Annotated in this window: 59 protein-coding genes (2 of these 59 only partly in view); 16 read left to right on the forward strand and 43 right to left on the reverse strand. The window is 67.9% G+C overall.

Annotated elements, in window-relative coordinates:
• The 3 genes from AB0I19_RS01345 to AB0I19_RS01355 form a co-directional block, all read right to left on the reverse strand.
• Positions 1-312: the 5' end (the start) of an alpha/beta hydrolase-fold protein gene (locus AB0I19_RS01345; protein ID WP_357143237.1), read on the reverse strand. It extends 609 nt beyond the left edge of the window; only the first 312 of its 921 coding nucleotides appear in the window; its start codon is at positions 310-312; its stop codon lies off the left edge, out of view.
• Between the two features lie 200 nt (positions 313-512).
• Complete coding sequence (locus AB0I19_RS01350) at positions 513-1,775, reverse strand: helix-turn-helix domain-containing protein (RefSeq protein ID WP_067488994.1); 1,263 nt, start codon at positions 1,773-1,775, stop codon at positions 513-515.
• Between the two features lie 194 nt (positions 1,776-1,969).
• Positions 1,970-2,131 (reverse strand): hypothetical protein, encoded by a 162-nt coding sequence (locus tag AB0I19_RS01355; RefSeq protein WP_357143239.1) that lies wholly within the window; start codon positions 2,129-2,131, stop codon positions 1,970-1,972.
• Between the two features lie 352 nt (positions 2,132-2,483).
• On the opposite strand from AB0I19_RS01355, the gene AB0I19_RS01360 reads away from it, so the two are divergent.
• Entirely contained in the window at positions 2,484-4,037 is a 1,554-nt protein-coding gene (locus AB0I19_RS01360; RefSeq protein WP_181697288.1) for an acyl-CoA carboxylase subunit beta, read from the forward strand.
• Positions 4,038-4,091: 54 nt separating this feature from the next.
• On the opposite strand, the gene AB0I19_RS01365 is transcribed toward AB0I19_RS01360, so the two are convergent.
• On the reverse strand, positions 4,092-4,463 hold the full coding sequence (locus AB0I19_RS01365) for an STAS domain-containing protein (protein ID WP_067488991.1): 372 nt from the start codon (positions 4,461-4,463) through the stop codon (positions 4,092-4,094).
• A 162-nt stretch (positions 4,464-4,625) separates the two neighbouring features.
• On the opposite strand from AB0I19_RS01365, the gene AB0I19_RS01370 reads away from it, so the two are divergent.
• Complete coding sequence (locus AB0I19_RS01370; protein ID WP_357143241.1) at positions 4,626-5,072, forward strand: ATP-binding protein; 447 nt, start codon at positions 4,626-4,628, stop codon at positions 5,070-5,072.
• 6 nt (positions 5,073-5,078) lie between these two features.
• Here AB0I19_RS01370 and AB0I19_RS01375 read toward each other — a convergent pair whose 3' ends face one another.
• The 5 genes from AB0I19_RS01375 to AB0I19_RS01395 form a co-directional block, all read right to left on the reverse strand.
• Positions 5,079-5,522: a response regulator gene (locus tag AB0I19_RS01375; protein ID WP_357143243.1), complete on the reverse strand. Its 444-nt coding sequence runs from the start codon at positions 5,520-5,522 to the stop codon at positions 5,079-5,081.
• Positions 5,519-7,114, reverse strand: a complete 1,596-nt coding sequence (locus AB0I19_RS01380) for an ATP-binding protein (protein WP_357143245.1) — start codon at positions 7,112-7,114, stop codon at positions 5,519-5,521. Before AB0I19_RS01380 ends, AB0I19_RS01375 begins: the two co-directional genes overlap by 4 nt.
• Positions 7,111-8,271 (reverse strand): SpoIIE family protein phosphatase, encoded by a 1,161-nt coding sequence (locus AB0I19_RS01385; protein WP_067640126.1) that lies wholly within the window; start codon positions 8,269-8,271, stop codon positions 7,111-7,113. Before AB0I19_RS01385 ends, AB0I19_RS01380 begins: the two co-directional genes overlap by 4 nt.
• Positions 8,272-8,578: 307 nt before the next feature.
• Positions 8,579-9,499: a LysR family transcriptional regulator gene (locus tag AB0I19_RS01390; protein ID WP_357143247.1), complete on the reverse strand. Its 921-nt coding sequence runs from the start codon at positions 9,497-9,499 to the stop codon at positions 8,579-8,581.
• A 34-nt stretch (positions 9,500-9,533) separates the two neighbouring features.
• Positions 9,534-10,772, reverse strand: a complete 1,239-nt coding sequence (locus tag AB0I19_RS01395) for a PE-PPE domain-containing protein (RefSeq protein WP_357143249.1) — start codon at positions 10,770-10,772, stop codon at positions 9,534-9,536.
• Positions 10,773-11,172: 400 nt separating this feature from the next.
• On the opposite strand from AB0I19_RS01395, the gene AB0I19_RS01400 reads away from it, so the two are divergent.
• Positions 11,173-11,943: an ankyrin repeat domain-containing protein gene (locus AB0I19_RS01400; RefSeq protein WP_357143251.1), complete on the forward strand. Its 771-nt coding sequence runs from the start codon at positions 11,173-11,175 to the stop codon at positions 11,941-11,943.
• Positions 11,944-11,961: 18 nt separating this feature from the next.
• On the opposite strand, the gene AB0I19_RS01405 is transcribed toward AB0I19_RS01400, so the two are convergent.
• Both AB0I19_RS01405 and AB0I19_RS01410 read right to left on the reverse strand, forming a co-directional pair.
• Positions 11,962-12,627, reverse strand: coding sequence for a response regulator transcription factor (locus AB0I19_RS01405; protein WP_357143253.1), 666 nt, complete (start codon positions 12,625-12,627; stop codon positions 11,962-11,964).
• Positions 12,624-13,805 (reverse strand): sensor histidine kinase, encoded by a 1,182-nt coding sequence (locus AB0I19_RS01410; protein WP_357143255.1) that lies wholly within the window; start codon positions 13,803-13,805, stop codon positions 12,624-12,626. Before AB0I19_RS01410 ends, AB0I19_RS01405 begins: the two co-directional genes overlap by 4 nt.
• A 164-nt stretch (positions 13,806-13,969) precedes the next feature.
• On the opposite strand from AB0I19_RS01410, the gene AB0I19_RS01415 reads away from it, so the two are divergent.
• Both AB0I19_RS01415 and AB0I19_RS01420 read left to right on the forward strand, forming a co-directional pair.
• Positions 13,970-15,121, forward strand: coding sequence for a lipase family protein (locus tag AB0I19_RS01415; protein ID WP_357143257.1), 1,152 nt, complete (start codon positions 13,970-13,972; stop codon positions 15,119-15,121).
• A 69-nt stretch (positions 15,122-15,190) separates the two neighbouring features.
• The gene (locus AB0I19_RS01420; protein WP_357143259.1) at positions 15,191-15,418 is read left to right on the forward strand and encodes a hypothetical protein; all 228 of its coding nucleotides are present in this window, start codon (positions 15,191-15,193) and stop codon (positions 15,416-15,418) included.
• Between the two features lie 2 nt (positions 15,419-15,420).
• On the opposite strand, the gene AB0I19_RS01425 is transcribed toward AB0I19_RS01420, so the two are convergent.
• Entirely contained in the window at positions 15,421-15,777 is a 357-nt protein-coding gene (locus AB0I19_RS01425; protein WP_357143261.1) for a hypothetical protein, read from the reverse strand.
• Between the two features lie 108 nt (positions 15,778-15,885).
• Between AB0I19_RS01425 and AB0I19_RS01430 the strand changes: the two genes are divergently transcribed.
• A complete protein-coding gene (locus AB0I19_RS01430; RefSeq protein ID WP_357143263.1) occupies positions 15,886-16,572 on the forward strand; it encodes a ZIP family metal transporter in 687 nt (228 codons plus the stop codon).
• Positions 16,573-16,576: 4 nt separating this feature from the next.
• Here the strand turns inward: AB0I19_RS01430 and AB0I19_RS01435 are convergent, their stop codons facing one another.
• Both AB0I19_RS01435 and AB0I19_RS01440 read right to left on the reverse strand, forming a co-directional pair.
• Positions 16,577-18,565 carry a heavy metal translocating P-type ATPase gene (locus AB0I19_RS01435; RefSeq protein WP_357145052.1) on the reverse strand — a complete coding sequence of 663 codons (1,989 nt, stop codon included), beginning with the start codon at positions 18,563-18,565 and terminating at the stop codon, positions 16,577-16,579.
• Between the two features lie 149 nt (positions 18,566-18,714).
• Positions 18,715-19,038, reverse strand: a complete 324-nt coding sequence (locus tag AB0I19_RS01440; protein WP_225279460.1) for a hypothetical protein — start codon at positions 19,036-19,038, stop codon at positions 18,715-18,717.
• A 48-nt stretch (positions 19,039-19,086) separates the two neighbouring features.
• On the opposite strand from AB0I19_RS01440, the gene AB0I19_RS01445 reads away from it, so the two are divergent.
• Positions 19,087-19,869: a DUF2993 domain-containing protein gene (locus tag AB0I19_RS01445; RefSeq protein WP_357143265.1), complete on the forward strand. Its 783-nt coding sequence runs from the start codon at positions 19,087-19,089 to the stop codon at positions 19,867-19,869.
• Here the strand turns inward: AB0I19_RS01445 and rph are convergent.
• The 5 genes from rph to AB0I19_RS01470 all read right to left on the reverse strand — a co-directional run bounded on the left by rph (position 19,866) and on the right by AB0I19_RS01470 (position 25,482).
• Entirely contained in the window at positions 19,866-22,451 is a 2,586-nt protein-coding gene (gene rph / locus AB0I19_RS01450) for a rifamycin-inactivating phosphotransferase (protein WP_357143267.1), read from the reverse strand. The two genes, AB0I19_RS01445 and rph, sit on opposite strands and share 4 nt — an antisense overlap.
• 155 nt (positions 22,452-22,606) lie before the next feature.
• Positions 22,607-23,170, reverse strand: a complete 564-nt coding sequence (locus AB0I19_RS01455) for an ABC transporter permease (RefSeq protein ID WP_357143269.1) — start codon at positions 23,168-23,170, stop codon at positions 22,607-22,609.
• 29 nt (positions 23,171-23,199) lie between these two features.
• Positions 23,200-24,234 (reverse strand): medium chain dehydrogenase/reductase family protein, encoded by a 1,035-nt coding sequence (locus tag AB0I19_RS01460; RefSeq protein WP_357143271.1) that lies wholly within the window; start codon positions 24,232-24,234, stop codon positions 23,200-23,202.
• Between the two features lie 72 nt (positions 24,235-24,306).
• On the reverse strand, positions 24,307-24,876 hold the full coding sequence (locus tag AB0I19_RS01465; RefSeq protein WP_357143273.1) for a TetR/AcrR family transcriptional regulator: 570 nt from the start codon (positions 24,874-24,876) through the stop codon (positions 24,307-24,309).
• A gap of 93 nt (positions 24,877-24,969) precedes the next feature.
• Complete coding sequence (locus AB0I19_RS01470) at positions 24,970-25,482, reverse strand: ArsI/CadI family heavy metal resistance metalloenzyme (protein WP_357143275.1); 513 nt, start codon at positions 25,480-25,482, stop codon at positions 24,970-24,972.
• 99 nt (positions 25,483-25,581) lie between these two features.
• Here AB0I19_RS01470 and AB0I19_RS01475 point away from each other — a divergent pair, with 99 nt between their 5' ends.
• From AB0I19_RS01475 to AB0I19_RS01485, 3 genes are all read left to right on the forward strand, one after another.
• Positions 25,582-25,941, forward strand: a complete 360-nt coding sequence (locus AB0I19_RS01475) for an Rv2640c family ArsR-like transcriptional regulator (RefSeq protein WP_357143277.1) — start codon at positions 25,582-25,584, stop codon at positions 25,939-25,941.
• Between the two features lie 149 nt (positions 25,942-26,090).
• The gene (locus AB0I19_RS01480; RefSeq protein WP_357143279.1) at positions 26,091-26,762 is read left to right on the forward strand and encodes a cutinase family protein; all 672 of its coding nucleotides are present in this window, start codon (positions 26,091-26,093) and stop codon (positions 26,760-26,762) included.
• 38 nt (positions 26,763-26,800) lie between these two features.
• Positions 26,801-27,460 (forward strand): TetR/AcrR family transcriptional regulator, encoded by a 660-nt coding sequence (locus AB0I19_RS01485; RefSeq protein WP_084457009.1) that lies wholly within the window; start codon positions 26,801-26,803, stop codon positions 27,458-27,460.
• 12 nt (positions 27,461-27,472) lie between these two features.
• On the opposite strand, the gene AB0I19_RS01490 is transcribed toward AB0I19_RS01485, so the two are convergent.
• The 17 genes from AB0I19_RS01490 to AB0I19_RS01570 all read right to left on the reverse strand — a co-directional run bounded on the left by AB0I19_RS01490 (position 27,473) and on the right by AB0I19_RS01570 (position 44,376).
• Positions 27,473-27,688 (reverse strand): hypothetical protein, encoded by a 216-nt coding sequence (locus AB0I19_RS01490; RefSeq protein WP_243749965.1) that lies wholly within the window; start codon positions 27,686-27,688, stop codon positions 27,473-27,475.
• A gap of 16 nt (positions 27,689-27,704) precedes the next feature.
• On the reverse strand, positions 27,705-28,778 hold the full coding sequence (locus AB0I19_RS01495) for an oxygenase MpaB family protein (RefSeq protein WP_357143282.1): 1,074 nt from the start codon (positions 28,776-28,778) through the stop codon (positions 27,705-27,707).
• An 11-nt stretch (positions 28,779-28,789) separates the two neighbouring features.
• On the reverse strand, positions 28,790-29,362 hold the full coding sequence (locus AB0I19_RS01500) for a hypothetical protein (protein ID WP_357143284.1): 573 nt from the start codon (positions 29,360-29,362) through the stop codon (positions 28,790-28,792).
• Positions 29,363-29,389: 27 nt separating this feature from the next.
• Positions 29,390-30,586, reverse strand: coding sequence for an MlaD family protein (locus AB0I19_RS01505; RefSeq protein ID WP_357143286.1), 1,197 nt, complete (start codon positions 30,584-30,586; stop codon positions 29,390-29,392).
• Positions 30,583-31,662, reverse strand: coding sequence for an MCE family protein (locus tag AB0I19_RS01510; RefSeq protein WP_357143288.1), 1,080 nt, complete (start codon positions 31,660-31,662; stop codon positions 30,583-30,585). The genes AB0I19_RS01505 and AB0I19_RS01510 overlap by 4 nt, the downstream gene beginning before the upstream one ends.
• Positions 31,659-32,732 (reverse strand): MCE family protein, encoded by a 1,074-nt coding sequence (locus AB0I19_RS01515; protein ID WP_357143290.1) that lies wholly within the window; start codon positions 32,730-32,732, stop codon positions 31,659-31,661. Before AB0I19_RS01515 ends, AB0I19_RS01510 begins: the two co-directional genes overlap by 4 nt.
• Entirely contained in the window at positions 32,733-33,764 is a 1,032-nt protein-coding gene (locus tag AB0I19_RS01520; RefSeq protein WP_357143292.1) for an MCE family protein, read from the reverse strand.
• On the reverse strand, positions 33,761-34,783 hold the full coding sequence (locus tag AB0I19_RS01525; protein ID WP_357143294.1) for an MlaD family protein: 1,023 nt from the start codon (positions 34,781-34,783) through the stop codon (positions 33,761-33,763). The genes AB0I19_RS01520 and AB0I19_RS01525 overlap by 4 nt, the downstream gene beginning before the upstream one ends.
• 1 nt (position 34,784) lies before the next feature.
• Positions 34,785-36,170, reverse strand: a complete 1,386-nt coding sequence (locus AB0I19_RS01530) for an MCE family protein (RefSeq protein ID WP_357143296.1) — start codon at positions 36,168-36,170, stop codon at positions 34,785-34,787.
• Between the two features lie 10 nt (positions 36,171-36,180).
• Positions 36,181-36,957 (reverse strand): ABC transporter permease, encoded by a 777-nt coding sequence (locus AB0I19_RS01535; protein WP_357145055.1) that lies wholly within the window; start codon positions 36,955-36,957, stop codon positions 36,181-36,183.
• Between the two features lie 85 nt (positions 36,958-37,042).
• Positions 37,043-37,900 (reverse strand): ABC transporter permease, encoded by an 858-nt coding sequence (locus AB0I19_RS01540; protein WP_357143298.1) that lies wholly within the window; start codon positions 37,898-37,900, stop codon positions 37,043-37,045.
• 237 nt (positions 37,901-38,137) lie between these two features.
• Complete coding sequence (locus AB0I19_RS01545) at positions 38,138-39,046, reverse strand: TAXI family TRAP transporter solute-binding subunit (protein ID WP_357143299.1); 909 nt, start codon at positions 39,044-39,046, stop codon at positions 38,138-38,140.
• 64 nt (positions 39,047-39,110) lie between these two features.
• Positions 39,111-40,784: a sensor histidine kinase gene (locus AB0I19_RS01550; protein WP_357143300.1), complete on the reverse strand. Its 1,674-nt coding sequence runs from the start codon at positions 40,782-40,784 to the stop codon at positions 39,111-39,113.
• 16 nt (positions 40,785-40,800) lie between these two features.
• The gene (locus AB0I19_RS01555) at positions 40,801-41,460 is read right to left on the reverse strand and encodes a response regulator transcription factor (RefSeq protein ID WP_357145058.1); all 660 of its coding nucleotides are present in this window, start codon (positions 41,458-41,460) and stop codon (positions 40,801-40,803) included.
• Between the two features lie 46 nt (positions 41,461-41,506).
• Complete coding sequence (locus AB0I19_RS01560; RefSeq protein WP_357143301.1) at positions 41,507-42,868, reverse strand: MFS transporter; 1,362 nt, start codon at positions 42,866-42,868, stop codon at positions 41,507-41,509.
• A gap of 186 nt (positions 42,869-43,054) precedes the next feature.
• Complete coding sequence (locus tag AB0I19_RS01565) at positions 43,055-43,228, reverse strand: CsbD family protein (protein WP_067639236.1); 174 nt, start codon at positions 43,226-43,228, stop codon at positions 43,055-43,057.
• Positions 43,229-43,356: 128 nt separating this feature from the next.
• Positions 43,357-44,376 carry a glutathione S-transferase C-terminal domain-containing protein gene (locus AB0I19_RS01570; RefSeq protein ID WP_357143303.1) on the reverse strand — a complete coding sequence of 340 codons (1,020 nt, stop codon included), beginning with the start codon at positions 44,374-44,376 and terminating at the stop codon, positions 43,357-43,359.
• Between the two features lie 178 nt (positions 44,377-44,554).
• Between AB0I19_RS01570 and AB0I19_RS01575 the strand changes: the two genes are divergently transcribed.
• The 3 genes from AB0I19_RS01575 to AB0I19_RS01585 are packed head-to-tail and all read left to right on the forward strand — an operon-like array spanning position 44,555 to position 48,516.
• Positions 44,555-45,994, forward strand: coding sequence for a Y4yA family PLP-dependent enzyme (locus AB0I19_RS01575; RefSeq protein WP_357143305.1), 1,440 nt, complete (start codon positions 44,555-44,557; stop codon positions 45,992-45,994).
• Positions 45,991-47,310 carry a pyridoxal-phosphate dependent enzyme gene (locus AB0I19_RS01580; RefSeq protein WP_357143307.1) on the forward strand — a complete coding sequence of 440 codons (1,320 nt, stop codon included), beginning with the start codon at positions 45,991-45,993 and terminating at the stop codon, positions 47,308-47,310. Before AB0I19_RS01575 ends, AB0I19_RS01580 begins: the two co-directional genes overlap by 4 nt.
• Before the next feature lie 3 nt (positions 47,311-47,313).
• Positions 47,314-48,516, forward strand: a complete 1,203-nt coding sequence (locus tag AB0I19_RS01585) for an aminotransferase class V-fold PLP-dependent enzyme (RefSeq protein ID WP_357143309.1) — start codon at positions 47,314-47,316, stop codon at positions 48,514-48,516.
• A 58-nt stretch (positions 48,517-48,574) separates the two neighbouring features.
• On the opposite strand, the gene AB0I19_RS01590 is transcribed toward AB0I19_RS01585, so the two are convergent.
• Positions 48,575-49,441, reverse strand: a complete 867-nt coding sequence (locus tag AB0I19_RS01590) for a methyltransferase domain-containing protein (RefSeq protein ID WP_357143311.1) — start codon at positions 49,439-49,441, stop codon at positions 48,575-48,577.
• 154 nt (positions 49,442-49,595) lie between these two features.
• Between AB0I19_RS01590 and AB0I19_RS01595 the strand changes: the two genes are divergently transcribed.
• Positions 49,596-50,642: a hypothetical protein gene (locus AB0I19_RS01595; RefSeq protein ID WP_357143313.1), complete on the forward strand. Its 1,047-nt coding sequence runs from the start codon at positions 49,596-49,598 to the stop codon at positions 50,640-50,642.
• Between the two features lie 25 nt (positions 50,643-50,667).
• Here AB0I19_RS01595 and AB0I19_RS01600 read toward each other — a convergent pair whose 3' ends face one another.
• Positions 50,668-51,219: a TetR family transcriptional regulator gene (locus AB0I19_RS01600; protein ID WP_357143315.1), complete on the reverse strand. Its 552-nt coding sequence runs from the start codon at positions 51,217-51,219 to the stop codon at positions 50,668-50,670.
• 35 nt (positions 51,220-51,254) lie between these two features.
• Complete coding sequence (locus AB0I19_RS01605) at positions 51,255-51,779, reverse strand: hypothetical protein (RefSeq protein ID WP_357143317.1); 525 nt, start codon at positions 51,777-51,779, stop codon at positions 51,255-51,257.
• 73 nt (positions 51,780-51,852) lie between these two features.
• Here AB0I19_RS01605 and AB0I19_RS01610 point away from each other — a divergent pair, with 73 nt between their 5' ends.
• Both AB0I19_RS01610 and AB0I19_RS01615 read left to right on the forward strand, forming a co-directional pair.
• Positions 51,853-52,245, forward strand: a complete 393-nt coding sequence (locus tag AB0I19_RS01610) for a PPOX class F420-dependent oxidoreductase (RefSeq protein WP_357143319.1) — start codon at positions 51,853-51,855, stop codon at positions 52,243-52,245.
• A gap of 54 nt (positions 52,246-52,299) precedes the next feature.
• Positions 52,300-52,803, forward strand: coding sequence for a flavin reductase family protein (locus AB0I19_RS01615; RefSeq protein WP_357143321.1), 504 nt, complete (start codon positions 52,300-52,302; stop codon positions 52,801-52,803).
• A gap of 48 nt (positions 52,804-52,851) precedes the next feature.
• On the opposite strand, the gene katG is transcribed toward AB0I19_RS01615, so the two are convergent.
• The 4 genes in view from katG to AB0I19_RS01635 are tightly spaced (at most 50 nt apart) and all read right to left on the reverse strand, a layout consistent with a single transcriptional unit that may run on beyond the window.
• Entirely contained in the window at positions 52,852-55,080 is a 2,229-nt protein-coding gene (gene katG / locus AB0I19_RS01620; protein WP_357143323.1) for a catalase/peroxidase HPI, read from the reverse strand.
• A 30-nt stretch (positions 55,081-55,110) separates the two neighbouring features.
• The gene (locus tag AB0I19_RS01625) at positions 55,111-55,551 is read right to left on the reverse strand and encodes a Fur family transcriptional regulator (protein ID WP_357143325.1); all 441 of its coding nucleotides are present in this window, start codon (positions 55,549-55,551) and stop codon (positions 55,111-55,113) included.
• 50 nt (positions 55,552-55,601) lie between these two features.
• Entirely contained in the window at positions 55,602-56,210 is a 609-nt protein-coding gene (locus AB0I19_RS01630) for a methyltransferase domain-containing protein (RefSeq protein WP_357143327.1), read from the reverse strand.
• A gap of 41 nt (positions 56,211-56,251) precedes the next feature.
• Positions 56,252-56,315, reverse strand: the 3' portion of a protein-coding gene (locus AB0I19_RS01635; protein ID WP_243749964.1) for a GTP pyrophosphokinase family protein. It continues 701 nt past the right edge of the window; only the last 64 of its 765 coding nucleotides appear in the window; its start codon lies off the right edge, out of view; the stop codon is at positions 56,252-56,254.

The following is a 56,315-nucleotide window of genomic DNA, read 5'->3' on the forward strand; positions in this document are numbered from 1 at the left end:
GGCGTCGGTGTTTGCGGCGAGGGCTTCGAGATCGCCCTTGTCGGTCCAGGACTTGTGATCGTCGAACCCGCCGTGCAGAACCCAGATCGTGGGCCAGGTGCGGGTGGCGTCCTTCGACCAGCCGGGTGGGAGCAGCAACCGCACCACCTTCACCGCGAAGTCGGGACCCTCGAGGTTCGGCGAGGAGATCCCGATATCGAGGATGCGGTCACTGACCCGCGCTTCCCACCGCACCGTGGCCGCGGCCTGTGCGGGAGCCGGGATGAACGAGGGCGCCAGGGCGACCAGAACGGTGACAAGAGCCAGGATCACAAGCCGGAGTCTGGACAACGGGGGGTTCCTCTCGATCGCCGAACCGGTGATCGAGAGCGATCACGGGTGCTCGGACAGGTGCCCACGCTCGCTGTCCGCCCCGGTGAGGCTCGCGCGACGCGACGGGTGCACCCTTATCGAAGAACGATCCCGTTCGTAGGAAAGTGCGGCCAGACCCCAGAAATGGGGGCACGCGGCCCTCAGCCGGCGCGGGAACCCCGGTCAGGGGAGATGTCGCTCGACGCCGTTCCCCGGTGCGCGCGGATGAGCAGCGCCGCCCGCAGGTAACACAATCCGGTGACGTCGTTGAGGTCGAATCCCGTCATCTGGCTGATCCGCTTGAGCCGGTAGTCGACGGTATTGGTGTGGATGAACATCTTCCGGGCCGTGCGTGAGCGCTGCATATTGGTGGCCATGTAGACCTCGAGGGTCTGCATGAGTTCCGGATGCGCTTCGAGGGAATCGACGACCGAACTCAGGTAGTCGCGGGCGGGGCCGGGGCGGGTGAGCTGGTATTCGAAGGCCAGTTCGTGCGGGCGGTAGACCTTGCTCGGGCCGCCGAGCCGGTGCACGATCTCGACGAGTTCGTGGACTTGTTCCGCGGCGCGCGGGATCTCGCCCGGCGCGGCCGACATCACCACGGCACGCACCGGCACCTGGGCGGCGGTGGACAGGTGCACGATCAGCTCGTCGAGCTCGGGCTCGGTGAACTCGGTGGCGGGCAGCAGCAGGGTGCCGCCGTCGACGCTGAGCAGCGACAGGACCTTGCCGTCGCAGCGGTTGGCGAGTTCGGCCTGCACACGCCGCAACTTGCGTCGCGCAACGACTTTCGCGTTCAGGCCGGGCTCGGATTCCTCCGGATGCGGTGGCAGCTCCAGGGCCATCACGTGGTATTCGTCGGCGACCTCGATGCCGCATTCGCGGGCCATCGTCGAGGTGTTCTGGCCGCCGAGCAGTGCGGAGGTGAGGGTGTGCACGGCGGTGTGGTGTTCGCTGACGACGGCGCGAAGCTCGCGCACGTAGGCCGCGGAGACGGCGGAGGTGATCATGTCCTGGGCGTCCATCAGGCGCCGGGCCACGCCGACCACGGTGTCGTAGTCGTGGTTGGTGACGTTGGTGATCACCAGGTCGAAGCCGAGTTTGAAGCCCTCGTGGACGGCGTGGTGGATGGTGTCGATCGGGATGCCCTCGCGCGCCCAGTCGGCGGCGGCGGCCTGTACGCGCTCCACCCGGCCGGGCAGATCGCGACCGTCGAGCATGCTCCGGGTGAGCTCGAGGCAGACCCTGGTGACGGTGGTGACGTCGCCGTCGAGCGCTTCGCCCGGCAGCGTCGCGCAGGGGACGACGTTTTCGATGAAATGCACCACCATCTGGCGCGAGATTGTGCGCACGTCTTTCAACGGGGTTGACACCGGGCGGCCCGAAGCGGTCAAGAACGGTTCGATGGAAGTTGTGACAGCCATGATGAATCCTTCCCACCCAGATCGCTGGGCAAGTGACCAAACTACCGCGTAGGCCATTGTCACGTCCGGGCTTCGCTTGTGACAAAGGTCAAGAGAATGGAGGAATGATTAGGGTTACGACAAGTACCGGATACCTGCCGGTGTGGGCGGCCCCGACGCCCGCCCACACCAGCTCACCGCACCGATCTAGCCGGTCAGAGGCACAGGCTCAGCTCGAGCGGGCCAAGCGGCAGCGGCGCGCAAACCTCGACCGACCCGGCGACAGGGCTGGCCGCGGCCGCGGTGCCGGTGCCGAGCGCGGCGGCCGAGAGAGCAAGGGCGGCAACGGCAATCGGGCGGGCAATTCTGGAGTTCATACGTACTTCCTCGCGTTCGGTGAACATCCCATGTTCGGGACATCTCGATCAGATCACGGCGGCAATCTCGAATTCACGTGTCGGCGACGGCTTTTGACGTTTCCATTTGGTTCGACGCGCCATTCTCGGAGAAATCCACAACAATTCGGCGCGGTCGTCATATCGCCTTGTGCCGCGCGATCAGGTATGGACCACAGGTTCGGCGCGGAACACAACGGGGTTGTCGGAACCACGAGGGATCCCCACCGATCACTGTGACCTGTCCACATACCGCACACAGGCGTCGTGTGCGCGCGCGATTGGGCCTAGGTTCGCCCGGAGTACTACAGGTGGTTGGAAGGTGGCAGCGAGCGTGGCGACAACGCAGGCGAAGCTCGACGAGTTGGTCAAGATCCTGGCGATCGCCGCGGAACCCGCGGGTGCGGCCGGCGTCGCGAAGCGGGCGAAGAAGGGCGTGCCGAGCGTGCGGGAGCGGCTGAACATGCTGCTCGACCCGGGGACGTTCATCGAGGTGGGCGCCTTGGCGCGCCAGCCCGACCAGCCCGATGCGCTCTACGGCGACGGCCTGGTCACCGGGCGGGGCCTGATCGACGGGCGGCCGGTGGTGGTGATCGCGCACGACCAGACCGTGTACGGCGGATCGGTGGGCGTGGTGTCGGCGCGCAAGTTCATGCGGGCACTGAAGCTGGCGTTCGATTCCGGCTGCCCCGTGGTGACGATCAACGACTCCGGCGGTGCGCGCATCCAGGACGCGGTGGGGTCGATCGCGTCGTTCGGTGACATCTCCCGGGTACTGGAGAAGCTGTCGGGGTATGTGCCGCAGGTGTCGATCATTCTCGGCAAGTGCGCGGCGGGGTCGGTGTACGGGCCGATCAATACCGATGTGCTGATCGGGACCGAGGATTCGTACATGTTCGTCACCGGGCCGGAGGTGATCAAAGCCGTCAACGGTGAGGACATCAGCGCCGAAGACCTCGGCGGGGCCGCGGTGCAGGCCGAGCGCGGCACGCTGCACCACGTGGCGAAAACCGAGGCCGATGCCTACGCCTGGGCACGGGCCTATCTCAGCTACATGCCGTCGAGTTGTCTCGAGCAGCCGCCGATCGTGAATCCCGGTCTGGAGCCGGAGATCACCGGCTCGGACCGTGAGCTCGACACGATCATTCCCGACTCCGATCGCACCGGCTACGACATGCACGAGATCCTGCTGCGGATCTTCGACGACGGCGAGTTCCACGAGATCCGTGCGGCTTTCGCCCCCAATCTCATCACCGGCTTCGCGCGGGTGGACGGGTATCCGGTCGGTGTGATCGCCAATCAGCCGCTCGTGCTGGGTGGTTCGATCGACGCGGCATGCTCGGACAAGTCGACCTACTTCATCCGGCTCTGCGACGCGTTCAACATCCCGCTGGTGTTCGTCGTCGACACACCCGGTGTGCTGCCGGGACTCGATCAGGAGGCGGCGGGCGTGATCATCCGTGGTGGCCGGGTGCCGAGGGCGATCATCGAGGCCACCGTGCCGATCATCAATCTCGTGGTGCGCAAGTCCTACGGCGGTGCCTACGGGATGATGGCGGCGCGTCAGGTGGGCGCCGACGTGAGCTTCGCGTGGCCGACGGCGCGGATCGCGGTGATCGGCGCCGAGAGCGCGGTCGACCTGATCGGCAAGCGGCAGCTGGCGGCGGTCCCCGAGGAACATCGGGCCGCCGCACGGGAATTCATGATCAACCAGTACAACGAGACGGTCGCCACGCCCTGGATCGCGGCCGAACGCGGCTACATCGATGCCGTCATCGAACCGGCGCGTACCCGGCTCGAGATCCGCCACGCGCTCCGCCTGTTGCGCGACAAACCGCCGGTGGCACGGGAATTCAACCCGCGCAAGCACTCGGTCTATCCGATGTGAGTGCCGCGGTGCCCGGATCGCATACGACCGATCCGGGCACCGCCCGGCGTGCGCTTACAGCGCGGAGGGTGCCCCGTCGGTGGCGGCGACGGCCGCTTCGAGGGTGCTGTACACGGCGAGGAGCTTGTCCAGGCCGGTCAGCTCGATGGGGCGGGCCACCTCACGGGAGGCGACCACCCGCAACTGGCCCGGTGCCGCTTTCGACACGACGAGCAGCGCGCTGAGTCCGGCCGACCCGAGGAATCCCACCTGGGTCATGTCGACGACGAGCGTATTTCCACCCTGCTGTGCCTTTTCCAGCGCGGCCTGCAACTGCGGCGCCGATGCCATGTCGACTTCGCCGCGAACGGTGAGGATTTCGAATCCGTCTTCGGCGCGTACCTGCACATCGAGGTCGGGGATTCCGTTCTGGTCGCGATTCGCCACTTTCCACCTCTTGCCTCGGTGTCGCCGGGTCGGCGAACACATCTTACTCAACTTACCCGATGAAAGCGGACCTTACAGAAGAGGTCTCACGTCCCCGCGCTATCCTCGCCGGACGTATGCGTCACACTTGCGCCCTGCTTAGCAGTGGATCGGATGGGGTAAATGCCAGAAGCGAGACCGACAGCACACAGCTCGGTGCCGAGGCGCCCGTCCGGTCAGGAGAACACCCTGAAACCTTTCTATCTGGAATTTTCTGCGAAGGCTGATCGTTTGGTCGAGGTCCGTCGTGCGCTGCGTACCTGGCTGAGCGACATTCCGGTGCGGCAAACACTGGTCGACGATGTGGTTCTGGCCGCGGGAGAGGCGTGTACCAATGCTGTCGAGCACGGACATCGCGGTGATGGTGGACCGGTCGAAATCGGAGCATCGGTCACCGACGGTCACATTCGCGTGGTCGTCACCGACCACGGCAGCTGGCGGCCGGGTGCCGCGGTCGCCGACGAGTCGCGCGGCCGGGGACTGACCATCATGCGCGCGGTGAGCAGCGAATTCGACGTTGAGACAACCGAATCCGGCACCGTCGTCACCATGCTCATCGCCTGCTCGTGAAGCCGGTCAGCGCACCCTGGGCAGCCGGACGACCTGCACGAAGAATTCATCGATCTGCCGGATGGCCGCGATGAACTGGTCGAGGTCCACCGGTTTGGTCACATAGGCATTGGCATGCAACTTGTAACTGCGCAGAATGTCCTCCTCGGCGGCGGATGTGGTCAGCACGACCACCGGAATCGGTGACAACTCGGGGTCGGCCTTGATCTTCTCCAATACCTGCCTGCCGTCGTATCTCGGGAGATTCAGATCGAGCAGGATCAGGTCGGGTGTCGGCGCATCCGCGTAGTCGCCGTTACGGTAGAGAAAGTCGAGGGCCTCCTCACCGTCTCTTACCACATGCAGGGTATTGCCGATTTTGTTGTCTTCGAACGCTTCTCTCGTCATCAATTCGTCGCCGGGGTCGTCTTCGACGAGCAGAATATCGATGGGCTGGCCGGGAACGGTCACGCGATAGCCTCTTTCCGGGCGTCGGATGCGGTGGTGGATTCGTCGAGAGCGGGCAGGGTGAAACACAGGCGGGTGCCGTCGTGATAGTCGGTGTCGATCCAGATCCGGCCGCCGTGGAATTCCACGATCTTCTTGCAGACGGCCAGCCCGATACCGGTTCCGCTGTAGGCGTCGCGGGCGTGCAGGCGCTGGAAGATGACGAAAACCTTGTCCGCGAATTCGGCGTCGACGCCGATGCCGTTGTCGGCGACGCTGAACTGCCAACCAGAGCGGGTGTCCTCCGGTGTGCAGGTGATCCGGATCAGCGGCGTCGATCCCGGGGTGCGGAACTTGATCGCGTTGCCGATGATGTTCTGCCACAGCATGACCAGGAGTGTCGGTTCGCCCTCGACTCGCGGCAGCTGCTCCGGCCGCTCGATCACCGCGCCGGTCTCCTCGATGCTCGACGACAGCGCCGTGAGTCCGGCGTCGAGGCTGTCGGCGAGCTCGACGGGTTCGGTGCCGTCGGATACGCGCCCGACTCGCGAGAAGGTGAGCAGATCGTTGATGAGTACCTGCATGCGCTTGGCGCCGTCGACGGCGAAGTCGATGTACTGCTTGCCGCGTTCGTCGAGCTGGTCGCCGTAGCGTTTGTCGAGCAGCTGGCAGAACGAGGCGACCTTGCGCAGCGGCTCCTGCAGGTCGTGGGAGGCGACGTAGGCGAACTGCTCGAGTTCGGTGTTGGAGCGCCGCAGTTCTTCCGCCTGGTCGGCCAGTTCCTGTTTCTGCTGGTGCAGCACCGATTCCTGCACGCGCGAGGAGGCGAGTTCGGCGACGATATGGTCGCGCATGTTCTCCACGGCGGCGCAGACGAGCGCGATGTCGGAGGGGCCCACAGGGTCGATGCGGGAGTCGAATTCGCCTGCCGCGACGCGCCGGGAGGACTCCGTGAGATAGCCGAGCGGCCGGACGACGAGGCGGCGCACCAGGACGGTGAGCGCCGCTCCCGTCACCAGGAAGGCGACCACGATGCCCGACAGCACCAGGTTGCGGGTGGTGCGAGCGGTGTCGAGCCGGCTGTTGTCGCGGTCGACGGCGGCGGTGAGATTGGCGTTCTGGGTGGCGAACCGCGATTGCAACTCACCGAAATAGGTGATGCCCATGTCTGTCCGGTTCGGTGCACCGCCCTGGGCGATTACCGGCTCGGCATACGCGGTGCGCCACAGGTCGGCGGCGGTCAGCAGAGCGGTCAGGTCGGCCTGGAGCTCGGGGCGGCCCTCGATCAACTGCTCGAGCCGTTCGACGGCTTTCGCCTCGTCCTGTCTGGCGCTGGTGTAGTGCGAGACGAACTGGGGATCACGGGTGAGCACGTAACCCCGGATGTCCGCTTCTTCGTTCACCAGCGCGCCCTGCAGTCGCGCGGTCTCGGCGGCGGCCGGAAGCGTTTGGGCCACCAGCCGGTCGGTGACGCGGTTCGTGTGGGCGATGACCTGGGCGCCGGCCACGGCGCCGACGATCACGGCGACGATCATCGAGGCGAAGACGAGCTGGAACCAGCCCTGAGCCGTCATCCGGCTGATCAACCGTTTCCGGTCGTGGGCTGTTGTCGTCACTGCGCAAGCCTTCCGTTGTCGCGCCATCGCACATAGAGGATGGCCACGTCGTCGTCCAGGCCGCCCGCGGTGGCGGCCTGGTCTTCCACTCGTTCGATCAGCGCGTCGACGAATTCGTCCGGGTGCGCGATGGGCAGAGTGTTGGCGAGTTCGAGCAGGCCGTCCTCGCCCAGTCGTCGGCTGCCGTCGCCGACGTGACCTTCGAACAGTCCGTCGGTGAACAGCATCAGCCCGGCGTTGTCGGCAAGGCTCAGCTCGTGCGCAGGCCACTGCCCGTGGCCTGGGACGAATCCGAGGGCCGGGCCGCCGTCGACCTCCAACCAGCTCGAGATGCCGGCGGCGCGCCGCAGCATGCCCGGATGGCCCGCTCGGCGGACCTGAACCAGCCTGGTCGCCGGGTCGAGCCGCAACACGGTCGCCGTCGCGAAGGTTTGCTCGTCGCGGCGTTCGGCCACGAGCAGTTCCTCGAGCAAAGAGAGCTGACGGGCACCGGTGACGCCGCTGAGAACCAGTGTGCGCCAAGCCAACCGGAGCGCGACACCCGTCGCGGCGGCGTCGGGGCCGTGACCCGCGACATCGCCGATCACCACGTGCACCACGCCGTCGGAGTCCTGGACCGCGTCGTAGAAGTCACCGCCGAGCAGGGAGTGGTCGGCGCCGGGCCGATACCGGGCGAGCACCTCGACGGCGCGGTCGGCGCCGAGCAGAGGAGTGGGCAGCAGGCCGCGTTCCAGGCGCGCGTTCTCCTGTGCTCGCATCTGGCTGGCCCGCAGGGCGGCGGTCGTGCGCTCGGCGTGCTTACGCTGGATGGCGTAACGCACCGCGCGACCGAACAATTCGGGCTCCACCCGACCCTTCACGAGGTAGTCCTGCGCGCCGGCGGCCAGGGCGTTGAGTCCGGTCTGCTCCTCGTCGAGCCCGGTCATCACCACGACGGCGATCTGGTCGTCGATCTGGTGCAGTCGCGCCAGTGCCTCGAGCCCGTTGGCATCGGGCAGGTGCAGGTCGAGCAGGACACAATCGGGGGTGTCGGTGCGCAGCCGTTCGCCCGCCTCGGCCAGGGTGCGCACCCACTCCAGGCGCGGTCCCGCGCCGAGATCGGCCACCAGCTCCTCTACCAGCAGCGCGTCACCCGGGTCGTCCTCGACGAGCAGGATGCGGGCTGCCCGGCCCGGCAGGGCCGCTGCCTCGGTGACCAGGAGATCGGCGGCGGTTGTGTCACTGCGCGGCACGGCGACCCGTGGGAAGGCCGGTCCTGACACTCACACCGTTTCGGCGAGTGGGTCTTCTCCCGCGGGTGGACAGCCGAAATCCAGCGGTGTGCACGAATGTCTCCGATCCCGAGCGCCCGCAGCGCAAACTGGCTCCTTCAGCCGCTGGCTGGACCGAAAGAGCTCTGCGATCTTATCCGATCCCCGAACCGCTCGGTGCCCACCCGATTGGGGTGCCCGGCCGCCCGGTGAATCACCAGGTCGGCGCCGCCTCGCGAAGCCGGGTGCGGACGAGTGCGACGTGGGGGCGTTCGGTGCGGGTGGAACGGCCGACCAGGTAGGCGGTGTTGATCGGCGGGTCCTCCGGATCGAGAAGCGCGACAACCGTTCCGGCGGCCAGGGCGGACGCGCACAGGTAGCGCGGCAACACGCTGACGCCGCCGCCTGCTGTCACCACGGCGAGGACCGCGCGCAGGTCGGGGACGACGACGGCGGGCCTGCGTTCGAGGCGGCGCCCGAAGACGTGGCGCCAATAGCGGCGCAGGATAGGCAGATCGGGGGCATAGCTCACCAGGGGGACGTGGGTCAGTGCGGTGGCGTCGCCGCGTTCGAGGCGTCCGGTGTCGATGCGAGCGGCGGTGGCCGGGTTCGCGACGAGGACGAATTCCTCGTCGGCCAGGGGTTCGGCGAGGACGGCCCGGCCGCGCGGCCGGATGGCGGAGATGACCAGATCCAGAGCGCCGGTGCGTAATTCGGCCAGCAGGTCGTCGGCGAGGCCGGTTACCACCTGCAATCGCACGCCCTCGGTGATCAGCGGTGCCAGCGCGGGCAGGGCAAGGGTGGCCAGGATCTCGGCGGGCCCGCCGAGCAGCACGGGCGGCTCGGGCGGCGGGTGACCAGTGGTGGTGCCGGTCACCTCGGCGAGGGCATCGAGCGGGTCTGCGATCCGGGCGGCCAGTTCGTGAGCGGCGGCCGTGGGGGAGACGCCACGCGGAAGCCGGTCGAAAAGTGGTCGGCCCACGGCCTTTTCAAGAGTTTGCAGCTGGCTGGTGACGGTGGGCTGGGACAGGCCGACCTGGGTGGCGGCCGCGGTGAGCGAGCCGGAGCGGTAGACGGCCAGGAAGGTACGCAATTGAACCAGGTCGAGACTGCCATCACCGTGCCGATGCTTCATTGCTCCAGTGTATTGGTGGACGAATAGCGGCTGGTCAGGGTGCGGCCGGAAGAAATTCGCGGACGAGCGACACGACCGGATCGGGTGGGAGCAGATCTTCCATGTTGGCGAGGACCGTCTCCACCGGCAGGGTGCGGTCGGTGTTGTGGGCGGGATTCTCGAGCTCGGCGGTGGCCTCGGCGATGCCCTGGTCGATGGCGGCGGGGAGATCGGTGGCCAGCGTCGCGGTCTTCTGCGGGTTGAGCGGCTGGTCGAACCGCAACGGGGTCGGCGCGGAGTAGTCGGTGCGGTCGTAACCGGTTTCGACGAGTACGCGCAGGGCGGGCTCGGCCAGTGCGGCGGCCGGTTCGGTGAGATCGGTGCGGTGCGTGTGCTTGCCGATGGCGCGCAGCGGATACAACAGCGGCAGCGCGCCCTGAGGGTTCGGAATGGTGACATATGTTGTGTCGCCGTGGTTTTGGCAGTGCTGTGGAAGCTCGTCGCAGTTCTGTTGCGCGATGAACTCGGACCGGTCCGGGTATCCGTAGATCGCGGCGCCCGCCTTCGGCTCACCTCCCGCGCCGTTGCCCTTGGGCTGCAGGTAGGACGGGTGGATGAGTAGCGTGCCGAGCAGCGCGTTGGCGTCGGCGAGCACATTGAGCGGGTAGGCCGGAAAATCGGAGATGCCGTCGTACTGCATCGCGATGTCGGTGGTCGCGATGCCGGTGTCGGTGGGGGTCGGTGGCCCGAAGGTGATGTCGGCGACCGGTATCGCACCGAAGAGGACCGGGCGTTCGATGATTCCGCCGTTGGGCCGGTTCGGATTCGCGATCAGCACGAACGACAACCGGGCTTTGTCCTCGGGCGAAAGCCCGGCCAACGCTGCCTTTTCTCCACTGGCGACTGTGGACCCTTGCGAGTAGCCGAACACGGTGACGGTACCCGGCGCGCCGAGCTGCCGGCGGGTGAGCTGATCGAGTGTGGCGACTCCACCCGCGACCGAGGTGTCCCATTTCGCGGACGACGCCACCGGTCCCTTGGACGAGATCACCGGCCACAGCGAGGCGTCGTAGGGGACCGGAACGAAATCGACACCCGGGCAGTCGTTGTCGGTGCAGCCCTGCGCACCGGGGTCGATGAAGTTCTGGTAGGCGTTGCTCTCGAAATCGTGTGCGACAGACGGGTCGCTGGTCCCGGTACCCGGCACGATCAGCGCCGACGTCGCCGCCGAGGCCACCGCACACAGGCTCTGCACCTCGAGCCAGGCGACGCCGAGCGCCGTCACGAACGCCACGGAAGCACCGACCCGTGCAGCCGAACGCTTCCGATGCCGACCGCGCTTCTTCGGCACATCGGCAAATCGCGCATTCGGCCTCATGAATTACCTCTTCGGTATCAGGGAGGAACCTCGGCAACCGCTGAGCAATTGTGGCAGCTGGGCCCACCGGGTACAAGCATGTATCCGGATTGTCGGGCTACCGCTGCGGTCAGGTGGTCGGTAGGTGTGTGGATGACATCGGTGAGTGTCGGTTCGTTGCCGTCCTGTCGACTGTCGCGTACAGCGTCGGTCGACGTAGCGTCTAACGTAGCCATCGTGGGTGGTCAGGGGCGTGAGCTCGACCGGCGAACCTGTCCACCGGGCCGGAGCAGGTCGGCTCGCCGATGTACCGGATGCTCGGCAAAGGAGGCTCCACATGATCACCTCGATCCGCATGGCTGTGCTGGCGCTCGCCGGGACGGCGGTGCTGTCCACCGCGTGCTCGACCGACTCGCCCACCGAGTCCGACGCGCCGTCGACCACGCAGACGACCACCACAGCGGCTACGACCACCACGGCGGGCACGACCGGCGCGCCGACGTCGGCACCGTCCGATCCCGCGCTCGCCGGGCCGCTGCACGAGGCCGCGGCCGCCGACGACGGCGTTCGCGTGCGAGAACTGCTCGACCGCGGCGCACCCCTGGAAGCGCGCGACGACGAGGGCCGCACGCCACTGGTGACGGCCGTGAAGAATCAGGCCACCGCCGCGGCACGAGTCCTGATCGATGCGGGTGCCGACGTCAACGCCAAGGACGACATGCAGGATTCGGCCTACCTGTACGCGGGCGCCGAAGGCTACGACGAGATCCTGACGATGACGCTCGCACACGGTGCCGATGTGCGCAGCCTGAACCGATACGGCGGCACCGCGCTGATCCCGGCCGCCGAGCACGGCTTCGTCTCGACCGTGCGGATCCTGATCGAGGCGGGTGTCGACGTCGACCACGTGAACACACCACGCTGGACGGCCCTGCAGGAAGCCGTGATCTACGGCGACGGCTCCCAGAAATACCAGGACACGGTCACCGCGCTCCTCGATGCGGGCGCCGACCCGAACATCCGCGACGCCGAGGGCCGCACGGTGCTCGAGAACGCGGAGCGCCTCGGTCAGACCGCGATCGTCGAGATCCTGCGCAACCACTCCTGACCTGAAACACTCGGCCCTTCAGTCGTCGGGGCTGGTCAGGCCTGTCTGGAAGGCGATGACGACGAGCTGGGCGCGGTCGCGCGCACCGAGTTTCGTCATCATCCGGCCCACGTGGGTACGGGCGGTGGCGGGACTGACGAACAGGGTGGCGCCGATTTCGTCGTTGCTCATGCCACGGCCGACCAGGGCGAGCACTTCGCGTTCCCGGTCGGTGAGGACCGCGAGGCGGTGGGTCGCGGATTCGGCGGCGCGGCGGCGGGCGGTGAAATGGCCGATGAGTCTGCGGGTTACGCGCGGGGCCAGCAGGGCGTCGCCCGCGGCGACGACCCGGATGGCGTGCAGGAGTTCGGCGGGTCCGGCGTCCTTGAGCAGGAAGCCCGCCGCGCCGGCTCGCAGGGCGTCGAAAACGTTCTCGTCGGTGTCGTAGGTGGTGAGGATCAGGACTCTGACCTGCTCGAGGCCGGGGGTGGCGGCGATCCGGCGGGTGGCCTCGATGCCGTCGAGGCGGGGCATCCTGATGTCCATGAGGACGACATCGGGCCGGGTGGCGCACGCGACTTCCCAGGCTTGCGCGCCGTTCTCGGCTTCCCCGGCGACGGTGATGTCGTCCTCGAGGTCGAGCAGGGCGGTGAATCCGGAACGCACCAGGCGTTCGTCGTCGGCGAGGACCACCTTGATCGTCACGAGTGCACCCCGACCGGGGGCAACGGCAGCCGGGCCAGCACCTCGAAGCCGCCCTGTGGACGCGGACCGGCCGACAGTTCGCCGCCGAGCAGCGCACAACGTTCCCGCATGCCGATGATTCCGCGTCCGGTGCCGTCGGTGTGGCGGACCGCGCCGGCACCCGCATCGGTCACGCGGACGCGCAGTTCTTCGTCCCCCTGATCCACGTGCACGCGCACGGTCGTGGGGCCGACATGGCGGATCACATTCGTCATCGATTCCTGAACAATGCGGAACGCCGCGGAGTCGACGGCACTCGGCAGCGACGCGCGGGCCGGGTCGTGGTCGACGACCACGTCGAGACCGGCATCGCGGGCCACCGCGACCAGCCCGTCGAGTCGATCCAGACCGGGAGCGGGTTCGCGCCGGTCGTCACCGGTGAGCACACCGAGAATCGTGCGCATTTCGCGCAGCGCACGGGAACTGGTCTCCTCGATGATCCGCAACGTCTCGCGTGCCTGTTCGGGGCGTTTGTCCAAAATGTGTGCGGTGACGCCGGATTGGACATTGATGATGGTGATGGCGTGGGCGACGGTGTCGTGTACTTCGCGGGCGATCCGCAACCGTTCGGCATCGACCCGGGCTCGCGCCTCCTCCTCACGGTGCCGCTCGGCGAGGTCCGCGCGCAGCTGGGCGTCGGCGGCGATGATCCGGCGCGAACGCATCGAGGTGCCGAGGGTCAGGCTGACGACCGTGGCGCCGATTCGGAAGAACACCCAGCCGATCGCGGCGTCGGGCCGCACATCGGCCGCCGCGATCAGCCAGCCGAGCGCGAGCACGACGGTGCCGAGTGTCGCGATCTGTACCGGACGCCTGCCGTCTCCGTGGGCGGTGAGGGTGTAGGTGGCGACGAAAAGCGCCAGGCACGACAGCCGGTCGGGGAAGTCGAGGGCGAAGTAGACGAGGCTGAGCGCGCCGGTCAGCAGGAACACCGTCACCGGCAGACGGCGGCGCAGCACCAGCGCGGCCCCGCTCGCGGCGAGCAGCGCGTAGGCGGAACCGCCCAGATCCGTGACCGGGCGCGACACCGGTTCGGCACCGAGAGGGATACCGAGGCTCTGCACCTGCACGGCGGTGACGAACACCGCGAGCACCAGATCGACAACCCATGCCGGCCTGCGTGCGATCCACGCTCTCATGTGGCGATCGTAAGGGAGCCGCCCGGGGCGCGCGTACGTGTGAAGGAGCGGATGGGTAGTCGATTCGGCGTAGTGCCGAGGTCGGTGAAGTACGTCGAGATGCGTAGGCGGCTACCGGTTTCGGCGGACGCGCCGGTCGGGAGATCAGGGCGAGGATCGGTGGTATGACGATCCCGATGCGATACCCGTTCTTCCTTGCGCTGCTCGTCTTTTCGGCGGCGACCACCGGCCATGCCACCGCAGGACCACCGGCGGAGCCCGGGTCGATCGTGTCGTCGCGTGTGCTGGCGGCCGACGAGCTGATTCCCCACGCGGGCAAGGGATACCGGATCCTCTACCGGACCACCGGGCACAACGGGCAAGGCGAGGTCAGCGGCGGCACCGTGTACGTGCCCGCGGGCACACCGCCGGCCGGAGGGTGGCCGGTGGTGTCGTGGGCACACGGCACGAGCGGGATGACCGAAGGCTGCGCACCCAACCTGAACGGCGGTGTGGCCGACACCTTCGACGAGACATCGCACCTGTCGGCGTATCTGGCGAACGGGTACGCCGTCGAAGCCACCGACTACATCGGTCTGGGTGGGCCGGGCACCTATGAGTACCTCGCGAAAAGGGCGGCCGGTCATGCCGTCCTCGACATCGTGCGTGCCGCCCACACGGTGGATCCCGCCTTGTCACGGTCGTTCGTCGCGGCGGGCCATTCCATCGGTGGGCAATCCGTGCTCGCGGCCGCCCAGCTGTGGGCGACCTACGCCGCCGACATCGATCTGCGCGGAACTGTCGCCTACGGACCGACCAGCAATGTCGAAGACCTCCTCGGGACGCTCGCCCGCCCGGAGACCCCCGCCCTGCCCGGGCTCGACGGCCTGCACGCCCGCTTGGTCATGATCCTGGCCGGACTCGACCACGCCCGCCCCGACCTGCGGGTCACCGACTATCTGAGCGAACACGGCCGCGAGATGCTCGCCGTCGCGTGGGCAGGGGAAGGCTGCGTCGCGGCGCTCGAGGAGGCTGTGACGGGCAAGCCGGTGGGCCTGCTCTTCACCGAGCCGCTGGCGGGGTCGCCGCTGATCGCGGCCTTGGGCGACTACCTGAGCGCGCCGACCACCGGGCATCAGCGGCCGGTGCTGCTCCTGCAGGGCGGCATCGACACCGTGCAACCTGCGCCGACGACCGTGCTGCTCCAGGAGCAACTGCGCGCCGACGGCGCCGACAGCCGGTTGACGCTGCACCCCGGCGCGGACCACTTCACCCTGCTCGACGCCGCGGCCGCCGATGCGCGGGAGTTCCTCCACGCCGTCCTGCCGAACAGCTGACAGGCGGGCAGTTACGCTGGACCGGTTGATCGCAGAGGTAGCACTTTCCACCACGAGAAGGGGCTCACGTTGTCGACTCACACTTTCGCCACCGCCGCGGCGGTCGGAGTTCTCACGGTCCTGCTGGCAGGCGGTGCGGCGAGCGCCCAACCCCTCCAACCCGTCCAGCCCCCGGTCGTCGCCGTTCAAGACGAGGGGACCGTCGTCGACGAGGAGAAGGACCCCGGCGGTAAAGGTGAGGGCAAGGGTAAAGGCAAAGGAAAGGGAAAAGGCAAGGGCGGCAAGGGAACCGAGTGAGGTCAGGGCGCGTCGAGCACGCTCACCGGAACCCCGTAGGGCAGAAAACGCACCCGACGATGCTCATCGGTGTTGTCGCGATGTGCCCGTAAAGCCTCGAGCTCGCTCGGAAAGACCTGATCCACCCGCGCCTGCCCGTCCTCGTCGATGGTGTAGATCGCCCATACCCCGCCCCCGGTGTCCCCGGTGGTCTCGGGTTCGGGCGCGTGCTGGGGCCCGGTGAACTGTCCGAACAGCGAATTCAGTACCGACTGATCCAGGAATCCTCCCGCCTTCCCGAGCAATCCGCGGATCTCCTCGCTCGCCCCACGCAGTACCCGTTCGAAATCATCGGCATCGAATGGTCTGTCATCCGCCATGACAAGTCCTCCTCGGAAACATCGGCGCGTTTGTTGCCAAGTGTCCTCGCCGAACGCGCCACGCGCCATGAACCCCGTCGGCGGCCACTGTCTCGATAGGCTCTGCGCATGCTGACTTCGCTGCTCTACGGGCTGGGGACCGTGGTTCCGCTGATGATCGGGGTGGCGATCGGCGTGCGGTGGACGCTGCCTCGGCCGGTGCTGGCGACCCTGATGGCGTTCGGCGCGGGCACGATGATCGCGGCGGTGTCGGAGGAATTGTTCGCGCCCGCGTTCCGGCGGGACGGGGCGGTGATCGCGGGAATCGCGCTGTTCGCGGGCGCCGGGATGTATGTGGTCGCCGACCATCTGATCGAGAACAAGCTGGGACAGGCCGCGATCGGGTGGGCGCTGTTGCTCGGCACGGTGCTCGACGGAATTCCCGAGAACACAGCGCTCGGTGTGTCGTTGGTCGGGGGTGGGGGACTGGTGCTGCTGGTCGCCATCGCGGTAGGCAACGTGCCCGAAGCGGTGAGCGCGGTCGCGTTCCTGCGCGACCAGCACGGATTCTCACCGGGCCGCACGTTCGGCCTCTGGGCGATCACCTCGGCCGTGCTCGTCGGGGTCACCGTGCTCGGCAACGCGCTGGCCGACACCATCTCCGGCACCGCCATCAGCGCGGTGCAGGCGTTCGCGGGCGGTGCGACGATCGCGATGTTGACGGATTCCCTTGTGCCGGAGGCCTATCGGGAGGGCGGCTGGTGGGTCGGAATGGCGACGGCGGCCGGATTCTTCGTCGCCTTCGCCATCGGATGAGTGCTCACTCCCGCACCACGGTGGCCGGGTCGAGGTCGATGCGCCGCAACAATTGAGCGTTCAGCGCGACCACGATCGTGGACGCCGACATGAGCAGCGCCCCGACCTCCATCGGCATGGTGACACCCCACGGTGCGAGCACACCGGCGGCCAGCGGCACGGCGATGATGTTGTACCCCGCCGCCCACACCAGATTCTGGATCATCTTGCGGTAGGTGGCCTGTGACAGCTCGATCACCGAGACCACCGCGCGCGGGTCGTCGGAGGCCAGGACCACACCCGCGGAGGCGATGGCCACGTCGGTGCCCGCGCCGATCGCGATACCCACATCGGCCTGCGCGAGGGCGGGCGCGTCGTTGACACCGTCGCCGACCATGGCCACGGTGTGCCCGGCCTCCTGCAGCGAACGCACCTTGTCGCCTTTGTCCTTCGGCAGGACCCCGGCGAACACCTGGTCGATATCGAGCTGCTCGGCGACCGCGCGCGCCACCGGTTCGGCGTCACCGGTGATCATGGCGACGTGGATGCCCCGGCGATGCAGCGCCTGGATCGCCTGCGCGGATTCGGGACGCACCTCGTCGGCCAGGGCGAGCGCGCCGATCAGCTCGCCGTCGCGCAGTACGTGCAGCACCGTCGACCCCTGCGCCGACCAGCGGGCGGTGGTCTCGGCGGGCTCGAGGTGGTGGCGGTGCAGGAGGGCGGGACCGCCGACTTCGATCGTCGAACCGTCGACCGTCGCACGCACACCCACACCGTTGTGAGCGGTGAACTGCGTGGCGGCGGGCACGTGGATACCGCGTTCGGTCGCGGTGTCGACGATGGCGCGTCCGAGCGGATGCTCGCTCTCGGATTCGGCGGCCGCGGCCAGGGCGAGGACATCGTCGTCCGTGAGGTCCGACCGGGTGGCGGTGGTTCCGACGACGGCGGGCGCGCCACGCGTGAGGGTGCCGGTCTTGTCGAACAGGATCGCATCGACGGTGCGCATCGCTTCGAGCGCACGGCGATCGGTGATGAGCACGCCTGCTTTCGCGGCGCGTTCGGTGGCGATCGACACCACGAGCGGAATCGCCAGGCCGAGGGCGTGCGGGCAGGCGATGACCAGCACGGTGATGGTCCGGGTGACGGCATCCTCGGGTCGGCCGAGGGCTAGCCAGACGACGGCCGTGATCGCGGCGGACCCGGCGGCGAACCAGAACAGCCAGCCCGCCGCCCGGTCGGCGAGCACCTGGGCGCGGGAGGAGGAATTCTGGGCTTCGGCGACCAGCCGCTGGATGCCGGCGAGGGCGGTATCGGCACCGACTGCGGTGACGCGTACCCGCAGTGCCGAATCGGTGGTGACCGTGCCCGCGACGACCTTGTCGCCCGGTTCGCGGCGCACGGGCCGGGATTCGCCGGTGATCATGGACTCGTCGACATCGGCGCTGCCCGACTCGACGAGCCCGTCGGCGGGCACCCGACTGCCCGGTCGCACGACGACGCGGTCACCGGTGCGCAGTTCGTCGACCCGGACGGTGTCGGTCGAGCCGTCGTCGGACACGCGTTCGGCCTCGTCGGGCAGCAGCGCGGCCAGCGATTCCAGCGCGCTCGAGGCCTGCCCGAGCGAGCGCATCTCGATCCAGTGACCGAGCAGCATGATCACGATCAGCAGCGCCAGTTCCCACCAGTAGTCGAGCTCGTGGTGCAGCACGCCGAGCGTCGAGCCCCAGGACGCGAGGAAGGCCACGGTGATGGCCAGTGAGATCAGCAGCATCATGGCGGGTTTGCGCGCCCGGATCTCGTCGACGGCCCCGGTGAGGAACGGTCGGCCGCCCCAGAAATACATGACGGTGCCGAGCACCGGCGACACCCACCGCAATCCCGTCGGCACGGTGTAGCCGACGAGTTCGGCGAACATCATGTCGGCGGCGACCACCGGCACCGCCAAGGCGAGCATCACCCAGAACAACCGCCGGAACATGGCCACGTGGTCGCCGTGATGATGCCCCGAAGACATGTCGTGGTGCTCGTCGTGGATCGTGTCCGAACCGCTGCCCATCCGATGGTCGTCGGCCATGACGCCGACGCTACCCCCGAGCGTCGCGGGGGCCGCACAGGAAAACGCCCCCGACCTGACACAGGCCGGAGGCGTCGAGCGCGGCTCGGCTAGTGACCGCGTTGATCGGTGAGATTCAGGCCTTCCTTGGACTTCACGCGCCGGTGTTCCAGCAGCAACCAGGCGACACCGGCGACGGCCAGCGTCGCCGCGGCCACGGCGGCGATGGCACCCCAGCCCGCGAAGCCGTATCCGGCGGCCGTCAGGCACAGACCGAGGGCGATCACGGCCATCGCGCACAGGATGATGCCGGGGAAGTTGTATCCGTCCTCCAGGCCTTCACCGGCGTGGCTGCGGGTGGTCCGGGCGTGGTCGGGGAATTCGCGCCCGGTGCGGCGCGACATGGGGGAGCGTTGGTGGGCGGGGTACGCCATGGTCGATCCTTCCCTCCGATGGACTGCGTGTGGACGGCAATACCCACTGTGTCGCGGTCCAATCGGGCCGGACGAACCGGCGCCCGCGCCGTAGCATGGGCGACCACCGGCTACACCGGTGCGGCGAAGGGATTGAGCGTGCGCACGTTGCTGACGTTGCTGATCGTGGCGGCGATCGCGCTGGTCGTCGGCGATCGGGTCGCGCTCGTGCTGGCACAGAACGCGATCGGACGCCAGATCGCCGCGGAATACCAGCTCACGCGACAGCCCGATGTCGACATCCGTGGTTTTCCTTTCCTCACTCAGGCGCTCGACGGCCGGTATCCGGTCATCGACATCGCGGTGGGCGACTGGACCGGCGACGACATCACCGTGCGCGACCTCGATGTCACCCTGCGTGATGTGTCCGCACCGCTGGGCGATGTGCTGGGCAACCGAACCTCGAGCCTGGTGGCGGCCACGGCCACGGCGACGGCTGTCGTCCCCTACGACGTCGTGCGAGGGTTCGCTCCCGACGATGTGGACTCCATCGAATTCGGATCGGACGGTTTGAGCGTGGCGGGCCGGTTCCCGGTCGCCGGGATCATGGTGCCCGCCACGGTCATCGTCACCGTCGCACCGACCACCGACGGCATCGAGGTGACGCCTGTGTCCGTGCGCCACGCGGCCGGGGGTCCGACGATTTCCCTCGCCCTGATCCAGCGCAGCCTGACCTTCGTCGTTCCCTTGCAGAGCCTGCCACTCGGGGCGCACATCACCGCGATCACCCCGGCCGCCGACGGTCTGCACGTCACCGCGGCGGCCGAGAACGTGCGTCTCGCCGACGGCTAGGTCAGGATCTCGACATAGCCGTCGGCGCCGTTCACCCGGATGCGCTGCCCGTCGCGGATCAGGTCCGTCGCGTGTTCCACACCGACCACGGCGGGCAGCCCGTATTCGCGGGCGATGACCGCGCCGTGGGTCATCAGGCCGCCCACTTCGGTGACCAGACCGGCGATACCGACGAACAGCGGTGTCCAGCTGGGGTCGGTGTAGGCGGTGACGAGAATGTCACCCGCTTCCAGATCGGCCTGACCGATGTCGAGGACCACCCGGGCCCGCCCTTCGATCGTTCCCGCCGAGACCGCCATGCCCGGCAGGGCTCCCTCGGGCAGGTCTTCGCGCCGATACGCACCGGTCACCGCCTCGCCGTCGGATGTGAGAACCCTTGGCGCACTGAGTGTCCGGAAGGTATCGAAGGCATCTCTGCGCTGGGCGACGAGGGCCTGGTCCACCTGCTGGACGCGCACCACCTCACGCAATTCGTCGAACCGCAGGTAGTAGATGTCGTCGGGTTCCTGGAGTATGCCGGCCGCCACGAGTCGCTCGGCTTCACGCGACAATGCCTGCTTGTACACGAAGTAGCGGCTGACCATGCCGTACTTCGGGTACTCCCGGTAACCGGCGAAGGTGCGGACCCGCTCGATCATCCGCTCGGTGTCCTCGGCTTTGCTCTCCCCGTCCGGCAGCGCACGCAGTTCCCGCAGGATCCGTGCTCGTTGCGCTTCGGCGTCGCGCAAACCGTCCTCGAAACGTTCTGTGCCGGCGCCGTTTTCGAAGTTGCGCACATTGCCGAGGATGGTCGGCACGAGAGTGGTCGGGTCCTCGCTCCACCGTGTCCGGGTGATGTCGATTTCGCCGACGCACCGCATGCCGTATCGGTCGAGGAATTCGGTGATCGCGACCCGCGCCGCAGGCCCGCCCGAACGCTGCTCGAGTTCACCGAGGAAATCGTTCGTGCCGTTCTCCTCGACCGCACGCAGATACTCGATCACCTGTGGGTGCGGGCGGATGGCATCGGCGACATCGAGCAACGCCAATCCCATTTCCGAGGTCACATTGCCCGGCACCGACTGGGTGAGCGCATCGGCGGCGTTCTTCTCCCCGAGCCATTCGCCCAGGCGGTCGTTGAGCCATTCGGTCGCCTCCATGGCGGCCGTGATGATCTGCAATCCGCGCGGAGAGAACAACACTCGCCGCAATTCCGCGATATCGGCGTGGATGAAATCGAGCAGGGCCGACCCGGACAGGGGAGCGATCTCGCGTTTCAGCACGGCGAGCGAGGTTTCGCAGTCGGCGATCAGTTCGTCGACGATCGCCGGATCGGTGTCGATCGGGGCGGGTGTGGGCGGCACGGCAACCGGATCGGTCTGCGGCACAACGGGAACGAAGCCGCGCTCGAGCACGGTGCGCAGTGCGTCGCCCATCAGGGGATCGGACTTGCCGAGCGCCTCGGCCAGCGCCGGACCGACCGTCGACGAGGCCAATCGCTCGGTGACGTCGACGAACAACCGCCCGCCCGCGTCACGCATTGCCGCGTGGCTGGTGAGCTGCCACAGCGAAATCCCGAGGGGCTTCATCGCGTCGGTCATCATCTGCTGATGACCCACCGACACATACACGCGGTGGGCGTCGTCGGCCGCCTCGGGAATCGGGAACAGGGTGGTGATCGGCCTGCTCTGTACGAGTCGGATTTCGTCGTCGAGACACCACTCGATGTCCTGCGGGGAGCCGAAATGCGCCTCGATGCGCCGACCCAATTCGGCCAGTCGCAGCACCTCGGCGTCCGAGAGGACGGGTTCGTTGCGGCGATCCTCGTCGATATCGCGCACCTCGGTGCCGCCCGAGCCCACCGGTTCGACGGCGATCTTCTTGGTGGCGATGGTCTTGCTGATCTCCCCGTCGCGCACCTTGTACACATCGGCGTTCACCAGACCGGAGACCAGTGCTTCGCCGAGACCGAAACCGGCGTCGATGGAGACGACGGTCCGATCCGACGTCACCGGGTCGGCCGTCATCAGAATGCCCGACGCACGCGGGAACACCATCCGCTGCACAACGACCGCCATCCGGATCATGCTGCTGTCGAACCCGTTTCGCAGGCGGTAGGTCACCGCCCGGTCGGTGAACAGCGACGCCCAGCACCGGCGGACATGATCGAGTACCTCCGCCGCGCCGATCACATTCAGGTAGGTGTCCTGCTGGCCGGCGAACGACGCGGTCGGCAGGTCCTCGGCCGTGGCGCTGGAACGCACCGCGTACGCGGCGTCGGTGCCGAGCCGGGCATGCGCGGAGACGATCTCGGCCGCCACGTCCTCGGGCACCGGCAGTTCCTCGACAGCCCCGCGGATCGCCGCACTTGCCGCGGCGATTCCCGCCCGGTCGTCGGGCGAGAGGGCCGCCAGTTCGCCGATCCGTTCCCGGACCGCCGCCGCGCCTGCCAGCGCCCGATCGAACGCTTCGGTCGTCACACAGAACCCCTCGGGCACCCGCACCCCCTCGATGCGCGCCAGCTCACCCAGGTTCGCACCCTTGCCCCCGACGATTCCCACCTGCGACCGGTCGATCTGCCCGAACTCGAGAACAACACCCATAACCACTCCTCACCTGCGATTTCAGCAGTACGCGAGCGATTATGGACCACATTTCGATGTCTCATGAGCGCCCGCGATCGTGTATACAGTGAGAAGGGGAAGGGAAACGCGGCGAACCGCCGCCGAGCCGGGCTCGACGACGGCCGGACGCCGATTCAGGCAGCGACAGCGCGGCGACGGGGTTCGAGTGCGGCCGCGACCAGGTAACTGCCACCCCCGGCCAGCGCCAGCACCCAATACGGGCTCGCACCCGTCAGGAACAGCGCCGCCGAGGACGTCAAGGCCAGCCACGCACCGAGCGCGTACTGCAGCACGTCACGGTAAGCGGCACCACCGGCGAGATACAGCAGGCCGACGACGAGTCCGGAACCGGTGGGCCACAACAGCATTCGCACGTTGTCGTCGGCCAGCGCCGAACTCAGCGCCGTGATGACGAAGAACAATGCTCCGAAACCCACCAGCCACGACGCGGCGAGCAGATTGCCGACCACCGCCTCGGCCCCCGTGGCGCCACGCTTGGCGCGCATCGTGACCACACTGGTCACCACCATCGCGATCAGCAAGCCACCGACCAGCAGTGCTCCCGGCACCGCGGCGGGCAGCCGCACCAGTGGTGAATCACCTTGGGACACGGCGTAAGCGCCGTGCCCGAGCAGCCACGCGGCACCGAAACTGAGGTAGGACGGACGGTTGTCGAGCAGAACACGCAGAGCGGACATCGCAATTTCTCCAGGATCAGTGGGGGATTTCAGGACTCGGTGTCGGCGACCAGGACGACTTTGCCGACGACGGTGCGAGATTCGGCGAGCCGCATCGCCCGCCCGGCCTCCGACAGCGGCACTCGCGCACCGATCTGCGCGCGCAACACACCCCGCGCGGCGAGATCGAAAACGGCCGACAGGTCCTCGGCGATGCGGGCACGGAAACGCGGCAGATCGCGCTTGCCCGCCCACAGATTGAAGAAATGCGCAGTGCGCTTGTTGGGCAACGCGTTCCAGACCAGCAACCGGACGAGCAACCGCAGGACCGGAAGCCGCGAATTGCCCTCGTCGTCCTTGGTCGACGCGGTGCCATAGGACACCAGGGTGCCACCGGGTGCGAGCAGTGCGAACGAATCCGCGATCCCCGGGCCGCCGATGTGGTCGAACACCGCGTCCACGCCCCCGGGTGCCAGCGCCCGGACCTGCTGACCCACATCACCGCGATAGTCCACCCACGTCGCGCCGAGCGCACGCACCGCCTCGGCGTGACGCGCCGACGACGTGCCGATGACCTGAATGCCCTTCGAGCGGGCCAGCTGCACCAGTGTCGAGCCGACGCCCCCGTTGGCGCCGTGCACCAGAACGGTCTGCCCGGTGCGCGCCTTCGCGACGCGGAACAGCATCTGCCAGGCCGTGATGCCGTTGACGACAAAGGTTTCCGCCGCATCCGCAGCGAGCCCATTGGGCACCGCCACGAGATCGGCGGCATCGAGCACGGCGTGACTGCTCCACCCGCCGATCTTGGTCAGCGCGGCTACCCGCCTGCCGACCATGTCCGCCTCGACACCGGCACCGACCGCGAGGACGGTACCGACCAGGTCGTAGCCGGGAACGAAGGGGAAGGGCGGCTGGTCGTAGTACTTGCCGCGCCGCATCTGCTGCTCGGCGAACGAGACACCGCTCGCCGCTACCGCGACCACGGCCTGGCCGGGGCCGAGGGCGGGCAACGGACGCCGGGTAACGAGCAGACCATCGGGCTCCACCCGGTCGGGCAGGACGATTTCGGTGGCGATGACAGACATGATTCTCCTAGTGTGTGACTGGTCAATCACTCGATGGGTCGAAAAAATGCCCCGCGAGGGGGCATCGGTTGGTCAGTCGGCGTCGGGGTGTCGGATGCCCGCGGTGACGATCCTCGCCCACGGGCTGTCGTCGCCGTCGAGGCCGAGAGTGGTGATGAGGTGGCAGAGCTGGCCGAAGGCGATGAACCGCTGGACGTGCTCGTCCGCGGCGCCGGATCGGTGTTTGGCGAGCTCGGTGATCCGGGCGAGCCCGGCGCGCATCGCGGCGCCGATCTCGGGCACCTCGGCCACCGATTGAGCGTGGACCTGCAGCATGAGCAGGCTCCGATCGCTGATCAACTGCGCATAGGCGCCGCCCATGTCGTAGAGGATCTGCTCGGGGCTGTCGCCGGCCGACTGTGCCGCACCGGCCGACATGGCCGCCGTGATCCGGTCGAAGCACCGCTCGAGCGCGGCGACGAACAGAGCGACCTTGCCCGGGAACAGCTTGAATACATAGGCAGGGGAGATCTGTGCCGTCGCCGCGACCGTGCTGATCGGGGTGCCGTGGTAGCCGGTGCGAGCGAACTCGACGATCGCGGCATCGACTACGGCGTCGCGGCGGATGTCGGATCGGGAGAGTGTTGCTCCGCTCTTGCTCATGTGAGTGACTGTACACTCACTCTTTCGAGCGCGTCAACTCGGAGAGATTCGAGTTCTGGCCCGGCGCAGGAGTTCCCGCGCCGGGCCGACTCGTCAGCTGCAGCAACTCGCGCCCGACGCCACCGCCTTCTGCTTGGCCTCGGTGCCGCAGCAGGCGCCCTCGGCCTCGGCCTCGGCTGTGGTGCCGCAGCACGCGTCGCCATGCTCCGCTTCGGCGAGTTGTGGTGCGTCACCGAAGGTTTCGCTGTCGGCCAGGACGGTGTAGACCTCCCACCGCTCGGCGTCGGGCGCGCTCACCCACACCTTGTCCTGGGTGGCGAAGCAACAGGTCGTCGCGATCTGCTCCTCGGTGAACAACCCCGCCTGCGACAGGCGCGCGATCTCGCCGTGGACCTGCTCGGACGACTCGACCTCCACGCCGAGGTGGTTGAGGCTGCCGCCCTTGCCCGCGTTCTCGATCAGCACCAGCTTGAGCGGCGGATCGGTGACGGCGAAGTTGGCGTAGCCGGGCTTGCGCTTGGCCGGCTCGGTGGCGAACAGGGTCGAGTAGAAACGCACGGCCTGGTCGAGATCGTCGACATTGAGGGCCAGCTGAATTCGGGACATGATCGAACCTCCACTTGTGAGACATATGTCGAAGAACTTGCGAGCTCGAGTGTGCTCACCTTTTCGACATATGTCAATACCAAGCGTAGAGTCGTCGACATGCCCAAGGCGCTACCCGTGATCGATATGTCCGCTCCCGTCTGCTGCGCACCCGTGGCGGCGGTACCGGTCGACGATGCCGCCGCGCTGGAAGTGGCGTTGCGGCTCAAGGCCATCGCCGACCCGGTCCGGGTGAAACTGCTGTCATTGCTGCTCACCACTCCGGCAGGAGAGAGCAATGGCGGTGACCTGGCCGGTGCCGTCGAGCTGAGCGAGTCGACCGTCTCGCATCATCTCGGGCAGTTGCGCAAGGCCGGTCTCGTCGAATCCGAGCGACGTGGGATGAATACCTTCCACCGGGCACGCCGCGAGGCGCTGTCGGCGCTGTGCACGGTACTCGACCCCAACTGCTGCAGCTGAGCCGACGGCCCCTGGAATTCGGTGACCGAACGGTCGCGTGGTCGTCGCATGCGGTGTGAACCGGGCCAAAAGCGCGTGCCGTGCACCGATCGGCCCGGGTCGGTCCGCATACGCTCTCGACCATCGACGACCGATGCGAAGGACGAGCCGTGATCGACATACGCGCCCGCGTGGGCCTGGCACTTTCCGCCGCCGTACTGGCGGGCACCATGACCACCGTGGTGGGTACCGCTCCCGCCCAGGCGGCGGGCTGCGTAGACGTACACGTCGTCGTCGCGCGCGGAACCAACGAACCCGGCGGCCTGTGGAACCAGTACTGGCTGGGCTCCGTGGTCGGCAACCCGGTGTACGCGGCCATCGATGCCGCCTTGTCGCAGTCGACGAACGCCTATCGGGTGCAGTACCCGGCCGGCTACGACCAGCCCGCCTCCGTGCAGGCAGGCAACCGCGACCTGGTCGATCATGTGGTCGAGCGGGCGGCCGCCTGCCCGGATCAGAAATTCGTGCTCGTCGGCTACTCCCAAGGCGCCAACGTGGTGGACAACTCGATCGGGATCAGCAGCGAGGGCGCCCGCGTCGGCGGCCCGATCGTGGCCACCCTGCCCGCCGAGCTGGCACCGAGGATCGCGGCGATCCTGTTGTTCGGCAACCCTATTCGCGGAATCGGCCGTGAGGTCACCGGCGTGTACGCCGACCGCACCTACGACGTGTGCAACGACAACGACCCGGTGTGCGACCCACAGGGAACGGACTGGAACGTCCACCTGCAGTACAAGCGGTACGCCGGCGAGGCCGCGGCCTTCGTCGCTGCCCGGGTCTGAACCCGCGCGGACGACAATGCGTGGGGGATGATGGTCAGGTGGGTACCGACAGCAGTTCCGAGGTTCGACCGAAGCGCCGCAACGGCCCTCGGCTGCCGCCGGACGAACGTCGAACGCAACTGCTCGACGCCGCCCTGCGGGTGGTCGGCAGCGAAGGTATCGCGAACTTGACCATGCAGGCTGTCGCCAAGGAAGCGGGCGTCGCCAAGCCGGTGCTGTACGCGATGTTTCCGACCGCGCCGGAGCTGGTGGCACATTTGCTGCACCGGGAGCACTCACGGGGAATGGCGCAGGTTTTCGCGGCGATGCCGGGTGATCTGCGCGGATCGGATCCCGACCGCGAATATGTCGGAGCGGTCATGGCCTTTCTCGAATCGGTGGCGGCGGCGCCGACGCGTTGGCGTCTGATTCTGATGCACAGCGACGGCGCCCCGGCCGACTACCGGGAATTGCTCGCTGCCGCCCGCGACAAATTGCTCGACCAGTGTGTAGACCTGCTGAACGCGGGTTTCGCGGTGCGCGGCGGACCACACGATGCCGATGTGGAGCTGATCGCCCATGTCATGCTCGGTTTCACCGAGGTGCTCGGCAGGATGGTGCTCTCGGACCCGCAACGTTTTCCACCCGAACGACTGCGCGCCACCGTCCGTTCCATGGTGCGGACCCTGCCCCAGGAGCCGAGCACCGACTCCCGGTGATTTCGCGGACTTCTACCGCAGGTCGACGTCGGCGACGAGCAGTACCGGCCAGGCGATCACCTGGCCGAGGATCGAGAAGAATCGGTCCAGCCCGGACAGCTCGCCGAGGTGATCTCGATGCGAGAGCAGCCACACCAGCCCGATCGCGACATAGGGGATGCCACCCGCTATTGCCAGGTACATCATCTGACGGATACTGAGCCGGCGTTCCATGAGTTTCGTGAGCACGTGTTCTCTCCTTCGTTCAGGCCATGTCGCCGAGGATCGGCTGCGATTCGATGAGCCCCTCGTCCGAGGGCGGGAGTCCTCTGCTCAACACGCGATCGCGCTGCTTGCGGCGGAGTGCGTGATGGGCTCGAGCAGGGATGTCGTATCCGTATTTCCGCTGTGCTTGCCGCGGTGTGGTCGTCACCGGGTCCTTCGGCGGTATGCCGAGCAGGACCGGCCCCGCGACCGGCACCGTCGTCGGCGAGATCAGTTGCAGCAGAAGCAGTTCGAGCCGGGCGTTGAAGCTGACCAAGGTCATCGCCGCGCTGAGCCATGGCACGACGAGTGCGTCGAGAACCCGTCCGGTCGGCAGGCCCGCCATCTCCCGCATCCACCGCGGCATCGTCGCCAGCGTGCCGCGTCGCAGGAAGGCCGCCACGAGCTTGAACATCGGACGCAGTACCAGCGGCATCGGCGGCAGCATCACCTCGGCGTCGAGCAGGTGATTCATCGCCTTCTTCGCGATGTCGGATCCGATCAGCTGCGGGCGCATACGTTCGAAATACTGGGCGACGCCCTCGCGGGTGCGGGGAATGTCTGCCGGGTCACAGGTCTGCAGTTCCGCGGCACGGGCGCACTCGTGCCAATACCGCGATTCGTCCGCCGCACTGAGCCGCCCGGGGCCGTACTTCTCGTAGGCGATCAGGAGCGAATGCCATGCGGTCAGATGAATCCACAATTGCGAATCCGGATCGTTGGCGTCGTAGTGCCGACCGGTCACCGGATCGATCCCGACAGCCTTGGAGTGGATCTTGACCAGAATATCGGCCGCGCTGACCGTCGACCGGCTGTCGGCGAACATCACCATGGCGAAATAGCGCAGCGTGCGGTCGTAACGAGTGCGCGGGCGTGTATAGATCGCGCTGGTCGCATCGACAGCCGCGATGAGGTTCGGATCGAGTTCCTCGATGACGACCGCGCGCTGGAAACCGATCGTCAATCCGGTCGGGTAACTCCATACCCGCCATGCGACGGATTCGGGTCCGAAGAAGCCGTAGTCCTCGGCCGGTTCCACCTCGGGCAGTGAAAACCAGGTTCGCAAAGAGCCCATGTGGCCCTCCTTCATCGTGTGAGCAACGGAGTACTGAGTTCGCTGACCAGCCAGCGGTCGGTGTCCCTGCGCAGCGACATGTTCACCGAGAGCTGGCCGGGAGCGGGCGTGCCTCGGGTGCCGAGGCTGGTGATGGTCTGATTGATGACGGCAACGGCCCGCGCGGTGGTCTCGTCGGCGGACTCGATGGCGCAGGTGACGTTGCCGACGGTGGAGACGACCTGGCCCTGCACGAGCACCTCACGCAGATCCTTGCTGGTGGCGTCGAATTCGGTACGCCAGGCGCCGGTGGCCCCTGCCAGCACCGCGGCGAAATAGGTGTCGAGGTCCTTGGCGTCGTAGCTGGCCAGGGTGGGGGCGTAGGCGCAGGCGGCCTGGAGCGCGGCGGCGCGGGCCTGCTCGCGGGCACGAATGCGGTGATTGTCCACGGCGAGCAATGTCGCGATCGCGACGGCGCCGATCGTGGTGACCGCTGCTGCGGGAAACAGCATGCGGCGCAGTGTGTTTCGCCGAGGTTCGGTAACCGGCGCGGAGCTCTCCGGACTCGGGTCGTCGGCGAGTGGGTTGTCGGGTTCGGTTGTCATACGAGGATTCCTCTGCGTGGGTAGGAGTCAGTTGGCGGGCAAGGGGACGGACAACTCGTCGCCGGTGACTCCGGGTGGCGGGCCCGAACCGTTGCCGGGCCCGGCGGGGCGCGGCGCGTTCGCCGACCCGCGGATCTGCAGTTCGGGGTGGTCGGTGACGCAGTAGTTGTAGAGGCGGGTGCGGCCGTCGGAGACCTCGGCAGGGGAGACCGGGACGGTCTCGTACTCACAGGTGGGGCGCGGCCAGATGTCGGCCATGGTGTGAAAGGCGTTGTCGTGGGCGGGGATTCCCAGTGCGATCACCGCGGAGCGCAAGGAGGGGAACAATGCCGTCATGGCCGGTGTGCGCAGGCGGGCCGCGCGGGTGATGGCGACGAAATTGGTGACCAGACTGGTCAGCGGATCACCGGTCTCGGTGAGAACACCGTCGAGCGTCGCGAGCCGGGCCGGCCCCTGGTCGAGGAGTTCGCGCACTTCGTGGTCGGCGGCGTTCATCTGGTCGAACAGCGTGCTCGAACCCCGCACCAGAGTGGCCAGGTCGGGCTGGGCGTGTGCGGTGGTGGCGGCGATGACGCTCAGGTTGCGGATCAGTTCGGTGGTCTGGGGCAGCAGCTCGGCGAGTCCGGCCGTCGCCTGGCTCAGGCCACTGATCACACTGCGCAGCACCTGGGGGCCGCCACGCAGCGCTCGGTCGAGTTCGTCGACGATCGCGGTGAGCCGGTCCGGATTCATCCCGGCGATGAGAGCGCCGGTGTTGTCCAGGAACGAGTCGATCGTCACCGGCGTGCTCACCTGGTCGGCGGGCACGGTCGCCCCGTCGGCGAGATAGGGCGCCTCGCCGGTGACGGGCCGGAAATCGAGGTACTGCTCGCCCGCCGCCGACAGGCGACTCACCGCCACCGGCGTGCCGACGGGAATCAGTGCGGCACTGTCGATTTCGGTCTGAGCGAGGACGCCCGACCCGTCGATGCGGATCGCGCGCACCGACCCGACCTCGACCCCGCGCACCGTGACGTTGCTGTGGGGGAGCAGTCCGCCGGAGCTGTCGAGCTGGACGCGCACGGTGTAGGTGGTGTGCAACGGCCGCACACCGATCACATCGATGGCGATGTAACTCGAGCCCACCGCCAGCATGGCGACCATGCCCAGCACGCCTCCCATGGTCTTGTGGTCGTGCGCCCAGCGGGCCAGCCGGACGACGACGGTGGCGGTCCACCCGATCATCGGTGACCCCCTTGCAAGCGGCCGAGCACCCGCGCGAGCACCTGGGCAAGGCTGCCGACGAAGGCGGTGACGTCGGTGCCGTCCGGCAACCGGCTGCCCTCGGTGTCGGTGAGGGCGCCGACGTCGAGGTACGAGATACGTGCGGCCACGGCGAGACTCGACCCGCGCATCGAAGCCCGTGCCACCGGGGCCACCGTGTTGAGCCGGTCCAAGGTGGTGGCCAGGTCGTCCCCCATCCGGGTGAAGCCGCTCATCAGTTCCTGCACACTGTCGAACAGGCTCAGAAACTGCGGGCCGGTGGTCGAGGTGAAATCGCCGAGCGCGGCGGTCACCGTCGACACCTTCGTCGTGAGATCGGTGATGGCGCGGTTGTTCTCGCCGATCACCCCGATCAGTTCCGGGAAGGTGTCGGCGGCCCGGCCGAGTTCGGTCTTGCGCGCCCGCAGGGTGGTGGTTAGCCCGTGGAGACCCTGCAGAACCGAATCGAGCTGCGCGGTACGTTGATTCAGTGCGGTGAGCGTCGCGGTGAGTTCGGTGAGCAGATGCGACAACTGCGGGCCTCGCCCGCCGACGATGGCGTCGAGCTCGGAGGTGATCCGCGCGACCTGATTCATCGCGCCGCCGTCGAGCAGCAGCGACATCGCGGTCATCAGCTCCTCCACCGAGGCGCCCGCCGAGGTGTGCTCGCGGTCGATGACATCACCGTCGGTGAGCACTGAGTTGCCGGGACGGTGCTGCGGCAACACGATGGCGACATGGAGGTCGCCCAGGGGAGTAGGTTGTCGCAATTCCGCGCGAGTGCCGTGTGGTAACGCGATATCACGGCGCAGTTCGAGTTCGACCTCGGCGCGGAAGTTCGTCGTCTCGATCCCGGTCACCACGCCGACGTCGGTGCCGCCGATCTTGACCCGTGCGCGCTCGGGCAGGTTGAGCGCGTCGTCGAAGACCGCGTGCAACCGGTAGGAGGGCCCGTCGACACCGGGGCGGGGCAGTGGGACGTCGTCGACGGTGACCGTGCACGAGCAAACGCCGAGGGCGGTGAGCGCGGCGGCCGTGACGCGTGCGGCCCGGCTCATGTGGTGAGTCCCAGCAGTGCGGCGGTCAGACCGAAGTCCGGCCCGAAGTCCATCAGTTTGCCGGTCCGGCAGCCGTCGGAGCGCAGGGACAACCGGGCGCACAGCAGCGCGAGAGCTTCGCTGTCTAGCACGGACTTGTCGGTGAGCAGGTGCAACCGCAGGGCCCGCTGTTCCGGGTTGACGGCGCGCGCGAAGTTGTCGGCCATCAGGGGTGTCACATCGATGATCTCGGTGAGTCCGCGTGCGTTGTCCCGCATCTGGCCGGTGATGGCGACCAGGCGGTTCACCGCGTCGGTGAGCGGGGTGTGGTTGTCGGCCAGGACGGTGGAGGTGTTGGCGATGAAATCGTTCACCTGGGTGAGGACCGCGCCCAGCCCCGGAGCCTGCTCTTCGAGCAGCGCGACCAGTTCGGTCAGCCGACCGCTGAAATCTCGCACCGTCCGGTCGTTTCCGGCGATCATCGTGGTGAGGTCGTTGAGTTCGACGATGGTGCGCGAGATCTGGTCGCTGTTGGCCAGCGACACGTCGAAGGTGGTCGCCAGCGCGTCGAGGGTCTCGCGGATCCGGTCGCCGTTGCCGTCGAGCATCGGGAACAACACCCGGCTGGCCATCGGGCCGTTCGCGCTGTCGCCCTTCAACGCGTCGCCGAGCTGTTCGAAATTGCGCAGGATACGGTCGAGTTCGACCGGTGTCCTCGTCCTGGCCAGCGGGATGTGGGCGCCGTCGGCCAAGGGCGGTCCACCGCCGGTGCCCGCCGGGGTCAACTCGACGTGGCGGTTGGTGATGAGCTGCGGCGAGACCAGCGCCGCCTTGACGTCGGCGGGCAGTTCGATGCCTGGCTCGATGGTCATCGCGACCTCGACGAACGCCCCCTTGGGCGCGATCGCGTCGACCCGTCCGACCGGGACACCGAGGACCGCTACGTCGTTGCCGACGAACAAGCCCGCGGCGCTTTCGAAGTCGGCGGTGAGATGGACGGCGTCCGGTTGTAGCGACACCGGAATCGAGGAACAGCCCGCACCGATCCCGGTAGTGATCACCAGCGCGAGGCATCGGAGCAGTCGTCGCATCTACTTGCACCCTTCGACGGCGCCGGCCAGGCACAGCCAGTTGTCCGGGAACAGCCACGGCATGTAGATGTCGCCGTAGGGTCCCTGCGCGAACGTGTTGTTGAATTGGCGAACGGCTACCGGCATCACCTGGTACAGCGCGGCGAGGTGGTCGCGGTTCTTCTCCAGGCCCTGTGACATCGTGTTCAGGCTGTGGATGAGCGGGCCGAGTCTTCCGCCGTCCTCGATGCCCATGTCCTGCAAGATCTTCGACGCGGCGGCGATGTTGTCGAGCAGATCTGCGATCAGGTCGCGGCGGCGGCTGACAGCGGCGCCGATCGCCTCGCCTTTGGTGAGCAGCTCGAGCACGCTGTTCTGGTTGTCGGCGATCAGACCCGACACCTGGTCCATGCTGTTCAGCAGTTGGTCCACCTCGTCGCGCCGGGAGGCGATCACCCGGGCCAGCGCGCCGACGCTGTCGAGTGCCTGCGCGGTGAGGTGCGGTGAATCGCCCAGCTGGGTGGCCACCGTGTCCAGGCTCGCGCGCAACGCGTTCGGGTCGAGCCGTTCGAGATGCTCGAAGGAGTTGCGGTAGGTCGGGTCGTTCACGACCTTGGCCAGGTTGTAGGGAACGGTCGTGGCCGACAACGGGATACGGGCATCGGGCAGCTCGCCGTCGGTGCCCGGGTCGAGCTCGACGTGCATCTTCCCGAGAATGGTCGACATCTTGATCGCAGCCTCGGCGTCGTGGCCGAGGCCGAGGTCGGGGCGCACGCCCATCGTGACCAGCACGCGGTCGCGTTCCAGTCGTACCGAAGTGACCGTGCCGACTTCGATCCCGGCTACATCGACGCTGTTGCCGGCGCGAAGACCGGCCGCCTGGGCGAATTCGGCCCGCAGGGTCGCCTCGCCCAGGTGCGCACGAGACAGCAGGCCGGACCCGAGGACCACCGCTGTCACCGTCACCCCTGCCGCGATGCCCAGCGAGAAGTTCCGGTTGCCGAACGCGTCGACCAGGGTCGTCCGGATCAGCTGGAACAGGAATCCGATCATCGACAGACCTCCGAGTGCGCGTTGCCGCCGACCTGGGAGAGCACGCCGCGGGGGAACAGCACGCCCCACAGCGAGACATCGAGGTTGCAGACATAGGTGTTGACGTAGGTGCCGTTGCCGCTGATCCGGGCGAGCCCGGACATGATCAGCGGTAGTTCGACGGCCGCCTGGTCCAAGCGGGCGCCATTGGTGAGCAGCAGATCCACGCCCGCGACGGCCTGCCGCTGTGCCTGCGCCATTCCCGGGGCAACGCGAGCGATGAGATCGGTGAGTTTCGTCGTCGATTCGGCGATCCCGGTGACCGCCCCGCTGAGCACCGCGCCCTGTTCGTGGAGCCCGGTGACCAGGGCGCGCGACTGGGCGATCAACGTTTCCAGCTCGCCGCTGCGATGAGCCAGGCTGGTGATGACATCGCTGAGGTTGCTGACCACCGCGCCGAGGATCTCGTCGCGCTCGGAGAAGGTGGCTGCCAGTGCGGCGGCCTGAGTGATCAGCGCCGACAACGACACTCCGTCGCCTTGCAGCGCCTGCACGAGGGTTTCCGACAGCGAGTTCACGTCGTCGGGTTGCAGCAGGCTGAACAACGGCTCGAAGCCCGACAGCATGGTCGAGACGTCGAAAGAGGACTCGGTGCGTTCCAAGGGGATCGAGCCGCCGGCGGGCAGCGGTTCGCCCGGCGATTCGCCCGGAGTCAGTGCCACATAGCGCTGGCCGATCAGATTCTGATAGCGGATCAGCGCTTTCGTGGTGGTGCTCAGCTGTTGCCGCGACTGCACGGACAAGGTCACCCTGGCGTGCTTGCGGTCGACCAGGTCGATCGCGTCCACCCGGCCGATCCGCACACCGGCGATCCGCACGTCGTCGCCGGTACGTAAACCGAGCACGTCGGTGAAGGTCGCACTGTAGCGGTGGGTGTCACCGGAGACCGAGCGCTGCAACGTCGACCAGATCGTGAAGGTCGCGATCACGGACAGGGTCACGAAAACAGCGAGCCCGAGATGGGTTGTGCGGGGGCGCATATCAGTGTCCTCCCGAGGGCTTGGGTGTGACTGTGACGGTCGCGCCGGTGAGCGCGGAGCCGAGGAGAAGCAACTGTGTGGTGTTCGGGCGTGCACCCAGGAACCCGGCCACCGCGGCGGGTCCGGTGAGGGCGATCGGTCCGGCGGCCGGATGGGAACCGGGCGGTACGGTGAGGCCGGGGATCGCCGCACCGGGGAGCGACAGGCCGGGGACGGGCGGCAAGGCCGGGAGGCCGGGCACCACCGGGCTGGGTGCGGGTCCGGCGGCGGGAAGGTGGCTGGGCCGCAGCTGCGGTGGAAAGATCTGTGCCGCAGGAGAATCAGGAATCGTCGCGGTGTCGCATCGCGGACCCGCCTGGCTGCCGTAGCGGGGGCAGTCCGCAGCTGTGTACTGGCGGAACGGTGTGAACGAGACGGTGATGTCCCACTGCATCTGTCTACTGGGCCCCCAGTGGAACACCGTGGCGAGCCGGCTGAGCGAATCACCGAGCGCGGTAACGGTTTCCGTCATCGCCGCCGGATCGGCAGCGAGGGCACCGAAAGTCGCGTCCAGTCCGACCACGAGTTCCTTGCCCGCATCGGGGTTGCGCGCGAAGAGCGCCTGGGTGGCGGCGGTTGCCGCCTCCGCCGCGGCGAGCAGTTCGATGACCTGACCGCGGCGCGCGGTGATGGTCTGCGCCGTCTGGACCGACTTGCCGAGGGCGTCGGCGAGTTCCGGCGCCGACTGGTTCACCGCGGCAGTGGCTGCCCCGAGATTCCCGAGCAGCTCACCTATTCCGGGCAGGGCGCGTACCTCGGTGATCCACCGGTCGAGGCGTTCGATCGTCGAACCGGGAAGCCGGGCGTCGCCGTCGAGCGCTTCGGCCAGTGTGGCGAGCACCCGGGCAAGCGTGGCGGGCTGCACGCGCTCGAGCACATCGCGCAGGGTGGTCAGCGTCGTCTGGAGCGCCACCGTGGCCCGACCGGTGTCCTGCTCGATCACCGCTCCGGCGTGCAAGGGTGTGGCGGCCGGCCCGTTGTCCACGAGCTCGATCGCTGTGACGCCGAAGATATTGGCCGGAACGACCCGCGCCGTCACCGTGGCCGGGATCCCGGCGGCGGCATCCGGTTCCAGCTCCAGGTCCACGCGTTGCCGAAGACCTTGCTCGGCGATCTCCACCGTGGACACCGAGCCGACCAGCAGCCCGCGAAAGCGCACATCGGCGCGCGCGGGCAGTCCGTCACCGGTGCTCGTCATGAGGGCGGTCACCGCGACGGTGTCCTCGAAGTGTCCGCCGTATCGCAGCCCGAGCAACGCGACCACCCCGGACAGGCTCAGCGTCATCGCCACCCCGGCCGCGCCGAGTCGCCGACGCGACCAGCCGCGCCCACTGGGATCTGGATACATGTCGTTTCCCCTATCCCGAGATCCGGATGCCTGAGTCGACGCCCCAGATAGCCAGTGTGAGAAGCAGATTCAGGAAGACGACGACGATGATCGTCACCTTGATGGCTCGCCCGGCCGCGACGCCGACGCCTTCCGGTCCGCCGGCGGCGATGTAGCCGAAGTAGCACTGGACGAACGTGGCGACGAGCACGAACGCGACCGCCTTGAGTACCGAGTACACGATGTCGCCCGGGTCGAGGAACTGGTGGAAGTAGTGGTCGTAGGTGCCGATGCCGTTGCCGCCGAGGAAGATCGCGGTGATCTTGGTGGTCAGGTAGGCGGTGGCCATGCCGACGGCGTACAACGGCAGAATCGCGACGGCGGCGGCCAGCATGCGAGTGGTGATCAGGTAGGGGAGGGGGCGGATGGCCATCGACTCGAGCGCGTCGATCTCCTCGGCGATCCGCATCGACCCGATCTGTGCGGTGAATCGGCAACCCGCCTGGGCGGCGAACGCGATGGTCGCCAGGAGCGGGGCCAGCTCCCTGGTGGTGGCGAAACCCGAGATCGCGCCGGTTAGCGGGCTCATCGTCAACAGATCGAGCGCGGTGTGCGATTCCATGCCGACGGTGACGCCCCCGAAACCGCACAGGATCACGATCACCCCGGCGGTGCCACCGCCGACGACCAGTGCGCCGTTGCCCCAGGTGACATCGATGATCAACCGTGTGACTTCTCTTCGGTAGTGCCGCAGCACGAACGGAACGGCGAGCAGCGCCTGCACGAAGACGGCGCCCTGGTGGCCCATCCGAACGTTCGCCTCGACGATCGGCGTTGTCGCTGTTCTCGCCGCGTGGAACGGACGCAGCAGGGGTGGCGTGTAATTCGACATCTCAGAGCACCTTGGACGGCAGCAGGGTGTTGTAGATCTGGGTGAGCGCGATATTGGCCGCGAAGAGCACGATCGCCGAACTGACCACCGCGGAGTTCACCGCGTCGGCGACCCCGCCGGGGCCGCCTTTGGTGTTAAGACCGCAATCACAGGCGATGATCGCGGTGAGCGCGCCGAACACCGCCGCCTTCACCAGCGCGACCAGCAGGTCGCTCGCGACGGCGAACGAGGCGAACGTACTGAGGTAGGAGCCGGGCGTGCCGTCCTGGACGAAGATGTCGAACAGGTAGCCGGTGGCGAAACCGATGAACACGACGAACCCGCACAACAGCATGCTCACCAGCACCGCCGCCAGCAGTCGTGGTGCCACGAGCCTGCGCACCGGGTCGACGCCCATCACCCGCATCGCGTCGATCTCCTCCCGGATCGTGCGGGATCCCAGATCCGCGCAGATCGAGGAGCCGACCGCACCCGCGATCATCAGCGAGGTGACAAGTGGGGCGCCCTGCCGAATGATGCCGAGGCCGTTGACGGCACCGATGAACGTGGTGGCCCCGACTTGGCTGACCAGGGCGCCGATCTGGATCGAGACGATCGCGGCGATGGGAATGGCAACCAGGAGTGTCGGAGTGGCTGAGACAGTTGCCATGAATGAGCTCTGCCGCAGGAATTCGGCCAGTGGAAAACGGCGATTGCCGAGTGCTCGGACCAGCTCTGCGGTGGCTTGCCAGGCCATGCCGACCTGTCGTCCAGCGGTCTCTGTCGCGCGTCGCGGATGGTTGCGCCACCAGTCCAGGCAGAAAGAGACGACGAGGTCGAAATCGGTTGGCGTGCTGGTGGATATAGATTTCGAGCCCATCGCAACCGCCTCTGTGTGAATGCGGTGGTGGACTCGTGCGACCACTACCGGCGAGATTTCTACCTCGGCGTAGATGTATTACTACGCGCCCGTAGTTTTCTGTCTGGGACTGTAGCAAGAGGTGGTCGTGACTGTCGAGGAATCGAGGCATTCCGGCTTCGCTCGCGTGAGCGCGATGGTGCGGCGTACCGGACAGCAGTAGGGAACCCGCACGAGCAGCGTGCCGGGGGCAACCGGTCAGCCGTGCCAGCGCCGGTAGACCTCAGCGGCGGCAGGGTGCAGGGGGACGGTGCCGGTGCCGATGAGGAAACGGCCGTCGAGGAATTGGGTGCCCGCGGCTTCGGCGGGGACCAGGGCATCGGCGTGCCAGAGGAGGAGTTCGACGATGGCGGCGGCTGTCTCGTCGGGCAGGGTCGCGGTGGCGAGAAGCAGGTTGGTGACGCCGATGGTGTGGACAGCGGGGCTGCCCGGGTAGGCGTCGGCGGGGATGGCGACGTGGTCGTAGACGGGGCCGTACTCCGCGCGCATCGGTGCGACCAGCGCGCCGAGGTCGAGCAGCCGCATCGGATCGGGCACGGTGAGGGCGGCGGTCGGTACGCCGCCTGCCCACAGCAAGGCGTCGATGCCGCCGTCGGTCAATGCCCGGGTGGCCTCGCGCAGGGGACGATGTTCAGTCACCACATCGACGGTCGGGTCGAGGCCTGCCGCGGCCAGGAGGCGTGCACCGGTCAGCGCGGCACCCGAACCGGCCGCGCCGAGGTTCACCCGTCGGCCACGCAGGTCGGCTATCTGTTCGATGCCGCTGTCGGCACGGACCGCCAACTGCAGGTAGTTCTCGTACACGCGGCCCAGTGCCAGTACCCGGCCGCCGAAGTCGCCGACCGAATCCGCCAGTGCCAGTGCGGTTTCGACCTCGCCGTCGGTGATCATCCGCAGATTCTGTTGGGAGCCCGCGGTTTCCACCGGCTCGATCCGGACGTGGTCGGTTTTGTTTGCGGCCGCGTCTGCCAGTAGCCGGGCGAAGGCAAAATAGAAGCCGCCGTCCTCGCCGGAGGCCAAGCGGACTGTCGACCGGTCGCCCGTGCCGCAGCCGAAGAGCGCCGCCGAGGCGAACGCGGTCAGCGCGAGCATCCGACGACGCGTCATCGGCACCGCGCCGCTCACCGGGTCACCGCCCGCATCGGACAGTGCCTGCTCAGCACGGCGCCGCTCATCGAGGCACCGCCGGTAGCCGGATCGCCACGGCGAGGCCGTGTGGCCGCACCGCCTCCACCACCAGCTCGCCACCGTGCGCTCTGGCCAATGCCTGCGCGATCGAGAGTCCGAGCCCGGTGCCGCCCGGGACAGCCGTGGTGCCGCGGAAGAAGCGGGTGGTGAGTTTGTCGAGTTCCTCCGGTGCGACACCGATCCCGTCGTCGGTGACCCGCACCGTCACCCAGCCCGGCTCGGCCTCGATGGTGACGTGGGTGTGCGCGCCGGCACCCGCGTATCGGCAGGAATTGCTCAGTGCCACATCGAGAATCTGCGCCAGCGCGGCCGAACTGATCGCCGCGGTCACATCCCCACCGTCCGGTACCGAAACCCGAGCCGCGGTCGGGTTCAGCGCGCCGCTGTCGTCAGGCGGTGGAACGTGTGCCGCGGCCGAGTTGATCGCGCCGCTGTCGTCCCGCGGTGGAACGTGTGCCGCGGCCGAGTTGATCGCGCCGCTGTCGTCCCGCGGCGGAACGTGTGCCGCGGCCGAGTTGATCGCGCCACTGCCTTCCGACGATGAAGCGCGAGCAACGGCCACGTTGGTTCCACCGGACGCAGCACTCGAATCCGACGGCCGGACGGCAGATGTCCGCGGGAGGGCCGCCAATTGAATACCCGCCTCCTGGAACGCCGACACCCACGCATCGATGCGGTCGGCGACAACCTGCGCCGGATCGCACTGTTCTTCCTCGGACGCCGCGGTCCCGAACGACGCGGGTGCTTCCGCGACGGCGAGCTCGAGCAGGTCGTCCAGCAGCGCGGTCAACCGTTCCACTTCCGCGGTAGCACCGCGAAAGGTCGCCGACGCGGTCGCGGGCACGGCGTACTCGAGTGAATCTAGCCGAATCATCAAGGCTGCCAGTGGGTTACGCATGGCGTGGGCGGTGTCGGCGACGAGTTGACGTTGCGCGTCGGCGGAGTCGCCGACCGCGGTGGCCATGGCGTCGACGGACTCGGCCAGCGCGCGAACCTCGGGCGGACCGCCGTAGTTCCTGGTGATCGGGGCGCGCCCGCGCGGCTTGGGCAGGGTAGCCGTGAGCTCGGCGACGGCGTCCGACATCGCGGCCAGCGGACGCAGCACCCAGCGGCTCAGAACGAGCGCCAACAGCATGAACCCGATCATCGCGCCCAACCCGCCGACGGCGATCACAGCCCAGGTCCTGGCGATCGCGGCACGAGCCGCCGCTGTCGACGCCTCGATCACGACGGCCCCGTTCACCTGCACACCGGTGCCGACGGGGCGCGCGACGAGCATGACCGGTGCGCTCCACGGTGTGAGCCGATCCTGGTGCTGGGGGCGCTGGTTGCGCCGCGCCGCCGCCAGCGCCGCGCTGATGCGCGAATCGGTCACCGCCACACCGGCATTGACGATCGGCGCGCCCCGCGCGTCGACGACGAGCACGTTCTCGCCGTACAGCTCGTGATAGCGGTGCACCTCGTCGGCGAGCGCGCGCACCCCGTCGGGGGAACCGGCACCGTCGGCGAGGGTGGCGAAACGGTCGGCGTCGCCGGAACGGCCGAGGACCAGCTGCTGGGTGCGGCTGGTGGCGGCGGTGAGTGACAGCGGCACCGCGAAGGCCAGCACCGCCAGCGCGGCGAACACGGTGAGGACGATCAGCAGTCGGCGGCGCACGCGCGTCCTCCGGTGATCACTGCCCCCACCGATACCCGTAGCCGCGAATGGTGGTGATCAGTCCCGGCCGGTTCAGTTTGGCGCGCAACCCGGTCATATGGACGTCGAGGGAGCGGGAGACCGCGACGAACGCGTCGCCCCAGATGCGGTCCATCAGCTGCTGCCTGCTCACCGCCGCACCCGGTCGTTCCACGAGTGCCTCGACCAGCTCGAATTCCTTCTGGGTGAGGGAGACCGGGGTTCCGCCCACCTCGACCGTGCGGGCGCGCAGGTCGACGCGCACGTCCCCGGTGACGACCTCGGTTCTGCTCTGGTTGGCGACGGCGGCCGCCCGCCGCAGCACCGTCTCGAGCCGCGCCATCAGCTCCGCGATCCGTGGTGGTTTGACCACGTAGTCGTCGGCGCCGCCGCGCAGCCCGCGCACGATGGACCGTTCGTCGCTGCGGGCGGTGAGGATCAGCACCGGCACGGCGCTCACCTCGCGCAGTTGCCGAAGTACCTGCAGTCCGTCCGCGTCCGGCAGGCCGAGGTCGAGCAGGACGGCGTCGTAGTCGCGGTGGGCGATGAGCAGGTCGGCGCCGCGGCGCATGCGTTCGGCGCGGTAGCCGCGTGCGGTGAGCGCCTCCACGAGGGCGTCGCCCACTCCGTCGTCGTCTTCGACCACCGCAAGCCGCACGCGCCGATCCTCCCACAGGGCCAGGATCGGCGCGTGTACCGCACGGTCAGCCACGCACGGCGGCCATCGCCCGTTCCGGCTCCACCGGGTCGGCGTGGACCTCGCGCTCGGCTTCGATGGTCGACTCGGCCGAGGTCTCCCGCATGAAGTAGTACGTGAGCAGCGAGATCCCGATACACCCGGCGACGTAGAAGAAGTACAGCGACTCGAGGTCCGCCTTCTTCAGCGCCAACGCGATCATCTCGGCGGTGCCACCGAAGATGGCGACGGTCAGCGCGTACGGCAGGCCGACGCCGAGCGCGCGGATCTTGGTCGGGAACAGTTCGGCCTTCACGATCGAGTTGATCGAGGTGTAGCCGGTGACGATCACCAACGCGAGCATCATGAGGCCGAAGGCGGCCAGCGGGTTGGCGGTGTGGGCGAGTGCGGTCATGATCGGCACCGTCAGCAGGGTGCCCGCGACGCCGAAGAAGATGAGCAGCTTGCGGCGCCCGATGCGGTCGGACAGTCCGCCCGCGATCGGCTGCAGCACCACGAAGACCAGCAGTGCGACGAAATTGATCCAGGCGACGGTGTCCTTGGAGATGCCCGAGGTGTTGATCATGAACTTCTGCATGTAGGTCGTGTAGGTGTAGAACGCCACGGTGCCACCCATGGTCAGGCCCACGACCAGTAGGCATTCGCGCGGGTACTGCAACAGCACCCGTAGCGAACCGCGCGAGCTGCTCGGGGCCGCGCCGGTGGTCTTCGTCGCGGCCTCGAACGACTCCGACTCGTCCATGCCGCGGCGCAGCAGCATCACCACGATGGCGCCGCCCGCACCGATCAGGAACGGAATGCGCCAGCCCCAGCTGTACATCTGCTCGGCGGAGAGCACCTGCTGCAGCACGATCTGCACACCGAGGGCGGTGAGCTGGCCCGCGACCAGGGTCACGTACTGGAAGCTGGAGTAGAAGCCGCGCCGCCCCGGCGAGGCCACCTCCGACAGGTACGTGGCGCTGGTGGCGTATTCGCCGCCGACGGAGAGTCCTTGCAGCAGCCGCGCCAGCAGCAACAGCACAGGTGCCGCGATGCCGATGGTCGCGAAGCCGGGGGTCACCGCGATCATCAGCGAACCGGCGGCCATCACGGTGACCGACAGGGTGAGCGCGGCGCGACGACCGAACCGGTCGGCATAGCGGCCAAGCGCCCACCCACCGATCGGGCGCATGATGAACCCGACCGCGAAAACGGCCGCCGTCGAGAGCAACTGGGCCGTCGGGTCGCCGTCGGGGAAGAACGCCTTCGCGAAGTACACGCTGAACGCGGCGTAGACATACCAGTCGTACCACTCGACGAGATTGCCGATCGACCCGCGCAACACATTCGCGACGACCCGCTTCTCACCACCGACCTGTGTCGTTGTCACCTTGGACCTCCTCTATCGGCGCGGCAGTGCGCCGTCGCAGACCACTGTGTCGGCTGTCACAGCCCCCACGGAAGCCACAACGGAGGTTCCTAACGTTCCCTTAGGACGATGCCCGACCCGTGCGGTCCGGACAGCACGAAACGCCCCGGACCGAGGGGTTCGAGGCGTTTCGCGGGGTGTCAGGTGTCAGTGGCGGAAGGCGTCCTTGGCCTTCTCGCCCGCGTCCTTGATGTTGGCCTTGGTCTGATCGGTCTTGCCTTCGTGCTCGAGGTAGCGGTCGTCGGTCGACTTGCCCGCCGCTTCCTTGGCCTTGCCGATGAGCTCTTCGGCCTTGTGCTTCGCCTTGTCCGCGAGACTCACAGTTTGTTCCTTCCAGACAGATCGCTCGGTCAGCGTCGGTGACCGTGGGCCGTCCGTTGGACCCACTGAGCGCATACCCCGGTTTCGGAAAGACAATCAGGCGCAACCATTTTCACCGGTGGAGCTGGTCACTGCGTGATCGCGGGTACCTGTTCGCCGGGATGCGGTGGGGGCGGTGGGGTGCCGTCGCCGAAGGGGCGGCCGCCGAGTTCCTCGCGGTGGTGCGGGGTGAGCCAGTTCGACAGGTCTGGGCCCTTCGGGACGATGCCGGTGGGGTTGATGTCGCGGTGCACCACGTAGTAGTGCTCCTTGATCTGGCCGAAGTCGATGGTGTCGCCGAAGCCGGGTGTCTGGAACAGGTCGCGGGCGTAGGCCCACAGCACCGGCATCTCGCTGAGCTTGGTGCGGTTGCACTTGAAGTGCCCGTGATAGACCGGATCGAAGCGGGCCAGGGTGGTGAACAGCCGCACGTCGGCTTCGGTGATGGTGTCGCCGACGAGATAGCGCTGGGTGCGCAACCGCTCGCTCACCCGGTCGAGTGCGGCGAAGAGCCGGTCGTAGGCCGCGTCGTAGGCGTCCTGCGCCCCGGCGAAACCGCAGCGGTACACGCCGTTGTTGATCTCGGTGAACACTTCCCGGTTGATCGCATCGATCTCGTCGCGCAACGGTTCGGGATACAGCTGCGGCGCGCCCGGCCGGTGATAGGCGCTCCACTCGGTGGAGAAATCGAGGGTGATCTGGGCGTAGTCGTTGGTGACCACCTGCCCGGTCGCGATCTCGACCATCGCGGGCACGGTGATGCCACGCGGATAGTCCGGGAACCGGGCCAGGTAGGCGTCACGCAGGCGATGGATACCGAGCACCGGATCGACGCCGCCGGGGTCGAGGTCGAAGGTCCAGCTGAGTTTGTCGTGGGTGGGCCCGCACAGGCCGAGTGACAGCACCGGCTCGAGCCCGAGCAGGCGACGCACGATCAGGGTGCGGTTGGCCCACGGGCAGGCCCGGGCCGCGACCAAGCGGTAGCGGCCGGGTTCGACGGGGTAGCCGTCGCGGCCGTCGGCGGTGATGCGTGTGGTGATGTAGTTGGTGTCGCGGCGGAACTCGCCCTTCTCGACGTAGCTGCCCGCACCGGCGTCGGCATCGCTCATCGGGTCAGTGTCGCATATCGGACGGGCGAAACCGGTCACCTGCGGGCGGTGGTGGCTACCCTGGAAATCGAACCTGTTGTGGCGCAGTGACGCTCGCCGGCTTGTGTGGGAAAGGGGTCGGGGACATGATGTCCTAGCGAAAATCATTGTCAACAAACGTGGCTCGGATGGGGGCAGTGTGGAACCGGACCTGGTCTTGACGCCGCGAATCGGTGGGTCGCTTCGCGCGGTACTCGACACTCCCGGCAGGCTCGCGGAGCTGGTGGCCGCGCTCGGATCGCCACTGAATGTGGTTGTGCCACAACAACTGGAGGAGAACGCGGCGAGCTACCGCGCCGTGTACGGCGCGCATCGGCTGAGCGGGAACATCTTCTTCGCGCACAAGGCGAACCGGTCGAGCGCGATCGTTCGCGCGCTGGCGGCGGGGGAGTGCGGAATCGACGTGGCCTCGCTTGGGGAGCTGCGGCACGCGCTCGAGTGCGGATTCACCGGCGACCGCATCATGGCGACCGGTCCCAAGGACCGGGAATTCCTGTGGCTCGCCGCACGGGTCGATGCGGTCGTCAACGCCGACTCCCGCGAGGAGCTCGCCGAGCTGGCCCGGCTGGTCACCGATTCGGGGTTGCCCCGAACCCGGGTGATGGTCCGGCTGTCGGCGTTCGACTCGCCCGGGGTGACCATTGCCAGCAGACGCAGCCGTTTCGGGCTGCACATCCGCGAACTGCCCTCGGCCCTCGACCTTCTCGACCGGAACCGCGACGCGCTCGACCTGCGTGGCATGGCCTACCACCTCGACACCACCGGCCTCGACGAGAAGGCCCTGGCCCTGGAAGGGTGCCTGCTGGCGATGCGGGAAGCCCAGATCAGGGGATTCACCCCCACCGCGATCGATATCGGCGGCGGGTTCGGCGTGAGCTATCTGCGTGACCGTGCCGAATGGCACCGCTACACCACCGAACTCGGCAACGCGGTGCTCGGCACACGCCCACCCATGACGTGGCACAGCCACGGTTACGGCCTGCGCGCACAGGCGGGCACGCTACGCGGCACCCTCGGCCTCTATCCCGCCCATCGCGAACTCGCCGGTGCGGACTACCTGGACGAACTGCTGCGCCGCGAGTCGCCCTCGCTGGGCCGGACATTGGCCACCCTGCTGCTGGAAAACCTCTACGACCTGCACATCGAACCCGGTCGCTCGCTGACCGACCAATGCGGCCTCACCCTTGCCCTGGTCTCGGAGGTGCGCACCACCGAGGAGGGCGAAACTCTGGTCCGGGTGGCCGCGAATTCCCGTGACATCAGCGCCGAACATCATGCGGTGCTGATGGATCCGGTGCTGCTGCCCGAAAGCGCCGGTGAGCCGGTCGGTGTGTACCTCACGGGCAATCTCTGTCTCGAAGACGACTTCATCACCCGCCGCAAAGTCACCCTGGCGCGCACTCCGGTGCCGGGGGATCTGCTCGCGTTCGTGAACACGGCCGGCTACTTCATGGATTTCGCGGCCGATTCCGCGCTGATGCAACCGGTCGCCCGCACGATCGCGGTCCGCCCCGGCGCGGACGGGTGGACGTGGTGCCTGGATGAACAGTATTGGCCCGTGGAAGGGAACCGCGCATGAAGTACGACAGCATTCTCGACGTCATCGGGGACACACCGCTGGTCCGGATCGACCCGGCCGTACACGGGCTCACCAATATCGACCTCTACGCGAAGATGGAGATGCTCAATCCGTTCGGTTCGGTGAAGGACCGTCCGGCCTGGAACATGGTGCGCGACGGCCTGTCCCGAGCCGTGGAACAGGGTGACGCGGTAGTCGAGTTGTCCAGTGGCAACACCGCCAAGGCGCTGGCGGTGATCGCGGCGATGCACGGACTGCCGTTCAAGAGCGTCACCAACCGCATGAAGGTGCCCGAGATCAAAGAGCTGCTGCTGTTGCTCGGCGCCCGCATCGAGGAGCTGCCGGGCCAGACCGAATGCCTCGACCCGACCGACACCGAAGACCCGCTCAGCCGCATGTACCGGATGCTGTCCGAGGACGGCGGCGGCTATCTGCACACCGATCAGTACTTCAACACCCGCAATCTCGACGCGCACCGCACCGGGACCGCACCGGAGATCATCAAGGACCTCGACGGCGCTGGCCCCGACATCTTCGTCGCCTGTATCGGCACCGCCGGATCCTCGACGGGGGTGGCAGGTGTGCTGCGCGAACACAATCCGGCCGTATCGGTGATCGGGTTGGTCGCCGACAAGTCCGATTTCATCCCCGGCATCCGCAATATCGACGAGATCAACGAAGTCGGCCTGTTCGACCCGGACAACTACGACACCATCGACGCGGTGACCTCGCAGGAGGCGATCGAGGGCATGCTCACCCTCAACCGCCGCTGCGGAATCCTCGGCGGGCCGACGGCGGGCGCCGCCTACTTCGGAGCGCTGCGTCATCTGCGGGCCGTCGACGCGGAACTCACCGAGCGGCGCACCGCCGTGTTCATCGTGTGCGATCGGGTGGAGAGCTATCTCAGCTATGTGCGCAAGCGCAGGCCCGATCTGCTCGAGCAACCGGTGCGCCCGAATTCGGTGAGCACGGTGACCGACGCCGAGATCGCCGCCGTGGCAACCGTCGACGTGGACCAGGCGCGTGAGTGGATCGCCCGGGACCGGCCGGTGGTCGTCGACCTGCGCGGTTCCTTCGCCTACGGCGCCGTCCACATCGAGGGCTCGATCAATATCGTCGACGAGCTGTTCGACGAACTCGTTCACGGCGGGCTGCCGTTCGGTGCGGGCACCCCGGTGCTGCTGGTGTGCCCGGTCGGTGAGAAGTCCGCGCGCTACGCGGCCCTGCTCACCCGGATGGGGCACCGGGACGCGCGGAGTCTGCGCGGCGGTGTCGTGGCCTGGCGCGACGCGGGCGCACCGCTGGTCAGGGACTGAGCCATGACCGACGACGTTCTCGACCGGCTGGCCGACTGGCAGGCCGGACTACGCGCCCAGTTCCCGATTCTCACGCGCAATCCCGATGTGGCCTATCTCGACAGCGCGGCCACGACCCAGAAACCGGCCGCGGTGCTCGACGCGGTCACCGATTTCCTCACCACCGGCAATGCCAATGTCGGGCGCGGCTCCTATCCGTGGGCGACCGCGACGACCAGCCGCATCGAGCGAGCCCGCGATCGGGTGCGAATCGCCCTGGACGACACCACGTCCGGTTCCTCGGTGGAGTTCGTCGGCGGCACGAGTCACGGATTGCGGGCGGTGGCGCAGGACTGGTTGGCCGATCAGCTCCTCGACGGTGACGAGATCATCGTCCCGTTCGGTGACCACGAAGCCAATCTGCGTCCCTGGCTCGATATGCGAGACGACTTGGCGCGCGGCGGTATTCGCGTGCGCATCGTCGCGATGCCGGTCGACCCCGCCGCCGGTGACTACGACCACCGGGCCCTGCCGTCGGTGGTCACCGACCGCACCCGCTTCGTCGCCGTCACCCACGTACATCACGTCTTCGGTGTCGATATGAACGTGCACCGGGTGCGCGAGGCGGTGGGGCCCGACGTGCCGATCTGTCTCGACGCCGCGCAGAGCGTCGGGCACCGGCCGGTGTCGGTCGCCGATCTCGATGTGGATTTCGTGGTGTTCTCCGGGCACAAGATGCTGGCACTGCCCGGCATCGGGGCGGTGTGGGCGCGCAATCGGCGTGGCCCGCGCTTCGCGCTACGCGGGTGGGAGGGGACGCCGAACACGGCGGGCATCGTCAGCATGGCCGCCGCCTTCGACTGGCTCGATGCCGCCGGAACGGCCGAGATCGGCGCCTGGACAAGTGCTTTGACCCTACGACTCACCGACGGGTTGGCCAAGCTGCCCGGAGTGCAGGTGCTCGGCTGTCAGGACAGTCTCACCGCCGAATCGACCGTGCAGCGGCGTGAGGCACTGGTGACCTTCCGACATCGCGCGGTGCGCTCCGACGACCTGGGCTTCGTGCTCGCCGACGAGGGGATCATGGTGCGCGCCGACGGGCACTGCCAGGCGGGTCGTGATTCCGACGACCACGCCGTGCGGGTGAGCGTGCATGTCTACAACACCCCCGACGAGATCGACCGGGTGCTCGAGGTGGTGCGGCGGTGCGAGGGAATGAGCAGCTGAGCGGGTCCGGGCGGCGTGCGGCCCCGAAGGCGCTGCAGCGGTGAGCAGTTGAGCCGGGTCAGGCGGGGGTGCGTCCCCGGAATGCGGTGCGCGCGCTGAGGAGGGCGAGGTCGTCGCGGGTGCCCAGCCAGTGTTCGTCGTGCGGGTCGAGGAGTCGCTGCCACACCGCCGCGTCGGTGTCGTCGAGGTACGGTGCCGCTCGGCGCACCCGAGCGGCGAATTCGTCGAGCACGACCCGGCGGGTTTCGGTGGGCAGGGGAGCGGGCAGGTCGACCAGGGCCGTCGAGGCGGTGACGTCGAGGAGACCGGCGTCGGCGAGGATCGTGGTCCAGGCGCGGCGCGGCCGCACCGCTGCCGGGCGGTCGAAGAACCAGCGCGTGAACTGCTGATCGTGCGCCTCGTCGAGCCGAATCTCCAGGCCCGGCCTGCCGATTCCGATGTCCCACGGCAGGCAGCGGGTGGGCAGACCGCCTTCGGCGATGCCGAGGACGCCGCCGGGTCGGAGCAGCCGGGTGAGGGACCGGACGGCCGCGTCCCAGTCGTGTGCGTGGTGCACACACCAGGACGACCAGACCACGTCGGCCGGTTCGGGTAGTGGTGGTGCGCCGTCCTCGAGGTCGTGCAGGACCGCGCGGACCCGGTCGCTGACCCCGGCCGCACGCGCGGCCTCGATGGTCAGCTCGAGCATCGCCGGATCGAGATCCACCGCGTATACGCGCCCCGTCTCACCGACAGCTCGTGCCAACGCGACGGTCGACGTTCCGGCCCCCGGCCCCACATCGACGACAATCTGGCCCGGCGCGACCGCCAACGGCTCGAGCAACGCCAGCGTCGCGTCGAGGAATACGGCCTCGGCCGCGGCCGGTTCCCCGGTCGAGGTCCCGGTCCCCGTACGCCCCCCGCGGCGCTCATGAATGATCGTCATAGCGCACATGCTACTGAACATCATTTTCAACTTGAATGGGGACATGCCGATCGGGAATCCGTGGTTGCGGCAATCGGCGCGTGGCAATGAATCAACAACCCCTGCAACAGCTTCCACCGAGAAGCTGTCGGTACCCCGGCCTACTGTGCCCGGTATGGAGCTCCTGGCCGACACCCGCTTGACCGACCTGTTCGCGCGGCTGCGCGCCGCCGATTTCCGTGACTGCACGCGCACCGACATCGAACGCGCCTGTCGCGCGATGGGCGGCACACTCGCGAGCGACGGCTCGGTCGACGTTCCCGACATGCCCGCAGGCACCCATACCTTCGGCGACGACGATCCCTACGACGAGAGCAAGCCGTGCCGACGGTTCTCCGTTCCCCTCGCGAGGATCGAGCCCGAACAGTTCCGCGCCTACCTCGATCGCGCGGTGGCGGCGTGGGGTGAGCCCAGCTGGTACAGCGGCCTCTCGGAGGATCTCGACGTCGGCTGGATCGACGGGCCGACGCTGTACACCCTCGAACTGGCGGCCGACGGAGACCTGGAGCTGGGTATCCGCTCGCTCGGGGTCGACGGGAACCGTCGATGGTGGAACTGGAAGACGCAATACCACTACCCGGAATTCCTCGACGAGGACGACTGGGTTCCCGCCGACGAGCACGACCTGGAGTACACCAGCGCCGACGACTACGAGGTCGACTACACGTGGTCCGCGGGATCGTCCGGTCGCGGGGCCGAAGTGTGGAGCGTGTACACCCTCGCGCACCTGCGTGGCCTGCTCACCGACCTCGTGACCAGCCTCCATCTCGCGATGCGCGCCCTCGGCCCGGGTCCGCAACCCTTGGTGCTCGACTTCTACGACCTCGAGCAGTCCCCCGACCGTCGGGTGCGATTCACAGTGTCTCCCAACGAGATCCGCGTGACCGCTGCGGTCACCGATGCCACGCGCCACCACCTGGCCGCCCTCGGCTTCACCGATCGCCCCGATGGCACCGCGCTGCGTTGCTGGTCCGATGTGTCAACCGACGCCCGCGCCGCCGCGACCGTCACCACGGTCCTGTTGCACCGGCTCGGCCTCGGCACCGAGTACCTCACCATGCACGAATCAGGCGACCCACTGTCGATTCCGGGCTTCTCGGTCGACCTCGATGTGGACTTGGTCGATCCCGACGAGGACGAGGACGAGGACGACGACTCCTAGGCCGCCATGGTCTCGGTCGTGCGTGTCACAGGAGGCGGCGCACGGCCTCGATGACGGCGCGGCGCCGGTCGTCGGTGGTCTCGGCTTCGGAAGCCGGCACGCCGACGGCATTGCCCGGATTCCAGGCGAGCGCGATGCTCAGGACCAGCGTCAGCAGTGTGCCGGGTGAGAAGCCGGAGCCGATGTTGTTCGCCTTCTGCACGGCGGCAAGCGCTTCCAGCTTCACCTCGCGTGCAGGCGTCGCGCCTGCGGGGTTCTGATCGCCGCGCTCGAGGCGGTGCCAGGTGGCGAGCCGGATGACTTCGGGATGGGCTCGGCAGTAGTCGAACAGCCGCCCGGCGTACTCGGGGAGGTCGTCCGCGGTGAAGGGAACCGACTCGAGGCCGTGGGTGACATGGGCATCGAAGACGGCGTCGAAGAGTTGATCTTTGCTGCAGAAATAGATGTAGATGAGGTTCTTGTTGGCTGCCGCGGCCTTGGCGATCCGGTCCACCCGGGCTCCGGCGATGCCGTATGTCGCGAACTCCTCGGTGGCCGCCTGGAGAATGCGTGCCTTGGTGGCCTCGGCGCGGGACATGGGGGTCATCGTAGTTCCGTGGGTTGTCGGCGGCGTCATCCGATTCCGAAGAAGACCAGGACCGCATCGGAGGCAACCAGCAGCACGGTGCACCACACGGTGACTCCGGTCATCAGCCAGCCGATGAGCCGCCGACGCGGGATTCCCAGCGCGGCACCGAGCAGGGCCGAACCCCAGGTGCCGAAAAGAGCGGGCCCGAGTAGGCCGAAACCCGGGACACCGAACCGCGCGAGGACGCGCCGTGCCCGCTGCCCCGCGGCGCCGGACAGCCGGCCCTCCGCCGCGTGATCTCCGACATCGAGCGCGCCGATCGAAGCCCCTCCTCGGGTGTTCGTTGTCGAATTGGTCTGCAGTGCAGCTTGTTTCCAGCGGGCACGCCAGGACTGCCAGACCAGTCTGGCGCGCTCCATGGCCACCACCGCGAAGACGACACAGCACGCCGCGCCCAGTATCACCGCCACCAGGGCGATCGGACCGGGCAAGGACAGCGAAAGACCGACGGGGATCGCGGGGGTACCCAAGACGAACCCCGCGAGAAAGACCCAAACGAATCGCACCACGCGGCTTCCTTCTCTGTCGCCGATCATCGAGCGGCTCGATGCCGCAAACTAACTAACTGGTTAGTATCATGGCATGGATCACCTCGACCCGATGCTCGACGACTTGTCCACCGGTAAATATCTGCTGCTCACCACCTTTCGGCGGGACGGCAGGCCGGTTCCTACACCGGTCTGGGTGATGCGCGACGGGGAGGCGCTGGCGGTATGGAGCGCGGCGGACACCGGAAAGGTGAAGCGAATCCGCAACAGCGGTCGGGTGACGGTCTGCTCCTGCGACTGGCGCGGCAAGCCGCTCGGCGTCCCCGTGCCCGGGTTCGCCGAGGTACTGACGCCCGGCGAAAGTGCGCACTTCACCGGTCTGATGAAGCGCAAGTACGGCCTGGTCGCTCGCATCGGGTTGGCGGCCAGCGCGCTGCGCGGCGGCTCCGAGCGCATGGCGGGCATCCGCATCCGGCTCGAGCGGTGACCGGTGTGGATTCTGCGTGTCGTCGGCCGTGACGAGGAGTTCTAGACTCGACCCATGTCTGCCGACACCGACCCCACGGACTCCTTCGACGCGGTGATCTCGGCGGCGGACGCGCCCGTCTGGATCGTCACCACCAGCGCGCACGGCCATCGCTCGGGCTGCCTCGTCGGATTCGCCACGCAGGTCAGTATCGAGCCGCGCCGGTTCCTCGTCGGCTTGTCCAAGAGCAACCACACCTACGAAACAGCCACCACCGCAACACATCTCGCCGTGCATCTGATCGCGGCCCGGCATTTCGAGGTGGCCGGGCTGTTCGCCACAACGACCGGGGACGATACCGACAAGTTCGCCAGATGTGACTGGCACCCCGGCCCACACGGGCTGCCGATCCTCACCAGCGCGGCCGGCTGGTTCGCGGCGGAGATCCTCGAGCGCATCGACCTCGGCGACCATCTCGGCGTGCTCCTCGCGCCCGTCGCGGCCGAAGCGCCGTCGACCGACCACGCGATCCTGCACCTGAGCGCGGTCGCCGAACTGAAGCCGGGTCACCCCGCCTGAACACGACGACGGCCCGGAACCGTGGTGGTTCCGGGCCGTCGGCGGGGATCAGCGCAGGTCGAACCGGTCGTTGTCGACCACCTTGACCCAGGCGTCGACGAAGTCCCGCACGAACTTCTCGTCCGCGTCGCTCTGGGCGTACACCTCCGAGACCGCGCGCAGCACCGAATGCGAGCCGAACACGAGGTCGTTGGCCGTGGCCGTCCAGCGCTTGGCTCCGGTCTTGCGATCGAAGCCCTCGTAGACGTTCTCGTCCGACTCGGCCGGCTTCCACTCGGTGTTCTGGTCGAGCAGATTCACGAAGAAGTCGGTGGACAGCACGCCCGGGCGATCGGTGAACACACCGTGCGAGCTGCCACCGTGATTGGCGCCGAGCGCACGCAAGCCGCCGACCAGCACGGTCATCTGCGGTGCGGTCACATCGAGCATGTACGCGCGGTCGAGCAGCAGACGCTCGAGCGGCGCCTTCTCACCCGGACGCACGTAGTTGCGGAAACCGTCGGCGCGCGGCTCGAGCACGGCGAACGACTCGACGTCGGTGGACTCCTGGGTGGCGTCGGTGCGTCCCGGGTGGAACGGCACCGTCACCGTGTGACCGGCGTCCTGGGCGGCCTTCTCGACCGCCGCGGAACCCGCGAGGACGATCAGGTCGGCCAGCGAGATCTTCTTGCCACCGGTGGCCGAGGCGTTGAAGTCCTGCTGGATGCGCTCGAGCACCTCGAGCACCTTGGCCAGCTCGGCCGGCTCGTTGATCTCCCAGTCGCGCTGCGGTTCCAGCCGGATGCGGGCACCGTTGGCGCCGCCGCGCTTGTCGGTGCTGCGGAAGCTGGCCGCCGACGCCCACGCCGTCTTGACCAGCTGGGCGACCGTGAGACCGGAGTCGAGCACAGTGCGCTTGAGCGCCGCGACGTCGTTGTCGTCGACCAGTTCGTGGTCGACGGCCGGGACCGGGTCCTGCCACAGCTGCGGCTCGGCCACCCACGGGCCGAGGTAGCGGCTCAACGGACCCATGTCGCGGTGCAGCAGCTTGTACCAGGCCTTGGCGAAGGCCTCGGCCAGCTCCTCGGGATGGTCGAGCCAGCGCCGGGTGATCTCACCGTAGATGGGGTCCTCGCGCAGGGCCAGGTCGGTGGTGAGCATCGTCGGCGTGCGGGCCGGACCGCCGAACGGATCGGGGATGAGTCCTTCGCCCGCACCGTCTTTCGGCTTCCACTGCCACGCGCCCGCCGGGCTCTTGGTGAGTTCCCACTCGAACCCGTACAGGTTCTTCAGGAAGCCGTTGCTCCACTGGGTGGGTGTCGCGGTCCAGACGACCTCGAGCCCACTGGTGATGGCGTCCTTGCCCTTGCCGGTGCCGAAGGAGCTCTTCCAGCCGAGACCCTGCTGCTCGATCGGGGCGGCCTCGGGCTCGGGGCCGACCAGGCTCGCGTCACCCGCGCCGTGGGTCTTGCCGAAGCTGTGCCCGCCGACGATCAGTGCCGCGGTCTCCTCGTCGTTCATGGCCATCCGGCCGAAGGTCTCGCGGATGTCGCGGGCCGCCGCTACCGGGTCGGGCCTGCCGTTGGGGCCTTCCGGATTCACATAGATCAGGCCCATCTGCACCGCACCGAGCGGTCCGGAGAGCTCACGGTCACCGCTGTAGCGCTCGTCGCCGAGCCAGGTGTCTTCCGGGCCCCAGAACATCTCTTCGGGCTCCCAGATGTCGGGGCGGCCGAAGCCGAAACCGAAGGTCTTGAAGCCCATCGACTCCAGCGCGACATTGCCCGTGAAGACCAGGAGGTCGGCCCAGGAGATCTTGTTGCCGTACTTCTGCTTCACCGGCCACAGCAGCCTGCGCGCCTTGTCGAGATTGGCGTTGTCGGGCCAGCTGTTGAGCGGGGCGAAGCGCTGCGCGCCCTGCCCGCCGCCGCCGCGGCCGTCGGCGATCCGGTAGGTACCGGCCGCATGCCAGCTCATCCGGATGAACAGGCCGCCGTAGTTGCCGTAGTCGGCGGGCCACCAGTCCTGGGAATCGGTGAGAACCGCGGCGATGTCGGCCTTGAGCGCCTCGACGTCGAGCTGGGCGAATTCCTTCGCATAGTCGAAGTCCTCGCCGAGCGGGTTGGACTTCGACGAGTGCGCGTGCAGGACCGAGACGTCGATCTGCTCGGGCCACCAGTCCTGATTGGTCTGCGGGCGATGCGCCTTGGGCTCGGGCGAGGGGATCGCGGGGTTCTCGCTCTCGCTGGTGCTCGAGGTCTCGGTGTCAGGAGTGGGTGGGCGGCTATCGGAGGTCACGATATTCCTTCCTGGACGGGGTGGTGCGGACTACTCGTTAGGGGTGGACGGTGCGTGCGCGCAGTCGGGGCACAGGCCCCAGTAGATGACCTCGGCTTCATCGATGGCGAAGCCGTGGTCGTCGGACGCGGTGAGACAGGGTGCTTCGCCGACCTGGCAGTCGACGTCGAAGATCGCGCCGCAGTCCCGGCAGATGAGGTGGTGATGGTTGTCGCCGACGCGCGACTCGTATCGGGCGACCAGGCCGCGTGGCTGGATGCAGCGCAGTAGTCCGGCGCCGGTCAGAGTGCGCAGCGAGTCGTAGACCGCCTGGTGGGACACACCGGGCAGTCGCGAGCGGACCGCCCGGATCACCGAATCGGTATCGGCGTGCGGGTGTTCGTGCACAGCGCCGAGCACCGCGACACGCGGAGCTGTGACGCGCAGTGAAACTCCCCGCAGCATCTGCTGGAATTCCTGGTCCGTCGACACGCCACGAAGTCTTCCCCGTTTTCTTGAATCAGTCAAGTATTTGTTCCGGGTCAGGTTCGTGAGAACACCGCGACGAGGAAGTCGGAGTCGTCGCGGAAGGGCCGCAGGTCCCAGGTGGACAGCAGGAGATCGGTTGCGAGGCCGGCTTTTTCGGTGTCGTCGAGGAAATCGGCGAACTCGTAACCGCGCTCGGCGCCGAAGCCGGTGATCAGGCGGCCCGCGGGTGCGAGGTGGCGGGCGAACCCCTCGAGCACCGCGATCCGGGTGGACGGCGCGAGGAAGGTGAGCACATTGCCCGCGCAGACGATGGCGTCGAAATCGCGGGTGGGCAGATCCAGTTCGGCGAGGTCGCCGACGAGCCAGGTGGGGCCGGGGTGATCGGCGCGCGCGGCGTCGATGAGTACCGGGTCCACATCGACACCGACCACGGTGTGCCCCGCGTCGTGCAGGTAGCCGCCGATCCGGCCGGGTCCGCAGCCCGCGTCGAGCACGCGCGCCCCACGTCCGAGCATGGCGTCGACCAGTCGCGCCTCACCGACGATGTCGGTGCCCTCGGCCGCGAGGGTGCGGAATCGTTGCACGTACCTCGCCGAATGCGACGGGTCGGCGGCGACGATCTCCTCCCACTGACTGGGCGTGCGGTCCTTCGATGCGCTCATGATCGACTCCTCCTGCGGCCGACCCTAGCGCGATTTACGGGCTAGGCGCGGAGATCTCCGGGAAATGGCCGGCTGGTGAGGCTGTGATAGAGCACGCTGAGGTCG

It is taken from the genome of Nocardia sp. NPDC050413 (assembly GCF_040655475.1).
In the GTDB taxonomy this organism is placed as follows: domain Bacteria; phylum Actinomycetota; class Actinomycetes; order Mycobacteriales; family Mycobacteriaceae; genus Nocardia; species Nocardia coubleae.

Coding starts and splice junctions, on each gene's coding strand:
- AB0I19_RS01350 (WP_067488994.1), bottom strand. CDS start 1,775: ATGGCTGTCACAACTTCCATCGAACCGTTCTTGACCGCTTCGGGCCGC.
- AB0I19_RS01355 (WP_357143239.1), bottom strand. CDS start 2,131: ATGAACTCCAGAATTGCCCGCCCGATTGCCGTTGCCGCCCTTGCTCTC.
- AB0I19_RS01370 (WP_357143241.1), top strand. CDS start 4,626: ATGCCAGAAGCGAGACCGACAGCACACAGCTCGGTGCCGAGGCGCCCG.
- AB0I19_RS01390 (WP_357143247.1), bottom strand. CDS start 9,499: ATGAAGCATCGGCACGGTGATGGCAGTCTCGACCTGGTTCAATTGCGT.
- AB0I19_RS01400 (WP_357143251.1), top strand. CDS start 11,173: ATGATCACCTCGATCCGCATGGCTGTGCTGGCGCTCGCCGGGACGGCG.
- AB0I19_RS01410 (WP_357143255.1), bottom strand. CDS start 13,805: ATGAGAGCGTGGATCGCACGCAGGCCGGCATGGGTTGTCGATCTGGTG.
- AB0I19_RS01415 (WP_357143257.1), top strand. CDS start 13,970: ATGACGATCCCGATGCGATACCCGTTCTTCCTTGCGCTGCTCGTCTTT.
- AB0I19_RS01425 (WP_357143261.1), bottom strand. CDS start 15,777: ATGGCGGATGACAGACCATTCGATGCCGATGATTTCGAACGGGTACTG.
- AB0I19_RS01430 (WP_357143263.1), top strand. CDS start 15,886: ATGCTGACTTCGCTGCTCTACGGGCTGGGGACCGTGGTTCCGCTGATG.
- AB0I19_RS01435 (WP_357145052.1), bottom strand. CDS start 18,565: ATGTCTTCGGGGCATCATCACGGCGACCACGTGGCCATGTTCCGGCGG.
- AB0I19_RS01440 (WP_225279460.1), bottom strand. CDS start 19,038: ATGGCGTACCCCGCCCACCAACGCTCCCCCATGTCGCGCCGCACCGGG.
- rph (WP_357143267.1), bottom strand. CDS start 22,451: ATGGGTGTTGTTCTCGAGTTCGGGCAGATCGACCGGTCGCAGGTGGGA.
- AB0I19_RS01455 (WP_357143269.1), bottom strand. CDS start 23,170: ATGTCCGCTCTGCGTGTTCTGCTCGACAACCGTCCGTCCTACCTCAGT.
- AB0I19_RS01460 (WP_357143271.1), bottom strand. CDS start 24,234: ATGTCTGTCATCGCCACCGAAATCGTCCTGCCCGACCGGGTGGAGCCC.
- AB0I19_RS01465 (WP_357143273.1), bottom strand. CDS start 24,876: ATGAGCAAGAGCGGAGCAACACTCTCCCGATCCGACATCCGCCGCGAC.
- AB0I19_RS01470 (WP_357143275.1), bottom strand. CDS start 25,482: ATGTCCCGAATTCAGCTGGCCCTCAATGTCGACGATCTCGACCAGGCC.
- AB0I19_RS01475 (WP_357143277.1), top strand. CDS start 25,582: ATGCCCAAGGCGCTACCCGTGATCGATATGTCCGCTCCCGTCTGCTGC.
- AB0I19_RS01495 (WP_357143282.1), bottom strand. CDS start 28,778: ATGGGCTCTTTGCGAACCTGGTTTTCACTGCCCGAGGTGGAACCGGCC.
- AB0I19_RS01500 (WP_357143284.1), bottom strand. CDS start 29,362: ATGACAACCGAACCCGACAACCCACTCGCCGACGACCCGAGTCCGGAG.
- AB0I19_RS01505 (WP_357143286.1), bottom strand. CDS start 30,586: ATGATCGGGTGGACCGCCACCGTCGTCGTCCGGCTGGCCCGCTGGGCG.
- AB0I19_RS01510 (WP_357143288.1), bottom strand. CDS start 31,662: ATGAGCCGGGCCGCACGCGTCACGGCCGCCGCGCTCACCGCCCTCGGC.
- AB0I19_RS01515 (WP_357143290.1), bottom strand. CDS start 32,732: ATGCGACGACTGCTCCGATGCCTCGCGCTGGTGATCACTACCGGGATC.
- AB0I19_RS01520 (WP_357143292.1), bottom strand. CDS start 33,764: ATGATCGGATTCCTGTTCCAGCTGATCCGGACGACCCTGGTCGACGCG.
- AB0I19_RS01525 (WP_357143294.1), bottom strand. CDS start 34,783: ATGCGCCCCCGCACAACCCATCTCGGGCTCGCTGTTTTCGTGACCCTG.
- AB0I19_RS01530 (WP_357143296.1), bottom strand. CDS start 36,170: ATGTATCCAGATCCCAGTGGGCGCGGCTGGTCGCGTCGGCGACTCGGC.
- AB0I19_RS01535 (WP_357145055.1), bottom strand. CDS start 36,957: ATGGGCCACCAGGGCGCCGTCTTCGTGCAGGCGCTGCTCGCCGTTCCG.
- AB0I19_RS01540 (WP_357143298.1), bottom strand. CDS start 37,900: ATGGGCTCGAAATCTATATCCACCAGCACGCCAACCGATTTCGACCTC.
- AB0I19_RS01545 (WP_357143299.1), bottom strand. CDS start 39,046: ATGACGCGTCGTCGGATGCTCGCGCTGACCGCGTTCGCCTCGGCGGCG.
- AB0I19_RS01570 (WP_357143303.1), bottom strand. CDS start 44,376: ATGAGCGATGCCGACGCCGGTGCGGGCAGCTACGTCGAGAAGGGCGAG.
- AB0I19_RS01580 (WP_357143307.1), top strand. CDS start 45,991: ATGAAGTACGACAGCATTCTCGACGTCATCGGGGACACACCGCTGGTC.
- AB0I19_RS01585 (WP_357143309.1), top strand. CDS start 47,314: ATGACCGACGACGTTCTCGACCGGCTGGCCGACTGGCAGGCCGGACTA.
- AB0I19_RS01590 (WP_357143311.1), bottom strand. CDS start 49,441: ATGACGATCATTCATGAGCGCCGCGGGGGGCGTACGGGGACCGGGACC.
- AB0I19_RS01595 (WP_357143313.1), top strand. CDS start 49,596: ATGGAGCTCCTGGCCGACACCCGCTTGACCGACCTGTTCGCGCGGCTG.
- AB0I19_RS01600 (WP_357143315.1), bottom strand. CDS start 51,219: ATGTCCCGCGCCGAGGCCACCAAGGCACGCATTCTCCAGGCGGCCACC.
- AB0I19_RS01610 (WP_357143319.1), top strand. CDS start 51,853: ATGGATCACCTCGACCCGATGCTCGACGACTTGTCCACCGGTAAATAT.
- AB0I19_RS01615 (WP_357143321.1), top strand. CDS start 52,300: ATGTCTGCCGACACCGACCCCACGGACTCCTTCGACGCGGTGATCTCG.
- AB0I19_RS01630 (WP_357143327.1), bottom strand. CDS start 56,210: ATGAGCGCATCGAAGGACCGCACGCCCAGTCAGTGGGAGGAGATCGTC.